The sequence below is a fragment of the Bartonella sp. AP9QHHD genome (genome assembly GCF_042195625.1).
In the GTDB taxonomy this organism is placed as follows: domain Bacteria; phylum Pseudomonadota; class Alphaproteobacteria; order Rhizobiales; family Rhizobiaceae; genus Bartonella.
On sequence record NZ_JBHIOP010000082.1, the window covers coordinates 173015 to 230685 of the forward strand.

41 protein-coding genes and 1 pseudogene (2 of these 42 running past the window's edge) are annotated in these 57671 nt (G+C 36.5%); 24 read left to right on the top strand and 18 right to left on the bottom strand.

Going from position 1 to position 57671, the window contains the following annotated elements; all coding sequences use genetic code 11:
- From gyrB to tsaE, 11 genes are all read left to right on the top strand, one after another.
- On the top strand, positions 1-681 hold the 3' end of the coding sequence (gene gyrB, locus ACFIK4_RS06270; RefSeq protein WP_375611371.1) for a DNA topoisomerase (ATP-hydrolyzing) subunit B. It extends 1752 nt beyond the left edge of the window; the window shows 681 of its 2433 coding nt (coding positions 1753-2433); its start codon lies beyond the left edge, outside the window; it ends in the stop codon at positions 679-681.
- A gap of 118 nt (positions 682-799) precedes the next feature.
- Entirely contained in the window at positions 800-1582 is a 783-nt protein-coding gene (ubiE, locus tag ACFIK4_RS06275; RefSeq protein ID WP_375612796.1) for a bifunctional demethylmenaquinone methyltransferase/2-methoxy-6-polyprenyl-1,4-benzoquinol methylase UbiE, read from the top strand.
- A gap of 2 nt (positions 1583-1584) precedes the next feature.
- The gene (gene ubiB, locus ACFIK4_RS06280) at positions 1585-3171 is read left to right on the top strand and encodes a 2-polyprenylphenol 6-hydroxylase (protein ID WP_375611369.1); all 1587 of its coding nucleotides are present in this window, start codon (positions 1585-1587) and stop codon (positions 3169-3171) included.
- Between the two features lie 68 nt (positions 3172-3239).
- A complete protein-coding gene (gene coaBC, locus ACFIK4_RS06285; protein WP_375668161.1) occupies positions 3240-4661 on the top strand; it encodes a bifunctional phosphopantothenoylcysteine decarboxylase/phosphopantothenate--cysteine ligase CoaBC in 1422 nt (473 codons plus the stop codon).
- A 1888-nt stretch (positions 4662-6549) separates the two neighbouring features.
- Positions 6550-7269: a sulfate transporter family protein gene (locus ACFIK4_RS06290; RefSeq protein ID WP_375612793.1), complete on the top strand. Its 720-nt coding sequence runs from the start codon at positions 6550-6552 to the stop codon at positions 7267-7269.
- A gap of 986 nt (positions 7270-8255) precedes the next feature.
- Entirely contained in the window at positions 8256-9176 is a 921-nt protein-coding gene (gene accD / locus ACFIK4_RS06295; protein WP_375611366.1) for an acetyl-CoA carboxylase, carboxyltransferase subunit beta, read from the top strand.
- A gap of 4 nt (positions 9177-9180) precedes the next feature.
- Complete coding sequence (locus tag ACFIK4_RS06300; RefSeq protein WP_375675477.1) at positions 9181-10500, top strand: bifunctional folylpolyglutamate synthase/dihydrofolate synthase; 1320 nt, start codon at positions 9181-9183, stop codon at positions 10498-10500.
- 44 nt (positions 10501-10544) lie between these two features.
- Positions 10545-11543, top strand: coding sequence for a complex I NDUFA9 subunit family protein (locus tag ACFIK4_RS06305; protein ID WP_375671718.1), 999 nt, complete (start codon positions 10545-10547; stop codon positions 11541-11543).
- Positions 11544-12256: 713 nt separating this feature from the next.
- Positions 12257-13654 carry an adenosylhomocysteinase gene (gene ahcY / locus ACFIK4_RS06310; protein ID WP_375612789.1) on the top strand — a complete coding sequence of 466 codons (1398 nt, stop codon included), beginning with the start codon at positions 12257-12259 and terminating at the stop codon, positions 13652-13654.
- 34 nt (positions 13655-13688) lie between these two features.
- Entirely contained in the window at positions 13689-16154 is a 2466-nt protein-coding gene (locus tag ACFIK4_RS06315) for an ATP-binding protein (protein WP_375628512.1), read from the top strand.
- Between the two features lie 51 nt (positions 16155-16205).
- The gene (gene tsaE / locus ACFIK4_RS06320; RefSeq protein WP_375612787.1) at positions 16206-16676 is read left to right on the top strand and encodes a tRNA (adenosine(37)-N6)-threonylcarbamoyltransferase complex ATPase subunit type 1 TsaE; all 471 of its coding nucleotides are present in this window, start codon (positions 16206-16208) and stop codon (positions 16674-16676) included.
- A gap of 681 nt (positions 16677-17357) precedes the next feature.
- On the opposite strand, the gene trxA is transcribed toward tsaE, so the two are convergent.
- The 6 genes from trxA to ACFIK4_RS06350 all read right to left on the bottom strand — a co-directional run bounded on the left by trxA (position 17358) and on the right by ACFIK4_RS06350 (position 29685).
- Positions 17358-17681, bottom strand: coding sequence for a thioredoxin (gene trxA, locus ACFIK4_RS06325; RefSeq protein ID WP_273790200.1), 324 nt, complete (start codon positions 17679-17681; stop codon positions 17358-17360).
- 177 nt (positions 17682-17858) lie between these two features.
- Complete coding sequence (gene addA / locus ACFIK4_RS06330; RefSeq protein ID WP_375675480.1) at positions 17859-21335, bottom strand: double-strand break repair helicase AddA; 3477 nt, start codon at positions 21333-21335, stop codon at positions 17859-17861.
- Complete coding sequence (gene addB / locus ACFIK4_RS06335) at positions 21332-24454, bottom strand: double-strand break repair protein AddB (RefSeq protein WP_375675482.1); 3123 nt, start codon at positions 24452-24454, stop codon at positions 21332-21334. Before addB ends, addA begins: the two co-directional genes overlap by 4 nt.
- Before the next feature lie 386 nt (positions 24455-24840).
- A complete protein-coding gene (locus ACFIK4_RS06340; RefSeq protein WP_375638149.1) occupies positions 24841-26415 on the bottom strand; it encodes a peptide chain release factor 3 in 1575 nt (524 codons plus the stop codon).
- Complete coding sequence (locus ACFIK4_RS06345; protein ID WP_375675485.1) at positions 26415-28076, bottom strand: lysine--tRNA ligase; 1662 nt, start codon at positions 28074-28076, stop codon at positions 26415-26417. Before ACFIK4_RS06345 ends, ACFIK4_RS06340 begins: the two co-directional genes overlap by 1 nt.
- Positions 28077-28449: 373 nt before the next feature.
- Positions 28450-29685, bottom strand: coding sequence for an argininosuccinate synthase (locus ACFIK4_RS06350; protein ID WP_375612782.1), 1236 nt, complete (start codon positions 29683-29685; stop codon positions 28450-28452).
- Between the two features lie 170 nt (positions 29686-29855).
- Here ACFIK4_RS06350 and ACFIK4_RS06355 point away from each other — a divergent pair, with 170 nt between their 5' ends.
- Entirely contained in the window at positions 29856-30497 is a 642-nt protein-coding gene (locus ACFIK4_RS06355) for a LysE family translocator (RefSeq protein ID WP_375612781.1), read from the top strand.
- Positions 30498-31287: 790 nt separating this feature from the next.
- On the opposite strand, the gene rlmN is transcribed toward ACFIK4_RS06355, so the two are convergent.
- From rlmN to lptC, 6 genes are all read right to left on the bottom strand, one after another.
- Positions 31288-32514, bottom strand: a complete 1227-nt coding sequence (gene rlmN, locus ACFIK4_RS06360) for a 23S rRNA (adenine(2503)-C(2))-methyltransferase RlmN (protein ID WP_375675487.1) — start codon at positions 32512-32514, stop codon at positions 31288-31290.
- Positions 32515-32555: 41 nt separating this feature from the next.
- Complete coding sequence (locus ACFIK4_RS06365; protein ID WP_375611465.1) at positions 32556-33059, bottom strand: invasion associated locus B family protein; 504 nt, start codon at positions 33057-33059, stop codon at positions 32556-32558.
- Positions 33060-34944: 1885 nt separating this feature from the next.
- Positions 34945-35409, bottom strand: coding sequence for a PTS IIA-like nitrogen regulatory protein PtsN (gene ptsN, locus ACFIK4_RS06370; RefSeq protein ID WP_375606109.1), 465 nt, complete (start codon positions 35407-35409; stop codon positions 34945-34947).
- A 912-nt stretch (positions 35410-36321) separates the two neighbouring features.
- Complete coding sequence (lptB, locus tag ACFIK4_RS06375) at positions 36322-37116, bottom strand: LPS export ABC transporter ATP-binding protein (RefSeq protein WP_012754448.1); 795 nt, start codon at positions 37114-37116, stop codon at positions 36322-36324.
- Positions 37117-37122: 6 nt separating this feature from the next.
- The gene (locus tag ACFIK4_RS06380; RefSeq protein ID WP_375612778.1) at positions 37123-37722 is read right to left on the bottom strand and encodes an LptA/OstA family protein; all 600 of its coding nucleotides are present in this window, start codon (positions 37720-37722) and stop codon (positions 37123-37125) included.
- Positions 37723-37798: 76 nt separating this feature from the next.
- A complete protein-coding gene (lptC, locus tag ACFIK4_RS06385) occupies positions 37799-38443 on the bottom strand; it encodes an LPS export ABC transporter periplasmic protein LptC (RefSeq protein WP_375622044.1) in 645 nt (214 codons plus the stop codon).
- A gap of 183 nt (positions 38444-38626) precedes the next feature.
- Between lptC and ihfB the strand changes: the two genes are divergently transcribed.
- The 7 genes from ihfB (at position 38627) to ACFIK4_RS06420 (ending at position 44534) form a co-directional block, all read left to right on the top strand.
- A complete protein-coding gene (gene ihfB / locus ACFIK4_RS06390; protein ID WP_273790186.1) occupies positions 38627-38905 on the top strand; it encodes an integration host factor subunit beta in 279 nt (92 codons plus the stop codon).
- 7 nt (positions 38906-38912) lie between these two features.
- The gene (locus ACFIK4_RS06395; RefSeq protein WP_273790185.1) at positions 38913-39209 is read left to right on the top strand and encodes a lipopolysaccharide assembly protein LapA domain-containing protein; all 297 of its coding nucleotides are present in this window, start codon (positions 38913-38915) and stop codon (positions 39207-39209) included.
- Positions 39210-39384: 175 nt separating this feature from the next.
- Positions 39385-40317: a class I SAM-dependent methyltransferase gene (locus ACFIK4_RS06400; RefSeq protein WP_375611350.1), complete on the top strand. Its 933-nt coding sequence runs from the start codon at positions 39385-39387 to the stop codon at positions 40315-40317.
- Positions 40318-40319: 2 nt separating this feature from the next.
- Positions 40320-41174 (top strand): TrmH family RNA methyltransferase, encoded by an 855-nt coding sequence (locus ACFIK4_RS06405; RefSeq protein ID WP_375668167.1) that lies wholly within the window; start codon positions 40320-40322, stop codon positions 41172-41174.
- Positions 41164-41667, top strand: coding sequence for a signal peptidase II (gene lspA / locus ACFIK4_RS06410; protein ID WP_375611348.1), 504 nt, complete (start codon positions 41164-41166; stop codon positions 41665-41667). Before ACFIK4_RS06405 ends, lspA begins: the two co-directional genes overlap by 11 nt.
- A gap of 1117 nt (positions 41668-42784) precedes the next feature.
- Positions 42785-43558, top strand: a complete 774-nt coding sequence (locus tag ACFIK4_RS06415) for a Bax inhibitor-1/YccA family protein (RefSeq protein ID WP_375611347.1) — start codon at positions 42785-42787, stop codon at positions 43556-43558.
- A gap of 112 nt (positions 43559-43670) precedes the next feature.
- Positions 43671-44534: an endonuclease/exonuclease/phosphatase family protein gene (locus tag ACFIK4_RS06420; RefSeq protein WP_375620887.1), complete on the top strand. Its 864-nt coding sequence runs from the start codon at positions 43671-43673 to the stop codon at positions 44532-44534.
- Positions 44535-44539: 5 nt separating this feature from the next.
- Here ACFIK4_RS06420 and polA read toward each other — a convergent pair whose 3' ends face one another.
- The 6 genes and pseudogenes from polA to ACFIK4_RS06450 form a co-directional block, all read right to left on the bottom strand.
- Positions 44540-47467 carry a DNA polymerase I gene (polA, locus tag ACFIK4_RS06425; RefSeq protein WP_375675492.1) on the bottom strand — a complete coding sequence of 976 codons (2928 nt, stop codon included), beginning with the start codon at positions 47465-47467 and terminating at the stop codon, positions 44540-44542.
- Between the two features lie 298 nt (positions 47468-47765).
- A complete protein-coding gene (gene dnaQ, locus ACFIK4_RS06430) occupies positions 47766-48473 on the bottom strand; it encodes a DNA polymerase III subunit epsilon (RefSeq protein WP_375629128.1) in 708 nt (235 codons plus the stop codon).
- Between the two features lie 4 nt (positions 48474-48477).
- Complete coding sequence (coaE, locus tag ACFIK4_RS06435) at positions 48478-49065, bottom strand: dephospho-CoA kinase (protein WP_375612770.1); 588 nt, start codon at positions 49063-49065, stop codon at positions 48478-48480.
- Positions 49062-49933 (bottom strand): annotated as a pseudogene (locus tag ACFIK4_RS06440) (shikimate dehydrogenase). The gene coaE and the pseudogene ACFIK4_RS06440 overlap by 4 nt, the downstream one beginning before the upstream one ends.
- A complete protein-coding gene (locus tag ACFIK4_RS06445) occupies positions 49926-50522 on the bottom strand; it encodes a Maf family nucleotide pyrophosphatase (RefSeq protein WP_375611343.1) in 597 nt (198 codons plus the stop codon). Before ACFIK4_RS06445 ends, ACFIK4_RS06440 begins: the two are co-directional and overlap by 8 nt.
- A complete protein-coding gene (locus ACFIK4_RS06450; RefSeq protein ID WP_375612767.1) occupies positions 50519-51358 on the bottom strand; it encodes a pyruvate, water dikinase regulatory protein in 840 nt (279 codons plus the stop codon). Before ACFIK4_RS06450 ends, ACFIK4_RS06445 begins: the two co-directional genes overlap by 4 nt.
- A 552-nt stretch (positions 51359-51910) precedes the next feature.
- Between ACFIK4_RS06450 and rho the strand changes: the two genes are divergently transcribed.
- The 5 genes from rho to ACFIK4_RS06475 form a co-directional block, all read left to right on the top strand.
- Positions 51911-53176, top strand: a complete 1266-nt coding sequence (gene rho, locus ACFIK4_RS06455) for a transcription termination factor Rho (RefSeq protein WP_015857121.1) — start codon at positions 51911-51913, stop codon at positions 53174-53176.
- A 31-nt stretch (positions 53177-53207) separates the two neighbouring features.
- Positions 53208-54515, top strand: a complete 1308-nt coding sequence (gene mnmE, locus ACFIK4_RS06460; RefSeq protein WP_375675496.1) for a tRNA uridine-5-carboxymethylaminomethyl(34) synthesis GTPase MnmE — start codon at positions 53208-53210, stop codon at positions 54513-54515.
- A 106-nt stretch (positions 54516-54621) separates the two neighbouring features.
- Positions 54622-56490, top strand: coding sequence for a tRNA uridine-5-carboxymethylaminomethyl(34) synthesis enzyme MnmG (mnmG, locus tag ACFIK4_RS06465; protein WP_375675499.1), 1869 nt, complete (start codon positions 54622-54624; stop codon positions 56488-56490).
- The gene (gene rsmG / locus ACFIK4_RS06470) at positions 56490-57137 is read left to right on the top strand and encodes a 16S rRNA (guanine(527)-N(7))-methyltransferase RsmG (RefSeq protein ID WP_375611339.1); all 648 of its coding nucleotides are present in this window, start codon (positions 56490-56492) and stop codon (positions 57135-57137) included. The genes mnmG and rsmG overlap by 1 nt, the downstream gene beginning before the upstream one ends.
- A gap of 6 nt (positions 57138-57143) precedes the next feature.
- Positions 57144-57671 carry the 5' portion of a ParA family protein gene (locus ACFIK4_RS06475; protein ID WP_273790170.1) on the top strand. 270 nt of this gene lie beyond the right edge of the window, so 528 of the gene's 798 nt are visible here — the first part of the coding sequence; it begins with the start codon at positions 57144-57146; its stop codon lies beyond the right edge, outside the window.

The following is a 57671-nucleotide window of genomic DNA, read 5'->3' on the forward strand; positions in this document are numbered from 1 at the left end:
CGTGCAGGGGCTGATTTGTATCAACTCGCTAAAGATGCTCGTATATTACGTCAACTTTTAAATGGTCTTCATACCCGTTATGACCGTAATATTGTTGAACAAGCAGCAATTGCTGGCGCTTTTAATCTTGAAGTCTTTGCAACACAAGAAAAAGCGCAAAAAATAGCAGATACTACAGCACACCGCCTTAATCTGATTGCTGATGATATGGAACAAGGTTGGAGTGGACAATATACAGCAGATGGAAGTTTATGTTTTGAGCGTATTTTGCGTGGTGTTAAAGATGTTGTTACGCTTGATGTGGGACTTATAAATTCAACTGACGCACGCCAAATTGATCGCATTTCCCAAAATTTTATCGACATATATCATCCTCCTGTTCTTTTACGTCGCAAAGATAAAACAGAGCGTATTTTTGGTCCTATGAGCCTTTTAGAGAGCATTTTTACAAACGGTAAAAAAGGTGTTACTCTTCAACGTTATAAAGGTCTTGGGGAAATGAATGCTGAACAACTTTGGGAAACAACGCTTGATCCCAATGCACGTTCTCTTTTACAAGTAAAAATTAATGATGCAACCGATGCAGATTCACTTTTTTCTCGTCTCATGGGTGATGAAGTTGAACCTAGGCGTATTTTTATTCAAGACAATGCCTTAAGCGTTGCCAATCTTGATATCTAAAGGTACTCTTCTGTTTTTGGCTGTGTAAATATCGTAGTTTTATACGTTGTTTTTTCGTAGTTGAACATTCCCTCTCTATTTCATTTACGATAAAAGAAAAATAAGGAAGATCATATACATGGCAATTGAAACAGAACGTGTAGGAACCAAGGGTGGCATGGAGCACTCTTTTGGTTTTACAATAGTAGATGAAACACAAAAACAATCCATGGTGGATGGTGTGTTTCATTCTGTTGCTGAAAATTATGACAAGATGAATGATATCTTATCCTTAGGGCTACACCGTGTGTGGAAAAATTCCATGATTGCTTGGCTTTCCCCACCAGCACTTTCTCATTGGAAAGTTCTTGATGTCGCTGGCGGTACAGGTGATATTGCTTTTCGTATTCTTAATGCTTCACGCCAAAAAGCCCATGCTACAGTGCTTGATATTAATGGCTCAATGCTCAGCGTTGGCAAAAAACGCGCACAAAAAAATGGTCTTGCCCCTCTGATTGATTTTGTTGAAGCCAATGCAGAAAATTTACCTTTTGAAGATCAAAGCTTTGACGCTTACACGATTGCTTTTGGAATTCGCAATGTTCCTCATATTGATCAAGCTCTTAGAGAAGCTTTTCGTGTTTTAAAGCTCGGTGGACGTTTCTTATGTTTAGAATTTTCAAATGTCGAGATGCCTTGGCTCGATAAAATTTATGATCTTTGGTCTTTCCATGCTATCCCTAAGCTAGGTCAATTTATCGCAAATGATGGCGATGCTTATCGTTATTTGGTTGAATCTATCCGCAAATTTCCTAAGCAAGATGATTTTTCCCATATGATCAAGCATGCGGGGTTTTCGCGGGTATCGTACCGCAATCTCACCGGTGCGATTGCAGCGCTGCATTCAGGTTGGAAAATTTAAAAATGGTGCAAATTTCCCCTTACTTTCAATTGATGCGTGCAGGATGGGTTTTAACACGTGAAGGTGTTTTAAGTGCTCTTCCTCATGATGATCTTCAAGGATTTCCAGCGCTATGTCATCGTATAGCGAGTGCATTAGCACGACGCAAAACAAAAAAGAAACAGCGATCTGAAAATATTTCATATGCCATTAATAAGCTTGGACCCTCTTACATAAAACTTGGTCAATTTCTTGCCACAAGACCTGATATTGTTGGGCGTGATATTGCGGAAGATTTGTCACAGCTACAAGATCGTGTCCAAACATTTTCTTGCACTGCCGCTATTGCTCAAATTGAAAGTTCTCTTGGTCGCTCTATTGATGATTTATTCGTAAATTTTTATCCCCCCATTGCCGCCGCTTCTATTGCTCAAGTTCATCCAGCTGAATACAGTGATGAAACTGGCCATAAGAAAAAATGTGCTGTAAAAGTTATTCGTCCCAATATCAGAGCACGTTTTTCTAAAGATCTTAGAGGATTCTATCTCATTGCTCATTTACAAGAGCGCTATATCCCTGCCTCTCGAAGGCTTCGTCCTGTTTGTGTGGTGGATACTTTAGCACAAACAACACGACTTGAAATGGATTTACGCTTAGAAGCAGCAGCTATATCTGAAATGGCTGAAAATATTCAACATGATACAGGCTTTCGGGTTCCACGTATTGACTGGGAACGGACAGGACGTAATGTTCTTACAATGGAATGGATTGATGGTATAAGAATATCCGAAACTTCCAAACTCAAAGAAGCAGGATTTGATTTGAAGGCGCTTGCTATTACGCTTATTCAATCTTTTCTTCGTCATACACTGCGTGATGGTTTTTTTCACGCCGATATGCATCCTGGTAATTTATTTGTAGATGAAAAAGGATGTATTGTTGCTGTTGATCTAGGCATTACAGGAAGGCTTGGCAAAAAAGAAAAGCATTTCCTTGCTGAAATTCTTTACGGCTTTATTACCCGCGATTACCATCGAGTTGCACGTGCCCATTTTGAGGCCGGCTATGTTCCTTCACACCATAATATCGAAAGCTTTGCGCAAGCCAACCGCGCTATTGGCGAACCAATTCACGGACAATCAGCACAAAGCATTTCCATGGCTAAATTGCTCACTTTATTGTTTGAAGTCACTGAATTATTTGACATGCAAACGCGACCTGAACTTTTATTGCTGCAAAAAACGATGGTTGTCGTGGAAGGTGTTGCCCGCACATTAGACCCCACTTTTAATATGTGGAAAGCTTCTGAACCCATTGTCAAAGAATGGATTAGTAAAAATTTAGGACCCGTAGGCGTTGTAAAAGACTTTAGTGAAGGAGCACAAGCTCTCCTTTCGCTGGCACGCAAAACACCACAATTGGTTCAAAATTTCCAACAAATAGAAGAAGATTTCAATCAAATGAGAAAAACAGGTTTTAATCTTTCTCCTGCTACCCTCAAACAACTTGCTGTAGAACAAAGTCACAGAAACCGTTATGGTCGTTATAGTCTTTTCATCATTGCACTTTGTTGCGCTTGTCTTACTTTTTACTTTTTTCACCTTTTCTAATCTCCTTAATATGCTAAAAATATCAACAATGAAATCATTGCAATCATTTTATTTCTTGGAGGTATTTTATGGCCAGTATTACCATTCGTAACCTGTCTCCTGAAACCAAAGAAGCTTTACGCATACGCGCCGCGCAAAATGGTATTTCTATGGAAGAAGAAGTTCGACGCCTTTTAAGCAATCCCACTCCTCTCACCACACAACCCCTTCATACTAGTGCTGTTGAAGTGCAATCATTGAAATCAAAATCTCTCCTTCTTATTATTGGTGGAAGTATTGCATCCTATAAAGCCCTTGATTTGATTCGCCGTTTACAAGAACGTGGAGCACATTTAAAAGTTGTGATGACAAAAGCAGCGCAAAAGTTTATTACGCCTTTAGCCGCTGAAGCTTTAAGCGGTGGTACTGTATATACTGATTTATTTTCACGTGAAGAAGAACACGATATCGGACATATCCGATTAGCACGTGATGCTGACCTGATTATTTTAGCTCCTGCTACAGCCAACCGCATTGCAAAAATAGCCAATGGCATAGGAGATGATCTGGCTGATTGTGTCCTTTTAGCAGCACGCTGTCCACTCTTGATTGCACCCGCCATGAATCCGTCCATGTGGGTGCATCCAGCAACTATTCGTAATGTTGCACAATTGCACGCAGATGGCGTTCATATCATCGGACCAGAAATCGGAAAGATGGCTGAACGTGACGAGATTGGATATGGACGTATGAGCGAACCTTTAACTATTATCGCTGCTATAGAGAATCTTTTGAATGTGCATGAAAAACCTCTCTTTGGCCGCCATTTCATCGTTACCTCTGGCCCTACCCATGAACCAATTGATCCAGTGCGTTATATTGCTAATCGGTCTTCAGGTAAACAAGGCCATGCCATCGCAACCGCTCTTGCGCATTTGGGTGCAAAAGTAACACTTATTTGTGGACCTGTTAATCTTGCAGACCCACAAGAAGTAAAAACCATTCATGTTGAAACAGCACAACAGATGTTACAAGCCGTTCAAACCGCATTGCCTGCTGATGGTGCTATCTTTGTTGCCGCTGTTTGTGACTGGCGCAGTCAAACGCAGTCTTTACACAAAATTAAAAAGAATGCTCATAAAATACCACCATCCCTTCATATGGTTGAAAATCCTGACATTTTAGCAACGATTGGACACGCTCCAAACCGCCCCTCATTGGTCATTGGTTTTGCTGCTGAAACATGTGATATCATTGCCAATGCGCAAAAAAAATGTGTTGAAAAAGGAGCTGATTTCATTCTTGCTAATGATATTTCTCTTCAACTAGATGGTACAAGTGTCATGGGTGCTGATACAAATCAAGTTTATCTCGTAAGTAGAAAAAAAGTTGAACAATGGCCCCATATGAGTAAACAACACGTAGCGCAAAAATTAGCAAACGTGATTGTATCATTTTTTGCCCCCAAAACACCTACTCCTCATGAGGAAAATATACCCCTTTGCAAATAAGAACTCTTCAAACGCGTTGATATTAAAACACCTTATAAAATAGAACTGACAATATGTGTCTATCCATCTCAATTAGTATATAATATTTCTGGTTTATAATGATAATATCGCATTGTTCATATTAAATTAGAATCCCAGATATCATAAGATTCTCTCATTCCTAATCTCTCTCATGTTGAATCAATAAAAATCATTTTCTTGCACGTTGTAAACAAGGATAACTGTATGAATACAAAACGTTTCAGAAAGAACTAAAAGCGCTTATAATGGACCGTCTCAAGAACCAAGGGCTTGTCTCGGACAACACTGAGGATGATGGTGCCAACGTGCTCTTTTTATTAAGCGTAAAGTTAGTGATGCCCTATAAGTTTTATATTATTCACGAGAGCTTTACCCATATACCATTCACAAACGCTGTTGCGAAATGGGTGTGATGAGCCGTTGGGAAATGTTTTTTTAAAAAATCCTATCTCACCCTAGCCTTCATAAAAGCAGGATCTATTGCACCACTGTCTCGCCAGCTTATAAAAAAACAAGCTATCATTCACTTTGGCTACCATCAATTTTGACAAAGCTCTTGTAATGGATAAAATTTATAAAAAGCATTTTCTTTCTTCAATGTTTTTATCCACATATTGGTCATATTTATGATATGCAAATAAATGATTTTGATTGTTTCATGATGAGAGCAGCTAATGAGAAAATATGACAACTTTATTTTGAGCTCTTATTCGCTATGAAAAATAATGTATAAATCAATGATATTATAACATCTCAATGCAATTTTAAGCATACTTCATGCTGACGCTCATAAAGAATGTAGACAAAATTCATTGTACCACTGTCTATAAGTTTATGAAACTGAAGCCTTTATTATTTTCCTCAGTGATCGGTCTTTAAGATTAAATGTCTGTGTCCTCTCTCCAGAATACCAAGACCACAAAGACTAGAATTTTATCCATGATATCTTCACATTGTGATGTTTCATGAGAAGCATTTTTATTCCTTTATCGAAAGCTTTGTATCCATACATTGGTCTCGCCTATAATGTGTACGTAAATAATTTTTTGATGTTGAATAGAGTCTTTGAAATTAAAGAATATTTCTATATTTGGGATTTTATTCAAGTTGAAAATGATCAATTCTCTTCGATAAATTAGTGGTGTTATTATCTAAAAATTATTTGATACAGTGAACCACTTGTATGAAAAGTGCTTCAATGAATTCTTACTTCATTGCACTTATGGCTTTTAAAATTCAAAATCTCATCATTTTTAAGCATCAGTGACATCTCCCTTTCTTTGCTTCTTCTCAAAAAACTGCTCTTCTATGGGATCTGACAGTCAATCGCCTAAGCTTATTTTTTCCACTTCTATCATATTAATCATTCTGTTGCCCAAAATTAGAATATCTACGGAGCTACTACGTTACCCCTATTCCATTGAACTCAATATTTTTTTGAAAGTGAGAGGCAAAAGCATGCCGCCAAATAGTAGAAAAGTACAGAATTTTAGGAATTGTGCAAAACAATTAAACATTTAGATAAACGAAGTTAGATAACTCTACTGAATAAATAGAAATAAACAACTTTTCTCCCAAATAGTTCTTATTCCTTAATTTTTTACATATATCATATAAACGCAATAATCTACACTATGTACAAAAATACTAAAAATTTCTTCTACAACAGCTACTTTTTAAATTCTTCTTTGTTTTTAAAAATCAAAATTTCTATTTATTCAAACTTTATTTTTAACAAAGAAACCTTAACCGTTTTTTATAATGTTCTTGAAAAAAATCTTGTAATTCAAAGAAAGAAAAAATTACACTGTACATACTTTAAATATATTTCTTGTTTTTTTTGCTTCTTTCCTTAGTTTATTAATCTATGATTTTTACTGCTGCTTATCGTGCTTTACAACGTCTTCTGACCTCGCAATATCGTATTATGATACTGAAAGCATTGGGGGTTACTTTTTTCATTCTCACCATTTTATGGTTATGTGTGCACCAACTTTTTGTGTCTTACTTTTGGCCCTGGATTGCTCAATTTCTTCCTGGACTCCCTAGTTGGGCGGGATGGATTGGTTTTAGCATGCTTATCATCTTTAATCTTGGGTTGGCTCTTTTGTTGGCTTTTTTGATTGCACCCATCACAGCTATGATTGGTGGTTTTTTCATTGACTCTGCTGCTGAAATCATTGAAAAGGAGGATTACCCAAACGAGCCTATTGGACAAGCCTTGCCGTTTCAGCGTTCTCTTATCATTTCCTTTAAATTTGTTATTTTAAGCCTTCTTGGTAATGGAATTGCTTTTATTTTATTCTTCATACCAGGTATTAATTTAATTGCTTTTTATCTTATTAATGGTTATTTGCTCGGTCATGAATATTTCTTGTTTGCGGCTTACCGTTTTCGAACAGAGCAAAATGCGCGTGCTTTTTTACATACTCATTACACAACAGTTTTTGGCGCAGGATTATTGATAGCGATTTTTGTTTCGATTCCTATTATTAATCTAGCAACACCGCTTTTTGCCGCCGCCTTTATGACACATTTACACAAAATGCTTTCCCAAAAGACCATAGCACGCATTACACAAAAATAGTGTTCCTTGACTTTAAGGTTAATAAAACTTGCCAGCCAAAGAAAGCATAATATAAAATTTTATGCTTTATCTTTTATTAAAGCAATATATTGATTTATAATGATAACTTATCGTTTCACAACATGAGTGAAAAACCTAAATATTATGAGGGTTTCTCATTTTAATCCTATTCATATTGGATCAATTGAAATCGTTTGTTGAAATGTCATAAACGGAGGTGGTGTGCGGATAAAAGTACTTTCAAAAAGGCGTGAAATATCTTTATATGAATCCTCTTAATGCAAACATTATCGTCGCATTGAAAACTGAAAAAGAGTATGATGGTGCCGCTTTGTACCTTCTATTTCAGTAAAAACGGATAGCATAATGTCTTTTATACCATTCATGGAGAGTGTATATTCTTCATAAGAGAGTTTTGGAAATTATTGAAAGATATCTGTGTAAAACAAGCACGTAAATGAGTAATATAATGGTATTTTGAGCGTATTCTATTTTAATTGTAAAAAGCGTGCGCTTTAAAGAAACCTTTTGAAAAAAATCTTGCTCTGATGTTAGCGTTTCGCTAATATAGCGTTATTGTATTCATTATCTTTAATGGATTATTTTAGCCTTGTTAGCGCCTTATACTATAAGGTTTCTTTTCTTCAAAACTGTTGATACGAATGATTAATTGGATATTCATTTTTATTAAAAAATAAGGCGTTTGTTAACCATCGCAAGGAGTAAATTTTAACACCAAAGTAAAAAATACAAACATGTAAGTTCTTAAAACTTATGAGAAATTTATTATAGGGAATACTCTTCATGATGCATATGATTGTTATAATATGGGAAAAATTAAAAATTAAAAAACAAGCTATACGTACACTGATAAAAGTATTAAATAGACTCCTTTGTTCAACCGGTAAAGCAAATGTGACTGCTTAAGTTCTATATTCTTTCAAATCATGCAAAAGATGCACAATATTTAAAGGAAGGTTATAAAGATGAACTGGATTACAAATTATGTTCGTCCTAAAATTAACTCTATATTGGGGCGCCGTGAAATTCCAGAAAATCTATGGATTAAAGATCCTACCAGTGGTGAAATGGTCTTCCATAAAGATCTGGAAGCTAATCAATTTGTAGCTCCCAATTCTGGTCATCATATGCGTATCAGTGCTAAAAATCGTCTCATGCATTTTTTTGATGATGGTGTTTATACAGCTCTTGAAAATCCAAAAGTTGTAACAGATCCTTTAAAATTTCGTGACGAAAAACGCTATATTGACCGGTTAAAAGATTATCGTTCTAAACTTGGGGTTGATGACAATATTTTAAGTGCACGTGGTACGATTGAGGGTTTGCCAATTATTGCAACTGTTCAAGATTTCGCCTTTATGGGTGGATCACTTGGTATGGCTTCAGGAGAAGCTATTATCAAAGCTTTTGATACTGCCATTGCTGAAAGGCGTCCGCTGGTTCTTTTTGCTGCTTCTGGTGGTGCACGCATGCAAGAAGGAACACTCTCGTTGATGCAAATGCCCCGTACAACAGTAGCGATTGAAATGTTGAAAGAAGCAAAGCTTCCCTATATTGTTGTGCTGACTAATCCAACCACCGGTGGTGTTACTGCTTCTTACGCCATGCTTGGTGATATTCACATTGCCGAGCCTGGCGCTATGATTGGTTTTGCTGGTCCACGTGTGATTCAACAAACTATACGCGAAACCCTACCAGAAGGTTTTCAAAGTAGTGAATATCTGCTTGAACATGGTATGATTGATATGGTTGTATCGCGTTTAGAAATGAAAACAACAATTGCGCGTATTTTACGCTTGATGATGAAACGCCCTGCTGTTTTTAACCCTTCCGATCCATCCCCAACAGACTCTCAAACATCGCTTTCTAGGACAAAAGCAGCTTAAGTTTATGCAACAAAGTCAAATACAAAGGGTGGTGGATGATTTACTAAAAAATTATCCGAAAAAATTTGATCTTTCTTTAGAGCGTATTGTTCACCTTTTAGAGCGTCTTGGTAACCCACATTTAAAACTTGCCCCTGTTATTCACATCGCTGGAACAAATGGCAAAGGATCTGCTTCAGCAATTTGCCGTGCTCTTTTGGAAAGTGCAGGATACCGCGTTCATGTTTATAGCTCACCTCATCTCGTCAACTGGAATGAACGCTGCCGGTTAGGTCAAAAAGGAGGTGGTCAACTTGTTACAGAAAACCAATTGGCTGAGACAATCCGTGAAATTATAAAAGTAAATCGTCAAGAGCCGATTACTATTTTTGAAATTTTTACAGCCGCTGCCTTTATGTTGTTTAGTATACATCCAGCTGATGTTGTCATTTTAGAAGTTGGATTGGGAGGACGTTTTGATGCTACCAATGTCGTTAACAAACCAGCTGTATCGCTTATTATGCCCATTGATTATGATCATGAGAGCTTTCTTGGAAATACAATTGCTCAAATCGCTTTTCAAAAAGGAGGGATTATCAAACCAAACGTTCCTGTAGTCATTGGGAAGCAAAATTATGAAGAAACTCTTGCTACTTTAATACCCCTTGCTAATAAAAATAAAGCATTTTATGCTCTCTTTGATCAAGATTATCAAAGTTATAAAGAACATGGACGTATGGTTTTTCAAAACAATCAAGGTCTCATGGATCTTCCCCTTCCTAACCTTATTGGAGACCACCAAGTTGCCAATGCTGGTGCATCTCTTGAAGCAGTTTATCAAGCGGGTTTTCAACTTTCAGAACAAACCATAAATGACGCTTTAAAAAATATTTATTGGCCCGCACGAATGCAGCATCTTACCCAAGGACTTTTGGTTGATCAACTATCTCCTGATATTGATTTATGGTTAGATGGTGGTCACAATCCTGCTGCAGGAAAAGTTATTGCGGCAGAACTTACACAATGGAGAAAAAAAACAGATCGCCCCATTATTATGATTGCTGGCATGCTTAATACCAAAGATGCTGTCGGTTATTTTCGTCCTTTAGCTAACCTTGTCGATAAAGTATATACGATACCGCTGCTTGACAATAATGCCAGTATCTCTCCAACAGACTTAGCTGAATCAGCCCAAAAAGTAGGAATCCCTGCTGCCCCAAAAGCGCACCTACAAGATGCTTTGCATAAAATTAAAATGGAATATAAAGAGGCTATTGTCCTTATTAGTGGTTCTCTTTATCTTGCGGGTGATATTTTGCGTGACAATAAAACACCACCGTGCTAGATAATTAACTATTTTTAAAGCTTTGAAAGATAGACTTTTTAATCATGCAACTTGATTGTGCACTTTATCAACATCCTAAACTCATTACTGTTTTTGGCGGATCCGGTTTTGTAGGACGACATGTCGTTGAAACTTTGACTAAGCGGGGATATCGCGTTCGCATCGCTGTTCGTTGTCCACAAAAAGCTTATTATATGCTCCAAATAGGAGAAGTAGGACAAACCCAAATGCTTAAAACAGATATCAAGCATCGTGCCTCTGTTGCACGCGCATTGCTTGGAGCTGATGCGGCAGTGTTTTTACCCGGTAGCTTAAAACAAGCAAATCAATCGAATTTTAAAAACACACAAATTGATGGTGTTTACAATGTTGCTGAATTAACAGCAGAAACTGGTATTCCGCTCATCTATATGTCAACACTTGTGGCTAACGAGAATGCTTCATGTCTTTATGCACGTGTTAAGTTTATGGGTGAACAAATCATTCATAACAAGCATCTTCAAGCAATTATTATCCGTCCATCCGTTATCTTTGGACCAGAGGATTGTTTCTTTAACACCTTAGCAGATTTGTCACGTTTTTTACCAATTATGCCTCTTTTTGGAGGTGGACAAAGCAAATTGCAACCCGTGTATGTTGGTGACGTTGCTGAGTTTATCGTGCGCGCTTTAGATGGACAGGTTGCTTGGGGAAAAAATTATGATCTTGGTGGTCCCCAGATTATCACCCTCCAAAATGCTCTTGAAAATATACTTAAAATCATTCGTCGTAAAAAAACAATCCTATCTATGCCTCTTTCTGTCGGTCTATTGATTGGAGGAATTTTGGGAACAATCGGTAAATTGCCTTTTGTACCAACACTCGTAACAGCCAATCAGATACGTTTTTTGCAAATGGATAACATTGTCTCTAAAGAAGCTATAGAGAATGGATATACGCTAGAAGGAGTAGGAGTTACTCCTAGAGCAATGGCAGCATTCTTGCCAAGTTATCTCTGGCGATTTCGTCCACATGGTCAATTTTCCCAAAACCTACTCGTCTAGAATAAATTCTTCCAAAACTGAGTTAATTATTTGATTTATAATTCATAGCGCGTTGTTAGCGGTTTTAGAATCAGAGTGTTCAATAGAGTGATGTTTTTGCATTTTTAATGCTCCATTTAGTATCACAAAAAATGTTTAATCGTATATCTATAGTCTTTTGATAAAAATCGTTGAAAACAGGAGAAAAGCACTTCTTATAAACTGTCTTTATCAAAGAGCAGGTTCAACATTGGAATCCTAAAGAACCGATTCTGAACTGCCTATCCATAAACATGATAATCTATGGCTTTGCATTTATATTATTTTGCTAAAAAGCTTAATAATGAGATTAAAGTAATTCTTCCTTTTTCAACAACCGCATAAGTGAGTAGAATACGAGTATACTACTTTCGATATTATCCCATAAAAATCAATATAAAAACTGTAAAGCAATGCACCATTTTTATTATTTAAAAGGTATTCCCTCTGGAGACTTTTAAAAGCTTTAAAGTTACGTGAAAAGGATAGAATTTTGTTTATATAATAAGACTTATCATGAAGATCTCTTATTCTGTCAGTAATATCACTATTCAGATCCATAAATGCATATTTTTTGCACAAATTTATGGAGATTTTAAAAGAGCTTTTTCACATAAAGAAGTCCTCTTCTTGTCTTGCATTTTTATTTAATTTCTCCTACCGTCTTGGAAAAACTTATTTTAAAGGAATGAAGAATGGCAGCTCAAGATTTTGTTGTCAAAGATATTGCACTTGCCGCTTATGGTCGTAAAGAACTTGATATTGCTGAAACTGAAATGCCTGGTTTGATGGCTTGTCGTAAGGAGTTTTCTTCCAGCCAACCTTTGCGCGGAGCGCGTATTTCTGGCTCATTGCACATGACAATTCAGACAGCTGTTTTAATTGAAACATTAAAAGCGATTGGCGCCGATATACGATGGAGCTCTAGCAATATTTTTTCTACGCAAGACCATGCAGCAGCAGCTATCGCCGCAACAGGCATTCCTGTATTTGCCATTAAAGGTGAAACATTGGAAGAATATTGGACTTATATAGATGCAATCTTCCAATGGCCAGATGGTAATCCTTCCAATCTTATTTTAGATGATGGAGCTGACGCCACAAACTATATTTTAATGGGAAGTCGTGCAGAACAAAATAAAGATATTTTATCGCATCCCAAAACAGAAGAAGAAGAAATTTTTTTCAAACAAATACAAAAGCGTATGGATGCAACGCCAGTTTTTTTTACACGACAGCGCGCGGCAATTAAAGGTGTAAGCGAAGAAACCACAACAGGTGTAAACCGTCTTTATCAGTTACAAAAAGAAGGACTTCTACCTTTTCCTGCTATTAATGTTAATGATAGCGTCACTAAATCAAAGTTTGATAATAAATATGGATGTAAAGAATCATTGGTCGATGGTATTCGACGTGGAACAGATGTGATGATCGCTGGTAAAACTGCCATTGTCTGTGGTTATGGTGATGTAGGAAAAGGTTCAGCAGCATCTCTTTCTGGTGCTGGGGCTCGTGTTAAAATAACAGAAATTGATCCTATTTGCGCTCTTCAAGCCGCTATGGATGGCTATGAAGTTGTTAATTTGGATGATGCTGCTTCCAGTGCTGATATTATCATCACGACAACAGGCAATAAAGATGTTGTTCGTTTAGATCATATGCGACAAGTAAAGGATATGTGTATTCTTGGAAATATTGGTCATTTTGATAACGAAATCCAAGTCGCTGCCCTTAGAAATTTGCCATGGACAAATATTAAACCACAAGTTGATATGATCACCTTTCCCGATGGAAAACGCATCATTTTGCTCTCTGAAGGGCGTTTGTTAAACCTCGGGAATGCGACTGGGCATCCTTCTTTTGTCATGTCAGCCTCGTTTACTAATCAAGTTTTAGCGCAAATTGAACTTTTTACCCGTTCAGAACACTATACAAATGAAGTCACTGTTTTGCCTAAACATCTTGATGAAAAGGTTGCACGTCTACATCTGGATCGGTTAGGAATAAAATTAAGTGTTTTATCAGAAGAACAAGCCGCTTATATTGGAGTCTCACCACAAGGACCTTATAAACCAAACCATTATCGTTACTAATACGTTTCCTTGGGTTAAAAAAGGGAAAGATGCCGTGCTCAGCTTTGGTGACTATAACCCCAAAGAAAAAGCTCAAAAAGAGATCCGAATCTATACGTATATATTTTGCCTTTTTTTCTTTTTTTCTCCAACATGCGCTTTTGCTCAGTCATTGGAAGGTTATTTACCATTTTTCTTCACTTTGCCGAATGGTCCATGGCTGCTTTTAGCGCTGTGTGGAGGAATTTCTTGTGCTTCACTTCTCACGTGCCTAGCTGTTATTATGCGTGCAAAAAAAACTGCACAGAAGCCTTTGAAGATAATTCAGGCAAATTTTTCTGAAAAACTTAAATATTATGAATGGCTTCTGGAAGAAACCGAGCAATTCCTTCTTATTTGGGAAAATCCAACAACCTTACCCCGTGTCGTTGGTGCCCTTTCTGCATTGCAAAAAATAGGAATCGACCAGAAAGATTTTCAGCGTTTTGAGCTCTGGGTTGAAGAAAATTCTCTGCGAGAACTTGATTATGCATTGACTCAACTACGTTGTAAATGTCACCCTTTTGATCTTTCTATCACCACCACAAACAATGTACCGCTACAAGTTACAGGAGTCATCGCAGGAACAGTCGCTATTGCTCGTTTTCAAGATATCTCAAAACAACAGAGTGAAAATGCTCGTTTACAGAAAGATATCGCCCGCCTTCTTACTGAACTGAGAATGCAGCGTAATCTTCTTGATCTTATTCAAGAGCCCGTATGGATAAAAGATTGTGAAGGAAAAGTTTGTTTTATCAATCGCGCCTTTAGAGAAATGACAGATTTTCGTGAAGGCAGTGATGAAGTGGGGGATCTTTTCAATGAAAATACACAACGCAAAACAGATGAAATAGAAACAATTTTTCAAGAACATGTTCACACAGTTATTGATGGAGAACGACATCGTTTTCATCTCACACGTATTACAACAGCCGAAGGGATGGCAGCTTTTGCGCGTGATGACAGCGCATATGAAAATCTTGCTCATGAATTAAGTTATGTTCTTCAAAGCCATTGTGAAACACTTGACCAAATTTCAACAGCTGTAGCTATTTTTGATACAAACCAAAAATTAAAATTCTGTAATCATGCTTTTAAAATTTTATGGCCGTTGGAGACTTCCTTTTTAGAAAGTGAACCAAGCCATACATTATTTCTTGAACGTCTACGTGAAAAAGGGCTCATTGCTGAACACCCCGATTGGCGCGCATGGAAAGAAGAACTTTTTAAAGCCTATCGACAAACAGAATCGAACCAACAAATTTGGAATCTTCCAGATGGGCGTACGGTGCGTGTTATCTCGAACCCTCATCCACAAGGAGGTGTCACTTGGCTTTACGAAAACCTTACAGAAAAAATTGATCTTGAACGCCGTTATAATACACTTATTAAAATACAAGGTGAAACACTTGATAAACTTTCCGAAGGCGTGGTTGTTTTTGGTACTGATGGACGCCTTCGTTTATCGAATCCTGCCTTGTCGAAATTGTGGTCTCTTCCTTATAATTTACTGGTAGAAGGGACCCATATTACACAGTTACAAAGCCATTGTTCAGCCTTAACCTTAGGACAAGAATGGGATCAATTTACCAAATTCATTACCGGTTTTGCTGAAAAACGTGAAACATATTCAGGTCGTATAGATCTTAAAAATGATATGATTATTGACTATACTCTGGTTCCTCTTCCCGATGGACAAACAATGCTTACTTTTGTGAATGTTACAGATACTGTCCATGTTGCACGTGCTCTTCAAGAAAGAAATGAAGCATTAGAAAGTGCTGATCGTTTGCGTAATGAATTTGTCCAACATGTTTCCTATGAATTGCGTACACCTCTCACCAATATTATTGGATTTTCCGATATTTTACGTGATCAAATTTTCGGCTCTATCAATAAACGTCAACAAGAATATCTTGGGCATATTCATTCAGAATCAGGAACTCTTTTAAATATTGTTAACGATATTCTTGATCTTGCTACCCTTGATGCAGGCATTATGGAGTTGGACATAAAATCGGTTAATATTGCAGATGCTATGATACAAGCAGTAGCACGTGTAGAAGATCGCCTTAATGGACGGCATATTACGCTTTTACAACAAATTTCTCCTTCCTTAAATTCTATTTCTGCTGATGAAAAGCGCTTGCATCAAATTTTTGTGAATGTACTGAGTAATGCTATTAATTTTGCAACGGAGGCGAGTACTATTGAATTTTGCGTCGATGAACAAGATGATAACATTGTCTTTAGCGTTCACAATCAGGGCTCTGACATCCCAGAAGACGTTCTTGATCGTATTTTTAAACGTTTTTCTTCCCATTCACACCATGGTGGGCGTGCGGGAGCGGGTCTTGGCCTTTCCCTTGTAAAAAGTTTCGTTGAACTACACGGTGGACATGTTGAAATTCTTACCGGTTCTGGAAAAGGAACAACAGTTAAATGTTTTTTCCCACTCTCCAAAGGAGATACGATTTTTTAATTTTAACCTTTATGATAACAAAAATTTTTCATCCATTTCATGGAACTTTTAATGAATTTTAGTTTTTTTCTTGAAAATGAAGAGGCAACAAAGCTTTTTGCACAAAATTTAGCTCTTTCTTTAAAGCCAGGAGATCTTGTAACGCTGCAAGGAGATCTTGGAACTGGAAAATCAACCATTGCACGTACAATCATTCAAACACTTGCGAACGATAACACTATGGATGTTCCAAGCCCTACTTTTACTCTTGTGCAAAGCTATCAACTTCCAAAGTTTGAAATTATTCATGCTGATCTTTATCGCCTTTCTATGGCAGAAGAAATTGATGAATTAGGGCTTCATGAAGCTCGTGAGAAAAATATTTTACTTGTTGAATGGCCAGAAAGAAATACAGCTCTTTTAGAACTCGCCACTTTTGCACTCACCTTACACTATAAAGAACATGGGCGTCATGTAACAGTTAGATCAGCGCAACATTCCATTGAATGTTTGCAACAGTCTTTTACAATTCGTACATTTTAAAAAAACATGAACATCATCATTTTTTAATTTGATAATACCTCAGTACTACCTATGAAATCTGAGATGATAGACAACATAAAGAAGGCTTCATGGAGGCACCAACCATGGAAGATGAAACGAAATGATGACTCTTTTATATAACAATGACATAAATTGCAAAGGACAGCCGTTAATTTATAGAAATTCATCAATTTATTTTAGAGAATCTGATACCTACAATTTTGATTTTAGAGAATAGTATAAGAGAATTTTAAATTGAAGTGATAACCCTTTAGAAGAGCATTATATAACCTGTAGTGAATTGCTTGTCTCTTTCTGCTTAAAAATTGTGAGCTTCAGAAAAGTAATTTGCAAAGTTTTTGCTTAAAATCTCCCTTTATGTGTTGAAAACACTATCTATCTCAATAGTCTTATCTAAGAAGAAATACCTTTAATGAAATTATCATTCACCCAATATTTTTAACGCGCCTATAAGGAAAGAATTGCATATACTCTTCATACAAAGCAATTTTTTTATAAAAAATGGCCAATTGAATCATGCATAAAAGCACGAATTCTTAAATTCATTTAAAATTTTGATTTTTATTGTCTTTTCATTATAACATAATGCAAAAAAGAATATTTTAAAAAAGTCAAAAGGAGAGACAAAATTTCTCTCCTTTATAGTAATTATACGTGGAATTAACTAAGCCCATCTTTTATCCATTCAGAAAGACGTCCTTTAGAGGTAGCGCCAACCATATTCGATGAAATATTTCCATTTTTAAACATTAATAATGTAGGGATAGAACGTACTCCGTATTGGGTAGCCAGTTCCGGATTTTCATCAATATTTACCTTAGCAATTTTAACTTGATTTTGCATTTCTATTGAAATTTCATCCAACATTGGAGCAATCACTTTGCAAGGGCCACACCATTCTGCCCAAAAATCAACCACAACAGGGGTGGAAGAAGTTAGAACTTCACTTTCGAAATTGTCCTTATCAACTTTTATACACGTCATTGATTTATCCTTTATATTCACCTTTTATAGATTGGTATAATAACAATTCATATCAAGTTATTGCAAAGATAAATTATTAAAGGACTTTTTTACACTAGAGATTGTGCGTTGTGTTTGTTTGAGCGATTTTATGAAAGTAAATAAAATGTAAAAATGCTTTGCAAGGAAAAGAGTAACTTATAAGGCAACTTCACTAAGAAATGCCTCAAGTTTTTCTGGAGGAAGTTTAAAAATTTTGGCTTCTTTACTGTAGATAAGCAGAGCCTGTATATCTTTATCGGGATGAATAGCTTGCAATAACTTTCGATAAAGAGCCATTTGCAACCAATGATGAGAAGCAATAGCAGCTTCATTTTCTGGCGGGGTTCCTGTTTTAAAATCTGCAAAGATAACGCTGTTTTGCGTGATGTAGAGACGGTCAATTTGACCAGAGATTGCTTGTTCTTTTCCACGAATTTTCACAATACCCATTAAGGAGACCTCAGCACGTGAATGCTCAGAGAAAAGGGGTTTGAGATAAACATGATCTAATATTTTCCAAATATGGCAAAGAGCATCTTCTCTTTGGCTCTCATGCCAATGAGAGGCTTTGATATTGAGATAGTTTCGAGCATAATCTCGACGTTTTTGTGGGGGACAATCGGGTAAATACTGTAACAATCGGTGAACGAGATTACCATATTCAATGGAAAAAGCTCTGTTTGTGTTCATGGCTCCTAAAACAGGTGAAGTGGTAAGCTGTTTTGGACTTGAGGACAGCTCTGTATCAGCTTCAATGGAAAGGCTCGCCACTGACGGTTTTAACGGTTTTGGTAACACTGGTTCTGCTGGTACTTTATGGGAGAAAAAGTCTGGTAGAGGTGGAAGTGTTTGGCACTCAACGGAAGAAATTTTTTGGTTTATAGAAGTAGAAGAAGGCGGTGTAATGCAATAACGCCAAGCTGCAATATCTTCCGCAGGACCTTTTATAGCTACCGCATGTGGTTCGAGAGCTCTCTTTACCAGTTGTAACCATGTATGAGATGGCGTTTTCGGACCTTTATACCCGCAAACAAACAAGCGATCTTCAGCGCGTGTCATTCCTACATAAAGAAGGCGCCTATACTCCTCTTCAGCACGCTCTTTTAAACGCAAAATTGCTTGTTTAGAAGGCATTGTATCGAATTCTGCATTAGGGCGCCAGATAAAAGCTTGTTGGTCACTCAAATATGCATTGTTCAAGGGAACTTCAAGCAAGTGAGGTGAATGCTGGGGATGCCAAATCGCACTACCGGGATCAACTAAAAATACAACAGCAGCCTCCAGTCCTTTTGCGGCGTGAACAGTCATGATGCGAATTTCTTCATGATTTTGGTCAAACTCACGTTTAATTTCTGGTTCACTGACACTTAATGTTTCCAAAAAAGCTTGTAATCCTGGTAACCCCGTTTTTTGAATCGCGAGTGTGTAGTCCATAAAAGCATCAAGCACATCATTGGCTTCCGAGCCTAAGCGCGATAAAATTTTTTGTCTTCCCTTATCATTATTCAGAATACGGCTATAGAATTCGAAGACTGGTATTTTATCCACTAAAGTACGATATTGACTCAAGCTTTCAAAAGTATCTTTAAAAGGAATATGCGACGATGCCTGTTCACAAAGGCTTTTCCAAAGAGAGCCTGTACGGTGAGCGGCAAGTTGATAAAGTTCCTCTTCGCTAAGCGCAAAGAGTGGACTTTTTAAAACACAAGCAAGAGACAAATCGTCTTGTGGTTGCAAAACAAAACGTCCGAGTGCCATTAAATCACGCACGCTCATATGTTTTATAAGCTGTAAACGGTCTGCACCAGCGACAGGTATATTGCGTTGTTTAAGGGCACGAGAAAGCGCTAGGGCAAATTGATCACGCTTACGAACCAAAACCATAATATCACTAGCACGCAATAACCGCCCTTTTGCTGGAAGCATTTCTCCTTTTTGTAACCAGCCTGCAATAGTTTCAGCAACTTTTTCTGCCAAACGTACTGCTGGTGTATCTAAATGATCAACAGTTACATGCCAATCATCAGGAAATTCGTCTTTTTCTTTAGAAATGGCATCCCATAAAATAACTTCACCTGGACTGTGAGTACGGATAGCTTCGTGTATGGTTTTTGTATTTTCTGCCGAAAGCCCTTTATAATTTTCTGGTGTTTCAAAAACAAGATCAACGCTTTTAAGAACACCTGCTGTAGAGCGAAAAGAGTAATGCAGTTGTATTTTTTCGAATTTCTGCTTTGCTTGTTGTGCTTTTTTTTGAATAATTTTCCCATTTGCAGCAAAATTTTCTGGTGCAGCGCCCTGAAAGGAATAAATAGACTGTTTTTCATCTCCAACAGCAAAAAGAGTACGTATATTGTCACGTTGACTATGACCTGTAAAAAATTCTTGCGCTAAAAGTTGAATAATTTTCCATTGATCAGGGTTCGTATCTTGTGCTTCATCAAGCAAAATATGATCAAGACCCTTATCAAGTTTGTAGTGCACCCATTGGCTTGCACCTTTGCGCTGTAACAAATGAAGTGTACGCTCAATAAGGTCATCAAAGTCTAAGAAGCCATTGGACTTTTTTAAATTCTTATAAATTTTGAGATAAATAGTACAGAGCTGAAAAGCAGCCATATTGAGGGTGGCAACCTTTGCGCATTGATATTTTTCTAAAAGAACAGAAAGCTTGTTTTGTTTATCTTCAAGCATTTGTTGAATAAAAGGCCAAATTTCATCTGATTTTTTAGACGATATAAGTGCAAAATTACGAGGTTTACCTTCTGTTGTAAAATAAATATTTGAAACAATATCAATAATAGTTTCTTCATTACAAGCGGTTTCTAATTGGGGAAGTTTTTCAATGATACTCTTGGTGTTTTTATTCCCATGAGTTTGGCAATGGGTAAAAGCATAAAGAGGAAGACGAGCAGTCTGTTGAATTTTTTCTAGTAATTGCTGATTTGTATCATCAGGTGCTAAATTAAATAGCGCCCGCAATTTTTCTTCTCCATTTTCAGACAGAAGAGAAGACAAAAAATCAGACAGTTTATGTTGCTTTTCAGCTGCTTCATACAGCAATTGGTTAAAAGTATGTTCACTGATAACCTTAAGCAGCTGTTTTAGAGCGGGTTGTACGTCATGATGCTTCAAAAGTTGGCAGCGGGCTTCTTGTAGTAATTTCTTGCGGTTGACATCATCTATGAGTTCGAAATGTCCAGCAATATTGGCTTCTAACATAAATTGATGCAAAAGAGATTCACAAAAAGCATGAATCGTTTGGATTTTTAAGCCACCAGGTGTTTCTAAAGCACGAGCAAAGAGTTGGCGTGCATAAGTCAATTTTTGCGCATTGACGGGTTTATTTTCAAACCGTGTTAAGGTTTCTTGCAGCTGTGCATCATCGAGTTCATTCCAACTGGAAAGCGTGCGAAAAATACGTGATTGCATAACAGCGGCGGCGGCTCTCGTGTAAGTAAGGCATAAAATACGTGCTGGAGAAGTACCGTTTAAAAGCAAACGAATAACGCGTTCGGTTAGAACATGGGTTTTTCCAGATCCTGCATTTGCAGAAACCCATACATGTGTTTTTGGATGTGTTGCTGTTGCTTGTGCATCAAGGGCTGCTTCAGGAATAGAAAAAAGAGTCATGATTGATCTCCTTTATGAAATCCATTTGACCATTCCCATAAGCGTGCCAGATGATCATAGTCACTTTCATATTGTTTTAACATAGGGACTGCGTGTGAAAGATAGCCTTGTTGTGGATTTTGATAATACTCCATTAACGCGATAAGATGTTCCCACGCCCTTTCACCAAGATTAATAACATTTTGGTGATCTTTTTCCGCTTTTTCTGAAAGAATTAATTGAGGAGTAATCTTACCTTTTCCATTAAGAGGAATATAAAATAGTTTTGAGGGGGACAGATTTTGAAAATCTGTAAAAGCTCCTCTCATTAATAGAGCGGTTTCCAATGCTAATTGTGGAAATAATAATTCGCGAACCTGTTTTGATGAAGGGGGTGTACTCGTTTTAAAATCAAGTATTTCAACCGTTTTGTTTGGCAATATATCAATACGATCAGCACGTCCTGAAAGAGTTACCCCTGTTGTACCTATGGGTATTTTTTGCGATTCCACTTCCGAATGTCGTATTCGGGGTTCTAGACTTTGTTCCCATTGCAAAATAAAGGGAGCAAGATTTTCAAATGTATTCCACCAGATTGTTTCAACATCAGCAGGCAAATTAAACTTATCAAATTCTTTACGTCCAATAGCGAGCAACACATCTAATGCATTTGCAGCATTTAGATTTTTTATTTGTGTGCAAAAATCTGCAAGAATAGCGTGATAAAGTGTTCCGCGTTCAGAAGCACCAAGGTCATGAATAAGGGCTTTAAGTGGTTTGAGCCTTAAGATTTTTTTAGCATAAATGGCATAAGGGTCATGGCGTAACGTTGTTATTTCGGTGATGGAAAAATGACGTGGACGCACTGCAATGGGTGGCACAGGGCAAGGGCGTGTTGCACAAGCAGACATGTCCGTATTGTCAAGCATCTTTGCCCAATGGCGTATCTTTTCACCTCGTGCACGGATTTGTTTCCAAACTTGTTGTCCTACGACAGTTTCTAAGCGTTGTAGCCAGCGTGAAGGGAGAGAAGGAACATGATCAACTCGTAGTGCTCGGCTCATCACCACTTTATCCATTCCCATCGCCCATTGAAAATCATGCGCAGAAAGACCAATACGCTGCTCTGGTGGTTCCAGAGTTAACATCATTTTCATCGGTCGCGATAAAAAAGCATCATTTCGGGTTGATATTGGCCATGACCCTTCATTAAGACCGCCGATGACCACTGTATCAACCGTTTGCAAACGCGATTCCAAAGTACCCCAGATGAATAAACGTGGATGTCCTCCAGGCGAAGGTGCGACGGAACGAGTTGCTATTATGGCAGAAAACATAGCAGGCCATTCGCAAAGATGAAATGTTAATCCCGATTGATCACTGACCAATTCACGCAAAAAATTTGATAAGGCTTGTCCTGCTTCATGTTGATAAAGATGTGCAAGAGAATTATCCTCATTGCGACCAAAATTTTCAAAAACCTCAACAGTTGCTATTGCAGCCTCATTGATGGTGCATTCTTTCTCTTGTTTCATAAGAGACGTTAAAGGCTCAACAGCTTTTTTTAAAAGATGACAAAGGAGACGTGCTTCTTCACATTTCTGCTGATCAAGGGTGTCGATTTCAGAACTATTATGAAAGGATGTATCAATCCATTTTTCAAGAAATTGATCACACTCGCAAAGATTGATGCGCCCTGTATTCCCTCGAAGAACAAAAAGTTCAAAATTTTCTGCCATTTCCCGTAAACGATGACGATTTTGTTGGAGTGTTGTAAGGGGATGTTTAAGAAGAGAAAGAAAAGCAATGGGATCATCAGGTTGCAATACATTTTCTAAGATAAGTCGTAAGAGAGTTACAGGCAATGTTTGTGCAAGTGGTATTCCGCCTGAATCATTTGCTTCAATTCCAAATCGCTGTAATTCCACGGCAACACGGCGTGCTAAATTACGGTCATTTGTAATAAGGGCTGCAGTTTTTTTGGGTTTTTCAATAGCTTTGCGTAAGGTAACAGCTATAGCGAGAGCTTCTTCACGTTCATTTATAGCTTCAATAAATGACCAATCTGCACAAAGATTTTCATAATCATCACGGACAATTTGTATCCATTTATCTGTTGTAGAAGCAGGTCGGAGTGCTTCTGATAAAAGAGCCTTTCGTTTTTTCTTTGTTATACTTTGTTGGCCAATTTCGCAAACATGATGACGTTGACACTCCATGAGAGTTAGAAGTTTTTTTAAATGATATTGAGGATGGCTAAAAACATTTTCTGCAGGATCAAAAAAATCACAAGCTGTTTTTTCTTTATTGCTTGTGCTTAGTGCATTCCATTGTTCTTCATCCATATGAAGATCAAGGCCAGGAAGAACAACAGCCCCTTTGGGCAGAGAAGCTATAACCTTTAAAAGATGAGAAACTGCGGGCATAGAACCTGACACACCAGCAGCAATGATAGGTTTATCAGGCTGCGTGCATCGCAAAGTCTCTGCATGCATTGTGAGTGCTTGATTACGCCATTCCGCGGGATTGCTTCGTTGCCTTTCGGTCAAGATTTGTGGCCAATTTTGCGTAACAATAGTCAGAAAGTCGAGCGTTATTTGCCACCATTCAGCGACCATATCAGGTGCAATATCTTTAAGTTTCGACCAATCTGCTCCTTCTGTTTCAATTTCGTCCATCAAATGCGCTAAATCCTGAGCAAGCCAAATTGCATCAGCACTATGAGCCGGAATAAGTACATCTTCTGTACCAAACATGGCACGCAGATGCGCAGGTAAATTTTCACGCCATGGGCGAATAAGGCGCGCTAAAAGCAGTAAGCGTTCACTTTTTCCAATGGGTGGATTCAGAGTGCTGGTATGATTTTCAACAAAAAGGAAACTGTCTTCATCGACATCTCCTAGAGCACGAATGGTTGGTAAGAAAGTTGATTGTGTATCGCTTCTTTCAACAAAGGCTAAACGTAAAGCGCGAGCAGCACGACGTGTCGGAACATAAATAAGGCTATCGGCAAGGGCAGTTTGAATGTCTCCATTGGGAGCGAAATTATCAATAAGGGTACCGGAGAGCAGTGCCTCAACAAAGTGAGGCAAAAAAGCCATTCCAGAAGATATAGAAAAGACACGTGGTTTATAAGTCATATGATCTCATATTGGGAATAACAAATTTCATCTTATTGATTATTTGCTTTATTTTGACTGTATACAATTTTCATACAAGAAAAAACTGAAAAGCTCTATTTATACAGGAGATTTTTAGCTGACATTCAAAATACTGAAATATATGACCTTGTCTTAAGCTATTGTGAAAAAATATATCAAAATTTTAAAAGACGTTACAATTACAAATATATTATAACTTATTGAATATTATAAAATAAATTTACCGTATTCTTTATACAGTGCAATCTGAAAGTGTTCTTTACATACTCCTTTTGTTTTCAGAAAAAATAACAATATTCAGATCCCCAACTCAATATGAAAAATCATTATCAACCAAATTGTTACATAAAAAATTCTTCTTTATTTTAAGAGCGTACTTGATAATCTTTAAAAGCAGAAAATTTTATTTTAGGAGCTCTTTCTGCTTCATAATTTAATGAAAAATGGTTCTCCGCTAAAAAAACTGGATCACCTTCTAAATCATACGCAATAGCAGAGCGGTGATTGCTGAGAAACTTTTGCAACTCATCTTTGCTCTGCGCTGAAATCCAACGGCATAAATTAAAGCGCGCAGACTCAAAATTCACTGGCAAAGAATATTCTATTTTTAATCGTTCTTTTAAGACATCAATTTGCAAAGCACCAATAACACCAATGAGAGAAGGCGACCCATCATCAGGAATAAACAATTGTACAACCCCTTCTTCAGCCATTTGTTGCAAAGCTTCTTTGAGCTTTTTTGCTTTCATTGGATCGCCTAAACAAACACGACGCAAAATCTCTGGTGCAAAATTTGGTACTCCCTTAAAGAGGATATCTTCTCCTTCAGTCAAAGTATCGCCGATACGCAATGTTCCATGATTAGGGATCCCTACGATATCACCAGCATAGGCTTGATCAGCAATTTGGCGCGAACGCGCAAAGAAAAATTGTGGAGCCGAAAGTGTCATCGGTTTTCCTGTTCGAACCAACTTTGTTTTCATACCACGTTCAAGTGTTCCAGAACATACCCGAAAAAATGCAATACGATCACGATGATTAGGGTCCATATTCGCTTGAATTTTAAAAACAAATCCCGTCATTTTAGGTTCAGTTGCTATGACATTGCGCTGATCTGCACTTTGATCACGAGGACTTTGACCAAAATCTATAAGCGCATTGATCAAATCACGAACACCAAAATTTCGCAAAGCTGAACCAAAATAAACCGGTGTCATATGACCTTCACGGAAAGCTTGAAGATCAAAATTCTTGCAAACACTTTGAGCGAGTTCTACTCCTTCAAGAAAAGTGGAACGTTGATATTGGGGAAGTAAATGGACAACCTCACTGGGATTTGAAACGATCCGCTGTGTTATCTCATCATCTTTTTGGCGAAAACGGTTATGATGAAGGTCATAGGTCCCGACAAAATCTTTACCCGACCCAATGGGCCATGTTATGGGGGCGGTATCAAGAGCAAGCTTTTCTTCAATTTCATCTAAAAGCTCTATAGGATCACGTGCCTCACGATCCATTTTATTGATAAAAGTAACAATAGGAATATCCCGCATCCGACATACTTCAAACAATTTCAGTGTTCTTGGCTCAATTCCGCGTGCCCCATCCAATACCATGATAGCACTATCAACAGCTGTGAGAGTGCGATACGTATCATCCGCAAAGTCCTCATGTCCTGGAGTATCTAGGAGATTAAAAATATGATTTTCATATTCAAACGTCATCACCGAAGTCACAACGGAAATACCACGATCACGCTCAATATTCATCCAATCAGAACGGGTTTGAATACGATCTTTTTTGGCTTTTACTTCTCCTGCAAGTTGAATAGCACCACCAAACAATAAAAGCTTTTCTGTTAATGTTGTTTTCCCCGCATCTGGGTGAGCAATAATTGCAAATGTACGGCGTCGCTTTACTTCCTGCACTCTTCGTTCCATTATTCCTCCACAGGACGTGCAAGTGTTTCAGCAATCAGTGCACGCATTTCATTAATCCCATAAAGCGCTATAAATGATCCCCATCGTGGACCTCGCTCTTGTCCAAGAAGGACTTCATACAACATTTGAAAAAAAACATTAGAAACACCAGGCCCACCTTCAGGGCTTTTTTTGCTATGATCTTGATAGCGTTCCGTTAACCTTGCAACATCAAGAAGCATATTTTGTAATATGTTGCCATCAACAGTTTCAGGTAAATGAGCTAATTTTTCATCAATTTGTGCTAATGTTGCTCGTTCGCTATCATCTGGTATACGAAATTTCTTGTTTGGTTTAACAAAAACATCAAAATATTTAATGGCAAACTTCACCAATTGATCAAGTTCTGGATAAGTTTGTGCATTTGCTTCTTTAGCGTAACGAGAAATAAAACCCCAAAGAACTTCTGCATTCTCTGCATTTGAAGCACTTACCAAATTTAAAAGCATCGCAAAGGATACAGGCAAATCAACCTGCGGTGGACAACCATTATGAATATGCCATACAGGATTACTGAGCCGTTCTTGCCATTTTTGACGACCATAAGCAGAAAGATGAGCATAATATTCATCTACAGCTTTAGGAATAACATCAAAATAAAGCCTTTTTGCTGTTTTAGGTTTTGAAAACATATAAAGCCCTAAACTCTCTGTTGGGGCATAAGTAAGCCATTCATCAATGGTTAAGCCATTTCCCTTGGATTTGGAAATTTTCTGCCCTTTCTCATCTAAAAAGAGCTCATAGTTGAATCCTTCTGGGGGGGTTCCACCTAATACTTTACAAATTTTAGAAGAAAGATTTGTGGAATCGATAAGGTCTTTTCCGGCCATTTCATAATCAATGCTAAGTGCTGTCCAACGCATTGCCCAATCTACCTTCCACTGACACTTAACTTTGCCCCCCGTAACCTCTGTTTCTATGGTTTCTCCTGTTTCAGGTTCAATATAAGTGACAGTCCCTTTTTCAACATTACCCGCAATCATCGGTACCTGTAATACTTTTCCAGAAAAGGGAGAAATCGGTAGAAAGAGTGAATAGGTCGCTTGCCGTTCTTCACCTAATGTTGGTAAAATAATTGCCATAACCTTGTCATAACAGGCAAGGATTTTCAAAAGTGTTTCATCAAAACGACCGGAATTGTAATAATCCGTAGCACTTGCAAATTCATAATCAAAACCAAAACGATCAAGGAAAGCCCGTAACCGCGCATTATTTGCCGCTCCAAAAGAAGGATAATCATCTCCAAAAGGGTCGGGTACACGGCTCAACGGTTGACCAAGATAATGTTCCATCCTCTCGCGATCAGGCACATTCTCAGGAACCTTGCGCAAACCATCCATATCATCAGAAAAACAAAGTAATTTTGTTTTTACTTTATTCTCCGTGAGAATATGAAATGCATGACGCACCATGGTTGTACGTGCAACTTCCCCAAAAGTTCCAATATGCGGTAAACCAGAAGGGCCATAACCTGTTTCAAATATCACACTGTCTGGATAACCCGTTTTTTCATACCGTTTGATAATCTTACGTGCTTCTTCAAATGGCCAAGTTCTCGATTGAGAAGCTGCATCTTTTAATTCAGGCGTAAGGTTGAGGGTATCACACTGATCACGCATCATTATTTATCCTAAAAATTACACTCTTTCAAAATAGGGTGTATGGTTCTTGAATTTATTCGTCAATAATAGCAAGCAAAAAGATGAAAATTTCTTTATACTCTTAAGTCACTATACAAAAACCGCCCTCGTTATAAATATATTTTGTTCTGATAAAAATCAAAAACATTCAATATTATAAAGCAAAATTGACCTGTTTTGATTATCGAAGCCTTCATTGCTATTATTATCATGGGTTTTGCTTATTATATTTATTAGCGCAGAAGATAAGCTTCTAGTATTGAACGAAAGAACGGTAAAAACCAACAGAAAAATGCTTAAACTAGGCATTTCATACAAAAGCACTAATCCATATTACACTTGTCACCGTAATTTTCTATTTCTTTTCTTTATCACCTTGATGACGCATTGCTAATGTACGCAAACGTAGAGCATTTAATTTAATAAAACCAGTTGCATCTCTTTGATCATAAACACCTTGATCATCCTCGAAAGTTACTAACTCACTGGAATAAAGTGATTTTTTACTTTGGCGCCCTTCAATAATTACATTCCCCTTATAAAGCTTTAACGTGACTTCACCTTCAACATGTTCTTGAGATAAATCAATAGCTGCCTGCAACATCTTACGTTCCGGCGAAAACCAAAATCCATAATAAATGAGTTCTGCATAACGTGGCATCAATTCATCTTTTAAATGAGCTGCGCCACGATCTAACGTTAAAGATTCTATAGCTCTGTGAGCCGTCAAAAGAATGGTTCCACCTGGTGTTTCATAAATACCCCGTGATTTCATACCCACAAAGCGATTTTCTACCAAATCTAACCGACCAATACCATTATCGCGCCCATAATGATTTAACTCTGCAAGTAAAGTTGCAGGTGATAAATTTTTTCCATTGATTGAAACAGCATCGCCTTTTTTAAAGCCAAGAGTAATTCTGGTTGCTTGATCTGGAGCATCTTCCGGCGAAAGAGTACGCATATGGACATATTCAGGAGCAGGAAGTGCTGGATCTTCTAAAATCTTTCCTTCTGATGAAGAATGCAATAAATTTGCATCCACTGAAAAAGGCGCTTCACCTTGCTTATCCTTTTCTACAGGAATTTGATGAATACGAGCAAATTCAAAGAGATCTGTCCGACTCTTAAAATCCCAATCACGCCATGGAGCAATAATCTTTATATCAGGATTAAGCGCATAAGCGGAAAGCTCAAAGCGTACCTGATCATTGCCTTTTCCTGTTGCTCCATGAGCAATGGCATCTGCCCCTGTTTCCTCAGCAATTTCAATAAGGCGTTTTGAAATAAGTGGACGTGCAATTGATGTTCCTAAAAGATAAGTCCCCTCATAAACGGTATTGGCTCGAAACATCGGAAACACAAAATCACGCACAAATTCTTCGCGCAAATCTTCAATGTAGATCTCTTTAACACCTAGCATTTCAGCTTTACGACGAGCAAGTTCTAGCTCTTCCCCCTGCCCCAAATCTGCTGTAAAAGTTACAACTTCAACACCTAGCGCACTTTGCAACCATTTAAGAATAATTGACGTATCCAATCCACCTGAATAAGCCAAAACAACTTTTCTAATATTTTGCCACTTTTTCATTTTAACGTTCTATATGAGCTACTTTTTTATTTCTACCCAAAAATCAAAACGATGCAAGAAATATAAAAATAAATTCTTTTTAAGCAACATTAAAAAGACGCAAAAAGCGTAAATAAAGGTGCCTCAAAGTATAAATAGTGAACACTGCTTAAAAATAAAAGGAGATTTACGTGTCATTTCTACCGGAGTGGTCTATTGTTGTACAATTTGCTTTAGCATCGTTGATTTTAGCACTTATTCCAGGACCAGATATGATGCTTTCTGTAGGACGAACCATTACACAAAGCAAAAAAGCTGGAATTATGTGCGCCTTGGGTAGTGCAACAGGGTTTGCCATTCAGGTTACCGCTGTAGCACTTGGCTTATCAGCGCTTATTTTTGCTGCACCACATACTTTTGTTCTTCTGAAAATTGTTGGCGCCTTTTATCTTTTATGGTTTTCCTTTCAAGCTTTACGGAGAAACCCCACTTTTTCCTTTGAACAGACATCTTCTAAATCTCAAAGCGCTAAACGTAACTATCTTGCTGGTATTGGAATTAATCTTCTCAATCCTAAAGTTATACTCTTTAACGCGACATTCTTACCACAATTTATCAATGCGAATGATCCTATGGCAACACAAAAATTGCTCTTTTTAGGACTCTCTTATATTCCTATTTCTTTCCCCATTACAATTGCAATCGTTTTTACAGCGCATAAACTTACCAAAACTCTCAAAAAGAACCCTCTTTATATTCGCTTTCTCGACTGGCTTATTGCTGGTACTTTTACCAGCTTTGCCCTCCATCTCCTTGTGGTTACAAAACATTGATTTATACGTGTAATGTATCGCTTTTAATTTAAATAAAAAAAACAAATATTATAAGATTTTTTCATTTCAAACCTGTTTGTTTTGGATAAAACAATACCTTTCCTTTGTACATCACAAGAGAAGCTGGAGTTTTCGTATGGATAAAAACTATCTAAGAAAAGAATAAAAACACCTCTTATAAACCATCTCAAGTACTAAAAGCTGTTACAACATTGGGAGCTGAAAAATAGAATGGTGGTACCAATTTACACCTTTATTAAACATAAAGGTGTAGGAGTACAATACATTTACAGAAGCTTTTTGTTATACTCCTCACAAGCATTATCGTGATATGAAGAGTGTACTAAGAGATACTTAAAAAACATATCAATGGATAACTCAATGGTATTTATATTTTAGATCCTCTGTTTTGCTTGTGATGCGTGATCTTATTTAAGAAAATAATAAACAAAAGCATGAGGCAGTGCACAATCTCCACTTTTTAAAAGATATTACCGTAGATGCTTTTAAAAGACATAAAACCGAATTAACGAGTATGATAATAAGGTAGAAATTAGTTATAATCCTTAAGACCTCATATTCCCTCTAAATTAGGTTTCCTTCTTATTTCAGAGATTATGTAAACAGACTATAGACAATCTCTTACCCCATTTAGCATATAAACGCTGAAACTGTTCGTCTAGCACTTATCCATCTTAATCTCTGTCTCACATATGCCATCGCATGAAGTTTGGATATTAAATTACAAACAAAAAAGTATAGGCCTCGATATCGCTGAAAATTGCGTTACCTAATGACCAATGGCATTTTCAAGTCGTAAACGTTCAGATTTACGTAAGCGCCCTGAAGCTGATTTAAGCTGTCCACATGCAGCTAAAATATCGCGTCCACGCGGTATCCGAATAGGAGAAGCATAGCCCGCTTGATTAACGACATCAGCAAAACGCTCGATTTGCTCCCAATCAGAACATTGATAATTACTCCCTGGCCACGGATTAAAAGGGATTAAATTAATCTTAGCAGGAATCCCTTTCAATAACTGAATCAATCGCTTAGCATCATCTAAACTATCATTGATATCTTTCAGCATAACATATTCAAATGTGATTCGTTTTGCATTGGAAAGACCAGGATAATTACGGCAAGCCTCCATTAGTAAAGCAAGCGGATATTTTTTATTAATGGGAACAAGCATATCCCTTAGTGTATCGTGTACTGCGTGGAGTGAAATTGCTAACATAACACCAATTTCTTCTCCAGTTCGGATAATTCCAGGAACAACTCCACTAGTTGAAAGCGTAATTCGACGTTTTGATAAAGAAAGTCCATCGCCATCAGAGGCAATCAATAAAGCTTTTTTAACAGCTTCAAAATTATAAAGAGGTTCTCCCATTCCCATCATAACAATATTGGTAATTTTTCGTCCTTCAATGGGAACAATTGCTCCATCAGGGGTATTCTTATCAGGAAAATCACCCAAACAATCACGTGCAACCAATAATTGTGCCAAAATTTCTTCTGCGGTCAGATTACGAACAAGCGTCTGCGTTCCCGTATGGCAAAAAGAGCAGGTTAACGTACACCCTACTTGCGATGAAAGACATAAAGTACCACGTCCTTCTTCAGGGATATAAACCGTTTCAATTTCAACAGGCCTTCCAGCTCCACGTGCAGGAAAACGTAAGAGCCATTTACGCGTACCATCTTTTGATATTTGTTCTCCAACAATTTCTGGGCGCGCAATGGAGAAATGACACTTAAGTGTTTCTTGCATTGCTTTAGAAATATTCAGCATCTCATCAAAATTTGAAACACCACGCACATAAAGCCAATGCCAAAGCTGACGCACACGCATACGCGTTTGATGCTCTGGTACACCAACTGTCTTTAAAGCTTGCATCATTTCATCTTGCGACAAACCAATTAAAGAGAGCTTAGAACTCTCCTTCACGACCACATTATCTGTTTTTCGTGCAAAACATGAACCAACTGGTCTAAGGTCATAAGAAATGGCCATTGCTTTCCAATTCACATCACTATTTTAGAGTTATCGAAACCTTAATGGCACTTTTGAGCTGCATTTAATGCAGCAGTGACCCCTTTTAAGGAATAAGTATAAGTGGTATGCGTTCCTCGTTTTGATATCGCTTGCACTGTCATATTGCTTCCAGCACGCATAGCAGAAACAAGCTGCTTTTCTAGCTCTGATGACGCCAGCCAAGCTGAGGAATCTTTCGTGAAAAAATCAAAGTCCTTACCTCCAATGGTCACTGTCACTCTCGACCCTTCTTGAAGGGTATAACCAGCCATAAACTGCGGTTCAAACGAAATAGGTGAATGAGAACGCTTGGTAACCAAGAAAAAGTTATCACCATGATTAACTGTCGTTGGAAGAGCCTTCAAAGGTACCGATAACACATAGCAAATCGTATTTTTGGGCGATTTATAAGAATAGGCTCCCCACGCTTCAAATTGATTTAAACGGCTTGGCGTTTGTGCATATGCCACTCCCGCTGTAACAAGAACCATTACAGATGCAGCAATAACAGTCTTTTCAAACATCTTCATTTAGCTCACTTCTTTAGTCTCTAACAAGATTTTCTTCATTGGAAAAATTCAACAAAAACTCCTCGATATTCATGTGTTATTGTCCTAATTCCTTCAATAAGCGAAATATTTTCACACTAATCAAAATAGATTTCTACGTTTCATTGTGACCTTTTAATCGTTACCAAAACATAAACTTCTTATTCAATAACCACATTAAAAAATAATATCTTCATTTTACGCTACTTATTTCGTTTTTGTATAAAAAACGATTTCTTTAAGCTATAGAACTTCAAAACGAGATGAAAATATACCATCACTCTGTTAAGAAATAAACCATACTCTTTATATCACAAGCAATCTGATGCAAAATTTTGAAAATACACCCCGGACTCCCCGCAAAAAAGCTTAATCGCCTTACGAATATCACTTCTCGACTTTATGCATTCAATACATTTATGTTCGCAGAATACTCCATCTTTTACTCATTATAGTGCATTCATATTTCGTATTCAATATCGTCCCGATAACACTTTTTCTCAATCTTCAAAAGACCTTGTAAAAATAATAAAATATTATCAAGATATTAATAATAAAACATAAAGAATTTAGATTCTATCTCAATAATCACATACAATTTTGTTTCTTTTGATCTTATTTCCCTATATACTTCATCTCCAATTATTAATTTCTAAAATGATTTTAGTAGCTTATAATAGCTTAATCGTATTATTTTAATGTATTAGACGATATTTTTCTTTCTGTTATAAAAAACTTCTTAAGAATTCTTTGGGAAAGTCTCCTTATCTTATTTCTAAGTAATTTATAAAAAGAAATATAAAACTTTTTTCTATAGCAGTTCTAACATTACCGTTTTTTAAACAATATTTTAATCAATTAAAGACACTTAAATAAATCTTCCTATGCATAAAAACTCTTTCACCCAACCTAAAGGTATAATTTTCATTCTTACCGTACAAAATTGTTCTTTAGCATGAGCTCTATACAACAGCAGACATCTAAATCATATCTATAAAATAGTTGATCTCTCCACTTGTGAAGAAGAAAGCTGGCACCATAACACTATTTTCCAGCTCCCAATGTTTTGCACAACTCTCGATACTTTAGACGATTCATAGGAAGCATTTTTACCCCTTTCTTGTACAGTTTTTATCCACACGCTAATTCCGTTTACAACGTGCAAGGAAATGGTTTTGATTGATTCAACATAAACAAGTTTGGAATGAGAGAATTTTACAATATTCGGATCTCTCATCTAACATGCGAAATAGTGAATTATATTTAAAATCAATATCTTGCTATACTGAAGATACAATATATCTCTTATTTCTTCTTGAGCATTAAAATATTATCCCTAAACACTCAAACTCAACTTACAAAAAAATTCAATGCACAAATAAACTTTTCTGTTGATTTCTTTCCCGCTTTCAAAGGACGAAGATTCTTAATCCAATCTGGACTGAAAAAGTTTGGATTCTTGTCGAGCGATCTCCTCTTTTCTTCCCACTCATGTGATTCACTTAACTAAAGGCTCTACAGACAAGTCCTGTTTAAAAATATTTACCACGCACTCTAAAAGCACTTAATATATTAAGAAGACTTACAGAATTTATCTCACCATATCTCAAATGATAGTGTTTTTACAGTATAACAGGATAAAAGAATCCACGAACATAATAATTAGATGCTTTAATATACGAGAACAAGAAAGGAAAAGCCCTTCGTTTTTGTTGGTTGCTCTTTAAAAAGAAGGTTCAATTAGAAGTAATTTTCTTAAATCTCATGACATAACCTTTTGTTATTAGTCTTAAGATGCAAATTATATTATTTCCTACGCTCTGTAGTGCATACCTCACAATTTATACGCTCATAATAACTTTTAAGCTGCATTTGATTCTGAAGTTTGAATCAATAAAGCATAAAGCGCATTGGCATTATGCGTACTGCGCAACTTTTGTACAACATCAGTGTGACGCAAAACACGTGCGATCTGTGATAAAGCTTTTAAGTGATCTGCACCAGCATTTTCAGGTGCTAAAAGGAGAAAAACGAGATCTATAGGTTCGTCGTCAAGAGCTTCAAAATCAACAGGACTTTCAAGACGTGCAAATATACCAATGATCCGATTAATATCAGGTAATTTTCCATGAGGAATCGCAATACCTCCACCCAAACCCGTTGAACCAAGCTTCTCGCGTTGTAAAACAACATCAAAAATCACATGCTCACTAAGACCTGTTAGCTTGGAAGCTTTTTCGGCTAAAATTTGCAGAACCTGTTTTTTCGAATTAGCATTAAGAGCCGGAATGATCGCTTCCGGTGCTATTAACTCACTCAAATTCATACTTTAATTTTCCTCTTACACGCTAAAATGCTCATCAATAAACCTATAAACGCTATAGATACTTAATGTTCTTTCACTTTTCGCAACATCGCATGTGTTTTTACTTTTCAATTTATAATGGGTGATGGCTCAATACATCTCATATCACTTCTAAAACAACAATAAATAGTATTCGGATCATCATTAACGGCATAAGAAACCAAAGAAATGAAGTTGTTCATAAAGTTAATTTCCTTGCGACTCTAGAACAGGTCATTATTCATAAATTTATTAAACTTGTCATAAGAGTTTGATGTATAATCCGCCATCAGAGTTTTTCTTTCTTTAAAAATGAGCCCTTAAATTAAGATGAAAAGCATACTGAGCAAAATGGACCTTTACTTTGAAAATTACTGTATAGCTTGAACATCGACTTATAACAAGAATATAAAGATTTTTAGAAATTTAATGATTATTTTAAAAGATTTATAGATTTAGCCTGATATCTGTAGCCAAGCTCCTATTTTCAAATAGGCGATATAAACCAATAAAATACGACAACTCCTATTGAATAACCGCAATATATAAACCGGTGCTCCCATCAAAATACCTAAAACAGCATCATCGATATATTTTTTGATTCGACAGAGAAAAATATGATAAATATCTCTTACCTTTCAATAACACACGCATTTATTGAGAGCTTCGTTTATCACTCATTATCACGTTAATCTAGTGATATCTTTTCTATGATACAATTATGAGTAAGCTAAACTTATAAAACAACAAAATAACCTCTAATGATGAAGCCTTTTTCACCACTCAATAACAACATTAAGGTTATAGTCATAAAAGAAGTTTTGGCATAAATAAGGAAATTTTCAGTAATAATGTTTGGTTAAACTTAAATGGAAACTCGTGAAAGCTGTAAAATCAAAGAGAAAACTGATTTCCCAAATAAATTCTGCGTACATCAACGTTGTTGATAATATCGTTAGGACAACCGTGAACTAACACCCGCCCTGTATGAATAATATAAGCGCGATCGACAAGCCCTAATGTCTCACGCACATTATGATCCGTTATTAAAACACCAATGCCACGCCTCGTTAAATGACGAATAAGTTGTTGAATATCGAAAATAGCGATAGGATCAATTCCTGCAAATGGTTCATCAAGTAACATAAAATGGGGACGAGAAGCTAAAGCGCGCGCAATTTCAAGTCGCCGACGTTCACCTCCAGATAACGAAAGTGCAGACATTTTACGTAAATGATCAATTTTAAATTCATGTAAAAGGCTATCTAACTCTTCACGTTGTTTAAGGCGATCTTTTTCAACGACCTCTAAAACAGCTTTAATGTTATTTTCTACTGAAAGACCACGAAAAATAGACGCTTCCTGTGGAAGATATCCAATACCTAAACGCGCACGTCGATACATCGGAAGATGCGTAATATCAAATCCATCAATTTTAATGGATCCTCCATCAGATTTTATAAGCCCTGTCACCATATAAAAACAAGTTGTTTTACCTGCCCCATTGGGCCCTAAAATGCCAACGGCTTCTCCCGTACGAATGCCAAAAGAAACACCATTAACAGTTCGTCTTCCTCGATAAACTTTAATCAAATTACTGGCAATCAAGGTCCCTTTTAAGGGATTTTTTGAAGCTTCACTTTCAAGATTATACCTATCGGTCTGTTTTTTTCTTTTGATTCCAAACATGAAATCTTAATGGCCATTCTTTTGATTTTGTTTTAAAATAATAGAAACACGACCTTTTTTCTTAGGCGTCTCACAACCTTCTAAAAAAGCCTTTCCGCTTTCCATATTTGCCGTTAGTTTGCACCCCGTTGCCACATTGTCACCATCAGTTAACACAACATGATTCCCTGTCAAACTCATCATTTTTGACTTTCCATCAAAAACGCCTTTATCACCCGTAGCAACTTGAGTAGCAATTTTTATATAAACTTTTCCCAAAGCTTCCATTTTTTGTATACTCGACGAACCAAATAAAGAAACAGATGATGCCTTTGTATCTTCCTTGTTTTTATCAATTTCTTTATATGCTTTATCGTAGTAAACAACTAATTCTGCCGTTTTTAAAAGACGTTCACCTTGTACCACTGAAACATCACCCTTAAAAAGCGCTATCCCTTCTTTATCACGTATTTCCAAAGAATCTGCATGAAGTTCTACCGGTTCTTTATCGCTTGATAGACTTATTCCAAAATGGGCCACTTCAGCATATCCTAAAACTGCTCCTTCTCCTAACATTCCCATGCTAAAAGCCAACATCACACCTATCCATCTTTTGTACGATTTCATTATTTCAATTCTTTTGTTTGTATATACACATACTTCTCTTTATAAATATCCTTTAAAGATTTGTATTGATATTGCGTTATTGCTTTTGAAGCACTAAATGCACACCACCATGGAAATACATGTTTTTTCCTTTTTCTCGAATTTGTAAGGCGTTTGCGGCAAGATGAAAACCGGCTTGCTGAATATTAACACGTTGATCTGTTTTTAACTGTCCCTCGGATAAGTTAATACTAGCTGACATAAATTGTACCATCATCCCATCATTCGTCGTAATCGTGAATGGCTTGTCCAACTGTAAAAAACCATTAATGTTATCGTAAACCCCCCCTTGTGCTGCGAGAAAAATCTGTCTTTGTTGGCCCATAAATGCTCTAGCTGTAATGTTTTGCAACCCAATCATTCCAGCGTGGGTATGATCTTGAAATGCCTTTTCTGCTTTAAGCCAATAAGGTTCATGAGCACGCGTATACCCTTCTAATTTTGGATTGAGCATCGTCAAATTCATCACGCCACTTTCTCCATTATTCAAAGGCATAGAATCAGAAGTAACGGGAACCAAGAAAAACGTAAACCAGCAAAAAACCAGCGCTGAAATCAACGCTAAGAGAGGTAAAAAAATTTTTAATATGCTAATGCGACGCGAATGACGGGATGCTTTTTTTAAAACATCTCCAAAAGATGATTGCGTTGAAAAGGCTTTATAATGATTGTGTACGGACATACTCTCCTGATCTCTTAAATCCTCCGCATTTTTAATCTGTATACCCTTTATAGAAGGTATTTTCAAATTTTGTTTCTTGCAATTTGTTTTTTCTTGATTTTATTTTGCTTTTATCCGTTTATATATTGTAATATGCATGGAGTGCACAATTACAAAATTTTTTTGTGTGAAAGTGAGGCTATTGTGGTAAAATCAGAGCTTGTACAAATTATCGCTCGTCATAACCCGCATCTTTTTCAACGGGATGTGGAGAATATTGTAAACGCTATTTTTGAGGAAATTGCAACAGCACTTGCAAATGGCAATCGCGTTGAACTTCGTGGATTTGGAGCTTTTTCTGTAAAAAGCCGTTCAGCCCGTAATGGACGTAACCCACGAACAGGTGAAGCCGTTTCTGTTGAAGAAAAGTGGATTCCTTTTTTTAAAACTGGCAAGGATTTACGCGACCGTCTTAATCAGTGAGAAACTTATGATAATTAAACGTATTCTTCTAACAAGTATCGGTGTGATTCTCGCAGCGGTTTTGATTGTTTTTATCGTGGCTAATCGTCAAATGGTTCCGTTAACCCTTGATCCTTTTCGAGCAAATCCTGAAAGTTTTACTTATCATGCTCCCCTCTTTATATGGCTCTTTATCTTCTTTGGTTTTGGTATTTTATTAGGAAATCTGATCAGTTGGTTTTCCTATCACAAATACAAAAAAGCTCTCAAAAAAAGTAAAGCCGAGATTGAAAAATTGAAAACATCTATCACAAATTTGGTGTAATGGTATTTAAATGAAATCTTTTCTCTCTGTATTCTATATTCAGTACAGAGTTAAAAGTGCTCTTTTTCTTTTTTTTTATACATTGTTTTAATTGACTTTAGCTTTTTTGCACTTTTACGAAACATTTAAGAGCTTTATAATATATTTTTATACCTCATATACCGTGATACAAAACATGCCTGCACAATGCTTTCAATTCTCCCATAACAATAGATATCCGCAGGAAAAGCTGCCCCTTATTTTAGAAACGGGTATAAGCGAAAACTATGCTCTCATTGATTCTGGTCATGGACAAAAATTAGAACGTTATGGAGCTTACCGCATTATTCGACCAGAAGGTCAAGCACTATGGAAACCCGCTTTACCACAAAAACAATGGGCTGATGTTGATGCTATTTTCACAGGAAACCTTGATGAAGAAGGGGTTGGGCGTTGGCATTTTCCTAAAAAGCCACTTGATGAAACATGGGTTCTTGCTTGGAATGGATTGTCTTTTCTAGGCCGTTTTACTTCCTTTCGTCATGTGGGGGTTTTTCCTGAACAAGATGCCCATTGGCGCTCTATGGAAGAACAAATTGTTAAAGCCGAACGCCCTATAAAATTGTTGAATCTTTTTGGCTATACAGGTATTGCCTCTTTGATTGGAGCACGAGCGGGTGCGAATGTTACCCATGTTGATGCTTCTAAAAAAGCCATTGCGTGGGCAAAAGCTAATCAAGAAAGAGCAGGATTACCAGATCATTCTATTCGCTGGATTTGCGATGATGCTATGAAATTTGTCGAGCGTGAACTGCGTCGTAAAAAAAGCTATGATATGATTCTTCTTGATCCCCCTGCTTATGGGCGTGGACCCCATGGTGAAATTTGGCAACTGTTTGATCATTTACCCGCCATGATCACAAATTGTCGTAAACTTCTCTCTGATAAACCGCTCTCTGTTGTCCTTACGGCTTATTCTATTCGTGCTTCCTTCTTTGCACTTCATGCTTTAATGCGTGATGCATTTGTAAATCTTGGTGGTACGGTCGAATCAGGAGAACTCATTTTGCGTGAAGAAGTTGCAGGACGTGCTCTTTCTACTTCTCTTTTTAGCCGTTGGATTGCTTGAATATGTGTAGACCCAAAACTGGTAGAGTGAAAGAAATTACCTCTCTTAGCAACCCCATCATAAAAAATCTTAAAGCACTTAGCCAAAAGAAAAACCGTAATAGAGAAGGTCTTTTCATGGCAGAAGGATTGAAATTGGTCATTGATGCTCTCAATCTTGGCTGGACAATACAGACGCTTATTTTTTCTAAAAGTGAAATCGGTAATGCTACTATCGAAAATACTGCCGCACGTGCTGTAGCCAACGGTGGTTTTGTTATTAAAGCCTCACAAAAGGTTATGGAATCACTTACCCGACGCGATAATCCACAAACAGTTATTGGTATTTTCAAGCAAAAATGGCACTCTTTTGAAATGATAAAAGGGCAGATTAAAGATGTTTACATCGCGCTTGATCGTGTACGTGATCCTGGAAACCTTGGTACCATTATTCGAACCGCTGATGCTGTAGGTGCTAAAGGTGTTATTTTAATTGGCGAGACAACAGACCCTTTCTCGCCTGAAACAGTCCGTGCAACCATGGGATCTATTTTCTCTGTACCACTTTATCGTTTTGATGAAAACGGCTTTTTAAACTGGTCTTCTCACTTTAAAGGCATGATCGTTGGCACGCATCTCAAAGGATCTCTGGATTATCGGACACTTGATTTCAAAAATGGTCCTGTTATCCTTTTAATGGGGAATGAAAAACAGGGATTATCAGATCTTCTTACGAATCGGTGTGATAAACTTACGCGTATTCCACAAAGCGGACGAGCAGACTCGCTTAATCTAGCTGTAGCAACAGCTGTTATGCTTTATGAAATCCGTCGCCCCTATTTAATACTGGAACCATGTGAGGAAAAACATGATTCGTAAATCACTCCCTTTTCTTCTCTTGGGCTTGGCTTTTACAGTAGTACTTGATCAAGCTGTCAAATACTGGGTTATGCACAATATGCCTTTAGGAACAGAAATTTCGCTTATTCCTTTTCTTTCCCTTTATCATGTGCGCAATTCTGGCATTGCATTTTCGTTTTTTTCTTCCTTTTCTCAGTGGGGAATCATCGCCATCACGATCATTGTGATTATCTTTCTTCTATGGTTATGGAAAAATACTGAATATAATAAGTCTTTAATGCGCTTTGGCCTTATTCTTATTATTGGGGGAGCCATCGGCAATCTCATTGATCGTATTCGCTTTCATCATGTCACTGATTACATACTTTTTCATATTGATGATATTTTTTATTTTGCTATTTTCAACCTTGCAGATAGTTTTATCACTCTCGGTGTTATTGCCATCCTTATTGAAGAATTGCGTACTTGGATGAAAGCAAGGCGTCATTCCAATAGTACATCTTCTCACTGATATGTTCAGTGCCTTAGAAAACAGAGATTATTGACCGTCACAAGTCTGATTACGCATTGATTTCTCTTAATCAATTCTTGTTGCTCGTCATTTCACGTGTTTCTCTTCATGGGACTATAAGATCTTACTTTCTTTTCAACTTTACATTTCTACACTTAGTTAGTGCAAAAGAAATGAACTCAAATAGAATCAATATTTTTTATCCATGTGTCCTACATCACAATTTTTGAGGAGACATTTCACAGCATTCGAAGTTCTGTTTATTTGATTTGAACAATTGATTTTCGTACGTTTTTTAGTTTTTACAGATATCGATTTTACAGAGCCTTTCTTAAGTGCTTCGTTTAAAAACTCTCCTTTTTTATTTTATATATTGTTTAATAAAAAACATTTTCTCAACTATTTTCAATGGTGTCTTGTTAAAGCAACATATTGATTATAAATATAAATTACCGTTTTTTATATTGAATAAAAGCCCTTACTATCCTAAATCTCTTTTATTTGGAATCTGTTCATGTTGAATCCATTAAAACAATGTCTCTTGCAAGACACAAGTCAATAATCTTGATTGATTTAATATGAACAGATTTTCAACCAGAGAATCTTGCGATATTCGGAGTATCATTTAGCATTCAAAAAGACAATTTATCATTATACATCAATATATTATAAAAAATCCAATTCAATAGCTCTTATAACCGTGCAAAACAGATGCAATATTGGAGGTTGAAATAGTGTGATGATACTTGCCGCTCTTCTCATAAACGCAAAAATAGTGAATATTTTATAAGGGATTGTATTACATAGTTTCTGTGAAAATAGAAAAGTTTTTAAGTATAGTCTTTTTATCTTGCAAAAATATGGCAAAAAATGGAAATATTTTTTATTAAAATGAACTATTTCCTTACCAATTTGTAAGGTTCCTTCTTCATATAAATCTCTTGTAATTTTTAAATAAATCTCCATAATAAGAGCATATATGCTGGAATTCTGTCAGTGATTCTTAAGGGTTTTTGTATTTGCCCAATTAAGGCTTATACCAAGCTTATCTGTGTAATGACAGAGACACCTTTAAAGCCCTATACCTGACAGAACATATGCTAAAGGATTTTATATTATGGCTAATTTTAAAGATTTACGTTCGGCACCTGCTTCTCATGCCGATGCATCAATTGATCAGGGATTACGCGACTATATGTTGGGTGTCTACAATGCAATGGCCATTGGTTTGCTTATTACAGCTGCTGCCGCTTATGCAATTGTATCATTAGCAACGACAACAGATATGAGCCAAGCAGCAGCTCAAATCAATAGCAGTGTTTATCTAACACCATTTGGAGTAACATTTTATACATCGCCATTCTCTTATATTGTTATGTTTGCACCACTCATAGCAGTCTTATTTCTCAGTTTTAAAATTAATACATTGAGCACAAATGCTGCTCGTAGTCTCTTTTTTGGTTATGCTGCTCTGGTTGGTCTTTCACTGTCTTCAATCGTTTTGCGCTATACGACAGAAAGTGTTGTGCAAACCTTTGTCATTTCCGCCGCAACTTTTGGAGCTCTTTCACTTTATGGATACACAACAAAGCGTGATCTCACAGCAATCGGTTCATTCTTATTCATTGGATTGATCGGCTTGTTGCTTTCCATGATTGTGAACATTTTTCTTGGATCAAGCGCTTTGCAGTTTGCTATCTCTGTGATTGGTGTTTTTATCTTTGCTGGTTTAACAGCCTACGATACCCAGAGCATTAAGTTGATGTATTATGAAGGAGATGAAAGCGATACCAGAGGACGTAAAGTTATTATGGGCGCGCTGAATCTTTATCTTGATTTCATCAATATGTTTGTCTTCTTGCTACAGTTTCTTGGCTCAAACCGTGATTGATTGCAAAAATCATTACTTAATTAAAGAACCTTGTTTCTTTTAGAAACAAGGTTCTTTTGTTTTTAGTGTAAATCTTTACCCTCTGCTTCTTAGAAACTATTCTTTTCGCAAAATGACAAAAATCCCTTATAAGCAAAAATTCCCTTGGTTTACCGGTTTTATCCAACAAAAACTCCATAGCTCCTTTTTAAATACAATTCATAGCCGCTCTCATCATCAATCAAACATTGTCAATCAAAATAGTAATTATGATCTGACCGTTGCTTCCTATAATGTGCATAAATGTGTAGGTGTTGATAAAGTTTTTAATCCTACAAGAATTGTCCGTGTTATTACTGAATTACAAGTTGATATCCTTGCTCTTCAAGAAGCAGATAAACGTTTTGGGGAACGCATCGGTTTGATTAATCTTCAGCTATTAAAAGCTGAAACCGGTTTGATTCCTGTACCTCTTAATACTATGTCACCTCATGGCCATGGTTGGCATGGGAATGCTCTTTTTTTGCGAAAGGGATATGTACGTGATACTTTACAAGTCACTCTTCCTAGTATTGAACCACGTGGGGCTGTAATTGTAGAGTTGGAAATGGCAGCAGGACCTATTCGTATTATTGCGGCTCATTTTGGATTATTACGTTACTCTCGTAAACAACAAACAAAAATGCTCCTTGAAATTTTCCAAAAACGCCCCCTTATGCCTACACTCCTCATAGGAGATTTTAATGAATGGCGAATGGGAAAAGGCTCATCTTTAAATCATTTTTTTCCCTATTTTGATAGCACTTTTGAAGTTGTACCAAGCTTTCCCTCTCGTTTTCCTTTGTTAGCCCTTGATAGAGTTTTTTCTTTTCCCCACCAATTGGTAACAAGTATTGAAAATCATTATTCACCACTTGCACGCATTGCTTCAGATCATTTGCCTATCAAAGCCTATCTTAATCTTTCCAACGCAATCAATATTCTTAAAAATAAATAAAAAAATTAATGTGCCTCATCCCAATTTTGAGCCGTCATAACTTTTACTTCAAGCGGGACAGATAAAGATAGAACCGGTATTGTAGCATTTTCCATAACATTTTTAACAACAGTCATGGTTTTTTTACTTTCTTCTTCTGGTACTTCAAAAATCAGTTCATCATGAACTTGCAGCAACATTTTTGCTGATAGTTTTTCTGCTTTTAAAGCATCTTCCATATGTATCATAGCGCGGCGAATAATATCGGCCGCAGAACCTTGAATTGGAGCATTGATAGCTGCCCGCTCATTAAGAGAACGAATTTTTACATTCTTTGCTTTTATTTCTGGATAATGGATACGACGTCCAAAAATTGTTTCTACATAACCATTTTCACGTGCAAAGATTTTGGTCTTCTCCATATAATCTTTAATTCCTGGAAATCTTTCAAAATACAGTTGAATATAACGACCCGCTTCTTGGCGTGAAATTCCCAATTGATTGGCTAATCCAAAAGCTGAAATACCATAAATAATACCAAAATTAATCGCTTTTGCACGCCGTCGTATATCTGAATGCATTCCTTCTATCGCAACACCAAACATTTGTGATGCCGTTATAGCGTGAATATCATGCCCTTTAGCAAAAGCTTCTTTTAATGCTTTTATATCCGCAATATGTGCAAGAATGCGCAACTCAATCTGACTATAATCAGCAGAAAGTAACACATGTCCTTTGGGAGCAATAAAAGCTGTTCGAATTTTACGTCCTTCAGCAGTTCGCACTGGAATATTTTGCAAATTTGGCTCTGATGATGATAACCGACCAGTTGATGTTATTGCCAAAGAATAATTCGTGTGAACTCGCCCTGTTTTTGAAAAAATATAAGAAGGCAAGGCATCTGTATAGGTAGATTTTAGCTTTGAAAGTTGACGCCACTCAATAATTTTACGCGGTAAAATATGACCTTCAGCAGCCAACTCTTCTAAGGTCTGTGCAGAAGTTGACCATTGTCCACCCTTTGTTTTAGCGCCTCCAGGCAATCCCATTTTGCCAAAAAGGATATCCCCTAATTGCTTTGGCGAAGCAAGATTAAACTTTTCATCAGCTTGTTTGTAAATTTCCTCTTCTAGAATCAAAGCAGCTTGTGCCAACTCTCCTGAAAGACGCAATAAAATCTGCCGATCAATAAGAATCCCCCGTTCTTCCATTCTTGCAAGAACTTCTACAAGAGGTCTATTAAGACGCTCATAAATTTTTGTCATTCCACGAGCAACAAGTTGCGGTTTCAATACTTGCCAAAGACGTAGCTTTATATCAGCATCTTCCGCCGCATAAAGGGTTGCTTGTTTTAAATCTACTTGTGCAAAAGAAGTAATTTTTTTCCCGTTATGCGTTAAATCTTTATAGGCAATTGGTTTATGCTCAAGCCAACGTTCAGACAAATCATCCATATTATGGGTTAACATTCCAGCATCAAAAGCATATGATAAAAGCATGGTGTCGTCAAAAGAGCTTATCATAATGTCGTATTGCTTCATCACCAACCAATCATATTTTATATTATGACCAATTTTTAACACCGCTGAATCTTCTAATATCGGTTTTAAAAGTGCTAAAGCTTTTCGAGCCCCAATCTGTGAAGCAATGCGCCCGCCCCTCAAAAGGTCCTCTTCTCCTTCATCAAAATGTTCAAGAGGTATATAAGCTGCTTTTTCCGGCTGTAATGCGAGTGAAAAACCAACAAGCTTTGCTTGCATCGGATCAAGAGATGTTGTTTTAGTATCAAAAGCGAAAAAACCCTGCTCTTGTGCTTGTGATAACCAGTCTTTTAAAATTTCCTCATCAAGAATTGTTGTATAAGCATCTCTTGTAATTTTTTGAGTCAGCGCTTGATCTTTACGTTCTTGTGCAAAAACTTGTGGAGAATTTTCAGAAAAATTATGAAGGGATGCGCGCTCAGTATTCTTGATATCAGAATCATGCCTGATATCAGAATCATTCCTGGGGCTTAGTTTTTCCCATTCAACATTTATATCAAGTGCGTCAATAACAGCTGCATCGCATGTTGTTGCCTCTGCCACGCGACGCGTTAATGTTGAAAACTCCATCGCTTTCAAAAAAGCAATTAAACGTGGACCATCTTGTGGCTCCAAAATAAAATCATCTAAATCATTATCTATAGGAACATCTGTTTTAAGCCTGACAAGTTCACGAGATATTTTAACTTGTTCTCTATAAGCTTGAATGTTTTCACGTCGTTTTGTTTGTTTAATTTCTGTTACGTTTTGCAATAGAAGATCAAGAGAACCAAATTCATTTAACAACTGAGCTGCAGTTTTTGGACCAATGCCTGGAATACCCGGTACATTATCCGTTGAATCTCCAATTAATGCTTGTAAATCAATCATTTTTTCAGGCGCAACACCCCATTTTTCTATAACTTCTGAGATACCTATATGCTTATCTTTCATTCCATCATACAAAGATACATGCGTATTTACGAGTTGCATAAGATCCTTATCGGAAGAAATAATGGTTGTTTTTGCCCCAACCTTTGTTGCCAACTTTGCATAGGTAGCAATTAAATCATCCGCTTCAAAGCCTTCCTTTTCAATACAAGGCAAATTAAAAGCCTTCGTTGCTTGGCGTATTAGCGCGAATTGAGGAATTAGATCTTCAGGAGGTTCAACGCGATTCGCTTTATATTCAGGATAAATTTGTTTCCGAAAAGTATCAGATGAATAATCAAAAATAACAGCAAAATGTGTTGGAACAACACCCGTAGCTGTATTACGAGCATCACAAAGTAATTTCCATAACATATTGCAAAAACCAGCTACTGCTCCTACAGGAAGTCCATCCTTTTTACGTTTTAAAGGCGGCAAAGCATAATAAGCACGAAAAATATAGCCTGATCCGTCAACCAAAAAAAGATGATCTGTTGCTTTCATGACATTTTTTCTCCATTTCAGCTAAAAAAACAAATTACCCTTATATATTTTTTCACTTTGCCTCTAAAAAGCCATTTTTTCTCTTCATAAGACGTGAAGTCGTTGCACTTTATATTAAGTACCTAGAGCTTTTCTTTGCTGTTACAGGATTAATAGCTTTCATTTTGCTCCTCCTATGATAGCTGAGGTACGATGTAGCGACAGGGTCGTTGTGGTGTTCCCCTCCCCACAACGACCGTTTTTTTTGACATCGATATTCTTTAATTTCAATCGTGACTCTTTTAGATAAAAGATGATGTTATTCATGAATTTTGAAGTTATTCCACAGAGCTTTTTCACCCATTTTGTAGATAAAATCAGCGTGTAACTTTTTTTCTTGCATACTCAATCTCGAAGGTAAAGCCTGCGGGCGAATTTTAACGGCATAAGATGTATCTTTATCGTTCTGGATATGTTCATCAATACCCCTTCTGTTATCAAAACCCAATACACCTTGCTTTCCACCGATGAGCTCAATATAAACATCGGCTAGAATCTCTGCATCAAGCAAAGCACCATGAAGAACACGATGGCTGTTATCAATTCCAAAACGTTTGCATAAAATATCAAGAGAATTAGGACCCATAGGAAATTTACGCCGCGCCATAGCCAATGTATCAAGAATATTATCAACACTGATAAGCGGTTTGTTGACGCGTTTTAATTCTGCATTAATAAAACCAATATCAAAACTCGCATTATGCGCAATCATTGTCGCGTCTTTGATAAATTCCAAAAATTCATCAACAATATCACTAAAACTTTTCTCGTTTTTCAAGCGTTCATTGGTTAATCCGTGAATTGCTACAACTTCATCAGGAATAATAACGCCTTCAGGGTTTAAATAAACATGAAATTGGCGTCCTGTGAGATAACGATCAACCATTTCTACACAACCAATTTCGATTATGCGATCTTTCTCTTTATCTAAACCTGTTGTTTCTGTATCAAAAATAATTTCACGCATAATTTTAATTCTTTAGCAATTTTTTTATCACATCAAAAACCTGTTGACGTGTATTCTCTAAATCTTTCCCTGTATCAATAATAAAATCAGCGCGTTCTCGTTTTTTTTCATCTGGCATTTGTTGAGCGTTGATAAAGGCAAATTTTTTCTCATTCATACCTTGGCGAATCATTACACGTTCTTTTTGTATTTCTGGTGGAGCAGAAACAACAATAACGCTATCCACACGACTTTCACCATTTTTTTCAAACAGAAGTGGAATATCAAGAATAACTAATTTTTTCCCTTGTTCACGCGCTATATCAATAAATTCCCTTTCTTTTTCTTGCACCAAAGGATGAATTATTTTTTCTAATGTTTGTAATTTTTCTTTATCATCAATCAAAATTTCAGAAAGTTTCAAACGGTTAACTTCTCCGTTTTCAACCACACCAGGAAAAATACGCTCTATGAATGACAAAGCTGGCTCACTTTTATAAAGCTGTTGTACTGCTTCATCAGCACTAAAAACAGAAATACCCGCTTGCTTGAAAAAATCAGCAACTGTTGATTTTCCCATAGCAATTGATCCCGTTAATCCTATGATCTTCATTCTCTTTTTTCACTCATATCCTCTAAAATAGCTGTCCGTAACGCTTTTGTTACCTGTGGTCTTATTCCGAACCACTGTTCAAACCCTATAACAGCCTGATGTAGAAGCATCCCAAGTCCATCAACCGTCTTGAGATCACAAGCCTTTGCCTGTTGTAAAAAAGGAGTTATCAATGGTGTATAAATAATATCTGTTACTAATGCCGTTTTTTTTGCTTTATGAAAATCGCAAAAAAAAGAATCACTTTTTTCTTCTGGACTTTTTATGCCAATAGAGGTTGTATTAACAATCAAATCAGCTTGATGAAGTATTTCATGGATTTTATGCCAATCGTAAACTTTAATGATTTTTCCAAAATGCTGAGCTAAATTATCAGCACGTTGTTTTGTACGGTTAATTAAATAAATCTGTTCAAATCCGCGTCTTTTTAAGGCATATATGATAGCGCGTGCGGCACCACCTGCTCCAAAAACAAGAGCTGTTTCCCCTCCCCAATCAGATACAAAATCATCAAGATTAGCGCTAAAACCATAGGCATCACTATTCGTGGCACAAAGCTTATCTCCTTCATACCAAAGTGTATTAACAGCACCAATCATTGTTGCTCTCTCATCTTTATAATCTGCTAAACGAAAAGCTTCCTGTTTATAAGGCAAAGTAACATTTCCTCCACAAAAGCCTATTTTTTGTAAAGACGCAATAAAATGACTGAACTCTTCAGATGTTACTTCTTGTGCAAGATATTCTCCTTGTAAACCATATTGTTTAAGCCAAAAATTGTGAATTCTTGGCGATTTTGAATGATGAATTGGAGAACCAACAACAAAAGCACGCGGATAATTTGTTTTTTTATTGTTAAGTCAACCATCAATAATTCCTAAGTGGCGCAGTTTTATGAGTAGAGGCAGCAAAGGTAAACCAACAATGGTAAAAAAATCTCCTTCAATTTTTTCAAAGAGATGAATTCCTTCTCCTTCAATTTGATATACTCCCACGCTGTTTAAAACATCTTTTCCTACGCGTGCTAAATAACGTTCAATAAATTCTGATGAGAGTAAACGGACGGACATATGTGCACTAAAAGCTTCAACCCAAATTTTTTGACCATTTTTAAATAAAGCTACCGCACTATGAAGAGAATGGGTTTTTCCTGATAATTCACATAAACGTTGATGTGCTTCTTTAATATTTGTTGCTTTGTGAAAAACTTGACCTTCAAAATCAAGAACTTGATCACAACCAATAACGAAAGCATCAGGAAAACGGTCTGAAACATTTTTTGCTTTTGCGCTCGCAAGAAAACAGCTGAGTTCTTTAGGTGTTTTTTCTTTTGCTTTTTTTTCTACTTCTCTTTCATCAAAAGAAGCTCCTTCAATGGAAAAATTTAAGCCTGCTTTTTTTAATAATTTTGCACGATAAAAACTAAGAGATGCTAATATTAAAGTATCTGCGTTCATGAGAATTTTCTCTCATTTCCTTCACGAAATCGTGATAACAGTTCAAATATTGCAGCAGCAGTTTCTTCAATAGAACGTCTTGTGACATCAATAATAGGCCAACCAAAACGTTCGCAAATGCGTTTTGCATGGATTAATTCTTCAGCTATGTTGATACGATTAGTATAATTATCAAGAGCAAAACCTTCTCCTAAATCTCTATTTTGACGAATATGTGAGATTCTTTCAGCTGAAGCAATTAAACCAATAATTAAAGAATTTTTTACCTCTAAAAGAGATTCTGGCAAATCAATTCCTGGAATAAGAGGAACATTAGCCGTTTTGATTCCGCGATTTGCTAAATAGATGCTTGTTGGTGTTTTAGAGGTTCTTGAAATTCCCACAAGGATCACATCTGCTTCGGATAAGCTACTGGAAGACTGTCCATCATCATGCTCTATTGTAAAATCCAGTGCCTCAATACGGCGAAAATAATCTGCATTAAGATCATGTTGTGCGCTCGCACGTAAATGTGTTGGCATTCCAAGGTAAGACTGAAAAGCATTTAAAACAGGATGCAATATATCAATACAGGGAACTTCTATTTTTTTGCATTTTTTTTGAAGGAGTAGTTTAAGTTCTTCATCAATCATTGTGTAAAGAACAATACCTGGCTCTTGTTGTATTTCATCAAGAGCTTTCTGTAACTGTATTCTATTACGAATCATAGGATAGATATGCTCTGTTGCCTGAATCATTGCATATTGCGATGCTACAGCTCTTCCAACAGAAATTAATGTTTCTCCTGTTGCATCAGAAAGCATGTGTAAATGAAAGAATTTTTTTTCTTTTGTCACAAAAATTTTAACTCCTTGTTAAGACATGTGTATATATCCTCACCGTTTTTTATAAAACTAAAATTTATGAAAAATTCTCCTTTTTTATGCACAAATTAAATGCTTGTGATAATTTAATCCCTCTTATAAAAAAAGAGGGGATAATATCTTTAAGATAGTGATATTTTTATTCTTTTTTCAGTTCCTTTTGTGGATAAAATTGAGGATAAATAATAATCCACACTAAACACAGTTATAAATAAGAATAATCCTTTCTTTAATATAAATTTATTAATATAAATTTCTGTAAAAAATACTTTTGAATAGCATTTCATTAATGCTATAATCCTAACTCACATTTTTGTTATTAAAATAATTAAATACTATTTGGATTTTATATTTTTTCAAGTTTTTCATATAATTACTTAATATTACAGGAACAAATTTCATATAAATGGTACTTGCAGATTAAAAAAATTGAGTGTAGGATATTTTTTCTTAATAATATTTCACTCATAAATTTCCATAAATTATTTAGAACAATCTTCTCCTTAATTACAAAGAGCATATTTCATGCAAAAAATGAAACTACAAGAACTTAAAAGCAAAAATCCCGTTGAGCTTGTTTCTTTTGCTGAAACATTAGAAGTTGAAAATGCCTCCCTTATGCGCAAACAAGAATTAATGTTTGCTATCTTGAAAAAACTTGCTCTACAAGACGTTGAAATTATAGGAGAAGGTGTTGTTGAAGTTTTACAAGACGGATTTGGATTTTTGAGATCTGCTGATGCTAATTATCTTCCTGGTCCTGATGATATTTATCTTTCACCTGCACAAATACAGTCGTTTTCTTTAAAAACAGGCGATACAATTGAAGGTCCCATACGCAGTCCAAAAGAGGGAGAACGTTATTTTGCTCTCCTTAAAATTAATACAATTAATTTCGAAAAACCTGAAAAGATTCGTTATAAAATCCACTTTGATAATCTTACTCCTCTTTATTCAAATGAACGTTTCCAAATGGAAATACAAGATCCTACAGAGAAAGATATGTCATCACGCGTGATTGATTTGATATCTCCATTGGGAAAAGGACAAAGAGGGTTAATTGTAGCTCCTCCTCGGACGGGAAAAACAGTTTTACTTCAAAATATTGCTCATTCTATTACCACTAATCATCCTGAATGTTATCTCATTGTTCTTTTAATTGATGAACGACCAGAAGAAGTTACTGATATGCAGCGTTCAGTAAAAGGAGAAGTGGTTTCTTCTACTTTTGATGAACCTGCAATACGTCACGTACAAGTGGCAGAAATGGTTATTGAAAAAGCCAAACGTCTTGTTGAATATGGGCGTGATGTTGTTATTCTTCTCGATTCTATTACACGTCTTGGGCGTGCATATAATACAGTTGTTCCTTCTTCAGGTAAAGTTTTAACAGGTGGTGTGGATGCAAATGCCCTCCAGCGTCCAAAGCGTTTTTTTGGTGCAGCACGTAATATTGAAGAAGGCGGATCTTTAACCATTATTGCAACGGCTTTGATTGATACAGGAAGTCGTATGGATGAGGTTATTTTTGAAGAATTTAAAGGAACAGGTAATTCGGAAATTGTTCTTGATCGAAAAGTTGCTGATAAACGTATTTTCCCTGCTATGGATATTTTAAAGTCAGGAACGCGTAAGGAAGAACTTCTGGTAGAACGACAAGATTTACACAAAATTTTTGTTCTTCGTCGTATTTTAGCATCTATGAATGTAACAGATGCAATTGAATTTTTGATTGATAAATTAAAGCAAACAAAAAACAATAGTGAATTTTTTGATTCAATGAATACGTAGAGTCATTAAAGTTTTTATTAGGATAAAACCTGTGGATACAATCTTTGCTGTTTCGAGTGGATTGTTACCTTCAGGGGTTGCAGTCATTCGGCTTTCTGGTCCTCATGTTGTGGATATAGTTAAAACGCTTTGTGGTCGTTTACCTAAAGCACGTTTTATGCATTATGGAAATCTTACTGCTCGTGATGGTAGTTTTTTAGATTCTGGTTTAACTGTTTTTTTTCCTGCTCCTCATAGTTTTACGGGGGAAGATTGTGCAGAATTCCATTTACATGGAGGAAAAGCAGTCGTTAATCGTTTTCTCGATGAATTGTCGACATTTTCTGGATGCCGTATTGCAGAAGCAGGTGAATTTTCACGTCGTGCTTTTATGGAAGGAAAATTAGATCTTGTTCAAGCAGAAGGTCTTGCTGATTTAATAGAAGCAGAAACGGAAAGCCAACGGCGTTTAGCTGTTATGGGTACAAGTGGACATTTAACGACGCTTTATCGTGATTGGCGTCATAAGCTTATGAAGGCGCGTGCTTTTATTGAGGCAGAACTTGATTTTGTTGATGAAGCAGATATTCCCAACGCAATATCTGATAAAGTTTGGAAAGATGTTGAGGATCTTTGTATTTCTATTCGGGAATATATTACTGAAGGAGAACGTGCGAGTATTTTACGTGATGGATTAAAAATTGTTATTGCTGGTGCTCCAAATTCTGGAAAATCAAGCATTATGAATCGTCTTTCAGGAAGATCTGTTGCTATTGTAACGGAAGAAGCAGGAACAACCCGTGATGCTTTAGAAATGAGAATTATTCTTGGTGGTTTACCTATTTTTTTAACCGATACTGCTGGTTTTAGAAAAACAGAAAATAAAATAGAACAAATGGGAATAGAAATTGCTAAACAGCATGTTAGGGAAGCTGATTTGGTTATTTTGGTTTATGATATAGGAAATCCTAAGCAAGTTGATTTACCAGAAACATCAGCTGAAATATGGTGTGTTGGCAATAAGCTTGATCTTTATGAAAAAAATGATCAGCGTTGGTCTATACAATTTTCTGCATTAACTGGTTTAAATTTTGATTATTTTATAAAAGAACTTGAATTATTTTGTCATCATCGTGCTTCTGAAATTGGAAATATTGTTCCAGCACGTAAAAGGCAACTTCAATTATTAAAGGAGGCTGTTAAAGAGATTGAATTTTCTCTTAATTATCATTCTCTTGATCTCAGTTTACGTGCAGAACATCTCCGTTGTGCAAGTGATTTTCTTGGGAAAATTACAGGGGATATTGATGTTGAAGATTTGCTTGATATTATTTTTTCAGAATTTTGTGTTGGTAAATAATGATTCACGTGAAACATTGATTATTTCATAGACAGATTATAAAGATTATGTAATTTATATCCTGTTTCACGTGAAACCTTAGAATATTTTCTACGGAATTAATTAAATGCAATCATATGATGTTGTTATTGTTGGTGGTGGTCATGCTGGCTGTGAAGCGGCTTCAGCTTCAGCACGTGTAGGAGCCAAAACAGCGCTTGTTACACATAAAATATCAGCACTGGGAACAATGTCGTGTAATCCTGCTATTGGTGGACTTGGAAAAGGGCATCTAGTTCGTGAAATAGATGCGTTAGATGGTCTTATGGGAAGAGCAGCGGATGCTGCTGGAATTCAGTTTAGACTACTTAATAGACGTAAAGGACCGGCAGTAAGAGGACCACGGACACAGGCAGATAGACAACTTTATAAAAAAGCAATTCAAAAATTATTAAAAGAACAAGAAAATCTTACTCTTATTGAGGATGAAGTTATTGATCTGGTTGTTAAAGATAATTGTGTATCAGGTGTTATTTTAAAAAAACAAGGAACAATTTTTTCTGGTGCTGTTGTTTTAACAACAGGTACGTTTTTAAATGGCTTTATTCATATTGGTAATAAAACATGGGCTGCTGGTCGTATGGGAGATCAGTCAAGTGTAAAACTTGCTGAACATTTGAAAAAATATCATATAAAACTTGGACGATTAAAAACAGGAACCCCTGCTCGTTTGAGTAAAAAAACAATTGCTTGGGAAGCTCTCCAAAAACAACAAGCAGATGAAAATCCCATACCCTTTTCTCTTTTAACAGAGAAAATTGAACAACCACAAATTGAATGTGCAATAACACGTACAAATGAGAAAACACATCAAATTATTCGCGAGAATATTTATCGCTCTGCTTTATATTCTGGAAATATTGAAGGGTTAGGACCACGTTATTGTCCTTCTGTTGAAGATAAAATTGTTAAATTTGGAGAACGTGATGGACATCAGATCTTTCTGGAACCAGAAGGATTAAATGATGATACTGTTTATCCAAATGGTCTTTCTACTTCTCTTCCTGAAGATGTACAAATTTCTCTATTGAAAACCATTGAAGGATTGGAAAATGCTATAGTTTTGCAACCTGGTTATGCTATTGAATATGATTTTGTTAATCCACAACAATTAACGAGAAACTTAGAATTACGTTCTTTACCGGGTTTGTTCTTAGCAGGCCAAATTAATGGTACAACAGGATATGAAGAAGCAGCAGCACAAGGACTTTTAGCTGGATTAAATGCTGCACGTAAAGTAGGTAAATTAGATGAAATACTTATAAGTCGTTCTACTGCTTATATTGGTGTTATGATTGATGATTTGGTTTCACGTGGTGTTTGTGAACCTTATAGGATGTTTACATCACGTGCTGAATTTCGTTTATCTTTACGATCTGATAATGTTGATACGCGTTTAACACCTTTGGCACAAAAATGGGGTATTGTGAGTAAAATACGTTGGGAATGTTATCAGAAAAAACAACAACGGCTTGATCAAGCACGATCAATATGTCAAAATCTTTTTTTAACACCCAATGAAGCTTCTGCTCATGGATTACATGTTAATCATGATGGAATTCGGCGTTCGGCTTATGATTTTCTTGCTTATCCTCATATGACCTTAGAGCGTCTTTCAGATTTTTGGCCACAATTAAAAACAATTGATTCTAAAACAGCAGAATCTTTAGAAATTGAAGCACAATATGCGGTTTATTTAGATAAACAAGCACAAGATATTGCCTCTCTTCAGAGAGATGAGCGTTTAGAAATTCCTTCTTCTCTCGATGTTCAGGCAATTTCAGGTCTTTCAAATGAACTTAAATCAAAAATTCAAGAAGTGTCGCCGCGTTCAATTGCTGATGCACAAAAAATTGATGGCATGACACCCGCCGCGTTATCGCTTATTATTACACATATTCAACGTCAACGACGTGAAAAGGCTAAAACAGCTTAATGAATTTTTCTACAGAAAAAAAATATCAACAATTATTAAATATTGTTCCTTCTGTTTCACGTGAAACGATGGAAAATTTAATTCAGTTTGAGTCTTTAATACTTCAGTGGAATGCACATATTAATTTGATATCTGCTACAACTATACCAGATCTATGGACACGACATATTCTAGATTCAGCACAAATTTTTCCTTTGTATGCTCATTCTTTACATTGGTGTGATTTAGGATCAGGAGGAGGTTTTCCTGCAATTGTGATTGCTATCTTTTTGAAAGAAAAAAAAGCAGGACATATTAATCTTGTTGAAAGTAATGGGAAAAAAGTTGCTTTTTTGCGAACAGTTATTGCTCAACTTAATCTTCCAGCAACGGTTTATCACGCTAGAATTGAAGATATATATCAAAAAATTCCCATATCTGATATTATAACAGCACGGGGATTAGCGCCGCTTGATACTCTTTTACAACTCATTTTTCCTTTATTAACAGAAAAAACAATAGCTCTTTTGCAAAAAGGTCGGGATTACGCTACAGAAATAAAAAATGCCTCTGCCAATTGGCACTTTGATCTGTTAAAACATAAAAGTAAAGTTGATGAAAATTCTGTTATTTTGGAAATTTCTCATATTCGATCATATAGAGGGTAGAGCAAAATGAGCGAAACACGAATTATCGCTATTGCAAACCAAAAGGGTGGAGTCGGAAAAACAACCACAGCAATTAATCTTGCTACAGCTTTAGCGGCTATTGGTGAAAATGTCCTTATTATGGATGTTGATCCACAAGGTAATGCTAGTACAGGTTTAGGGATTGATCGTAATAGCCGTCCTTTATCTTCTTATGATGTTTTGGTTTCGGGCGTTTCAATTACACAGGCGGCTTTAAAAACAGCCGTACCCAATCTTTATATAGTTCCCTCTACACTTGATCTCTTAGGTGTGGAAATGGAAATTTCTTCATCAAAAGATCGCATACAACGCTTACGTAAAGCTCTCTATGATGATCCGGAAATGGAAAAAAAATTCAATTATATTTTAATTGATTGTCCTCCCTCCCTTAATCTTTTAACACTTAATGCTATGGGGGCTGCGGATTCTGTTTTAGTGCCTATGCAGTGTGAATTTTTAGCACTTGAAGGTTTAAGTCAATTACTTGAAACAGTAAAACAAGTGCGATCCGTA

Coding starts and splice junctions, on each gene's coding strand:
- accD (WP_375611366.1), top strand. CDS start 8,256: ATGAACTGGATTACAAATTATGTTCGTCCTAAAATTAACTCTATATTG.
- coaBC (WP_375668161.1), top strand. CDS start 3,240: ATGGCCAGTATTACCATTCGTAACCTGTCTCCTGAAACCAAAGAAGCT.
- ACFIK4_RS06380 (WP_375612778.1), bottom strand. CDS start 37,722: ATGAAATCGTACAAAAGATGGATAGGTGTGATGTTGGCTTTTAGCATG.
- rsmG (WP_375611339.1), top strand. CDS start 56,490: ATGAATTTTTCTACAGAAAAAAAATATCAACAATTATTAAATATTGTT.
- addB (WP_375675482.1), bottom strand. CDS start 24,454: ATGACTTATAAACCACGTGTCTTTTCTATATCTTCTGGAATGGCTTTT.
- ACFIK4_RS06290 (WP_375612793.1), top strand. CDS start 6,550: ATGATTTTTACTGCTGCTTATCGTGCTTTACAACGTCTTCTGACCTCG.
- ACFIK4_RS06345 (WP_375675485.1), bottom strand. CDS start 28,076: ATGATGCGTGATCAGTGTGATACCCTCAACCTTACGCCTGAATTAAAA.
- ACFIK4_RS06400 (WP_375611350.1), top strand. CDS start 39,385: ATGCCTGCACAATGCTTTCAATTCTCCCATAACAATAGATATCCGCAG.
- tsaE (WP_375612787.1), top strand. CDS start 16,206: ATGAATTTTAGTTTTTTTCTTGAAAATGAAGAGGCAACAAAGCTTTTT.
- ACFIK4_RS06340 (WP_375638149.1), bottom strand. CDS start 26,415: ATGGAACGAAGAGTGCAGGAAGTAAAGCGACGCCGTACATTTGCAATT.
- ahcY (WP_375612789.1), top strand. CDS start 12,257: ATGGCAGCTCAAGATTTTGTTGTCAAAGATATTGCACTTGCCGCTTAT.
- polA (WP_375675492.1), bottom strand. CDS start 47,467: ATGAAAGCAACAGATCATCTTTTTTTGGTTGACGGATCAGGCTATATT.
- ACFIK4_RS06405 (WP_375668167.1), top strand. CDS start 40,320: ATGTGTAGACCCAAAACTGGTAGAGTGAAAGAAATTACCTCTCTTAGC.
- rlmN (WP_375675487.1), bottom strand. CDS start 32,514: ATGGCCATTTCTTATGACCTTAGACCAGTTGGTTCATGTTTTGCACGA.
- mnmG (WP_375675499.1), top strand. CDS start 54,622: ATGCAATCATATGATGTTGTTATTGTTGGTGGTGGTCATGCTGGCTGT.
- ACFIK4_RS06365 (WP_375611465.1), bottom strand. CDS start 33,059: ATGTTTGAAAAGACTGTTATTGCTGCATCTGTAATGGTTCTTGTTACA.
- ACFIK4_RS06350 (WP_375612782.1), bottom strand. CDS start 29,685: ATGAAAAAGTGGCAAAATATTAGAAAAGTTGTTTTGGCTTATTCAGGT.
- trxA (WP_273790200.1), bottom strand. CDS start 17,681: ATGACGTGTATAAAAGTTGATAAGGACAATTTCGAAAGTGAAGTTCTA.
- lspA (WP_375611348.1), top strand. CDS start 41,164: ATGATTCGTAAATCACTCCCTTTTCTTCTCTTGGGCTTGGCTTTTACA.
- ubiE (WP_375612796.1), top strand. CDS start 800: ATGGCAATTGAAACAGAACGTGTAGGAACCAAGGGTGGCATGGAGCAC.
- lptC (WP_375622044.1), bottom strand. CDS start 38,443: ATGTCCGTACACAATCATTATAAAGCCTTTTCAACGCAATCATCTTTT.
- ubiB (WP_375611369.1), top strand. CDS start 1,585: ATGGTGCAAATTTCCCCTTACTTTCAATTGATGCGTGCAGGATGGGTT.
- rho (WP_015857121.1), top strand. CDS start 51,911: ATGCAAAAAATGAAACTACAAGAACTTAAAAGCAAAAATCCCGTTGAG.
- ACFIK4_RS06395 (WP_273790185.1), top strand. CDS start 38,913: ATGATAATTAAACGTATTCTTCTAACAAGTATCGGTGTGATTCTCGCA.
- ACFIK4_RS06445 (WP_375611343.1), bottom strand. CDS start 50,522: ATGAACGCAGATACTTTAATATTAGCATCTCTTAGTTTTTATCGTGCA.
- addA (WP_375675480.1), bottom strand. CDS start 21,335: ATGACTCTTTTTTCTATTCCTGAAGCAGCCCTTGATGCACAAGCAACA.
- coaE (WP_375612770.1), bottom strand. CDS start 49,065: ATGAAGATCATAGGATTAACGGGATCAATTGCTATGGGAAAATCAACA.
- ACFIK4_RS06305 (WP_375671718.1), top strand. CDS start 10,545: ATGCAACTTGATTGTGCACTTTATCAACATCCTAAACTCATTACTGTT.
- ACFIK4_RS06415 (WP_375611347.1), top strand. CDS start 42,785: ATGGCTAATTTTAAAGATTTACGTTCGGCACCTGCTTCTCATGCCGAT.
- dnaQ (WP_375629128.1), bottom strand. CDS start 48,473: ATGCGTGAAATTATTTTTGATACAGAAACAACAGGTTTAGATAAAGAG.
- ACFIK4_RS06300 (WP_375675477.1), top strand. CDS start 9,181: ATGCAACAAAGTCAAATACAAAGGGTGGTGGATGATTTACTAAAAAAT.
- ptsN (WP_375606109.1), bottom strand. CDS start 35,409: ATGAATTTGAGTGAGTTAATAGCACCGGAAGCGATCATTCCGGCTCTT.
- lptB (WP_012754448.1), bottom strand. CDS start 37,116: ATGTTTGGAATCAAAAGAAAAAAACAGACCGATAGGTATAATCTTGAA.
- ACFIK4_RS06420 (WP_375620887.1), top strand. CDS start 43,671: ATGACAAAAATCCCTTATAAGCAAAAATTCCCTTGGTTTACCGGTTTT.